We start from the raw sequence: 54,615 nt of genomic DNA on the forward strand, positions 1-54,615 counted from the left end.
CGTACGACGCAGGGAGTTGCCGAGGGTGTAGCCGAAGCCCGGCTCCAGCGGCTCGATCACGAACCGGGAGCGGAACTCGTCGACGACCTCTTCGGTCAACGAGGGACGCTGAGCAATCAGCATGGTGCGATCCTTCAGTCAGGGGCGCCCGCTATTTGACGCCCTGCTCCGGGCGGTAGCCCGATGGTGTTACTTCTGCAAGGGTACGGGCGGCACGCCTCCGAAGAGCCGTACCGCCCGGAACCTCAGGACGACCGAGCCTCAGACGCGGCGGCGCTTGGGCGGACGGCAGCCGTTGTGCGGGGTGGGGGTGACGTCCTGGATGGAGCCGACCTCGAGACCGGTGGCCTGGAGGGAGCGGATCGCGGTCTCGCGACCGGAGCCCGGGCCCTTCACGAAGACGTCGACCTTGCGCATGCCGTGCTCCTGCGCGCGGCGGGCGGCCGACTCGGCGGCCATCTGCGCGGCGAAGGGGGTGGACTTGCGCGAGCCCTTGAAGCCGACGTGGCCGGCGGAGGCCCAGGAGATCACGTTGCCCGAGGGGTCCGTGATCGAGACGATCGTGTTGTTGAACGTGCTCTTGATGTGCGCGTGGCCGTGAGCGACGTTCTTCTTTTCCTTGCGGCGCACCTTCTTGGCAGCGCCCTGACGACCCTTGGGGGGCATCTATAACTCCTACGGGAGGTGGTCGGTCCTACAGCTGAAGACCGCTGATGAGCGTCCGCTGAGGACTACTTCTTGCCCGGCTTCTTCTTACCGGCGATGGCGCGACGCGGGCCCTTGCGGGTGCGGGCGTTCGTGCTGGTGCGCTGACCGCGGACAGGCAGACCGCGACGGTGACGGAGACCCTGGTAGCAACCGATCTCGACCTTGCGGCGGATGTCGGCCTGGATCTCGCGACGGAGGTCACCCTCGGTCTTGATGTTGTTGTCGACGTACTCGCGGATCGCGACCAGCTGCTCCTCGGAGAGGTCGCGAACCCGGGTGTTCGGGTCGATGCCGGTCTCGGCCAGCGTGAGCTGGGAAAGGGTCCGGCCGATGCCGAACACGTAGGTCAGGGCGACCTCCACGCGCTTTTCGCGCGGGATGTCAACACCGGAAACGCGTGCCATTCAATGGCTCCAGTTGATCTTCGGAGGTCTTCCACAGAACCGACCCCCAGCCGCCGGCCTCTTCACGCTGATCCATGGATGCAGCGAAAGACTTGGTACGAACTGGGTCCCCGGCCTCCGAACCGGGGGTGTCAGGCGATCGCTCGCGATGCCTGGGTCCTGCGTATGAACATGTTCAGCTCGCGTCGCGCGAAGTTCTGCAAAAAGCAGAGGGTGGGTCGTGCGTCAGCCCTGGCGCTGCTTGTGGCGCGGGTTCTCGCAGATGACCATGACCCGACCGTGACGGCGGATCACCCTGCACTTGTCGCAGATCTTCTTGACGCTCGGCTTGACCTTCATGGGGTGAGGTTCTCCGGGTCAGTGCCACCACCCCGCCGGAAGCGGGGCAAAGGCAAGATCTACTTGTACCGGTAGACGATCCGGCCACGCGTCAGGTCGTACGGAGACAACTCCACCACGACCCGGTCGTCAGGGAGGATACGGATGTAGTGCATACGCATCTTGCCGCTGATGTGCGCCAGGACCTGGTGGCCGTTCTGGAGCTCGACCTTGAACATGGCGTTCGGAAGAGACTCGACGACAGTGCCCTCGATCTCGATGGCACCTTGCTTCTTGGCCACGCTTCGCCCTTCGAATCGACTACCTTGATCGGCTCCCTTTGCGTCCCTTACGAGCGCATGCGGACATGCGGGTGCACGAGAGCCGACGAGTCAGTCTACGACAGCGCACCCGGAAAGACGAATCGAGAGAGTCTGCCCCGGGCCGGAGATCTCTAAGCACGTCGGCCTGTGACCCGGCCCGGCGCCAGGGGCCCTGAAGAGGCGCGGGACCGGACAATGCGCGGCTCCGCCGGGTGGGGGCGCGACCAGCCACCACGTACCCGCGGCCGCCGTCCGGACAGGACCCGGGAACGCGCTCAGGCAAGCGGATCCGGCGCCGCCGTGATCCCGTGCTCCGCGAGCTTCGCCTTGCCGCCGTCCGGAGCCGTCAGGACCAGCGGGCCCTCCTCCGTCAGCGCGACCGAGTGCTCCCAGTGCGACGACCACGTGCCGTCGGTGGTGATGACCGTCCAGTCGTCCTGGAGGACCTCGGTCCTGGGCGTGCCCAGGGAGACCATCGGCTCGATGGCGAGGCAGAAGCCGGGGACCAGCTTGGGGCCCTTGCCGCGGCGGCGGTCGACATAGTTCAGCAGGTGCGGGTCCATGTGCATCTCGGTGCCGATGCCGTGGCCGCCGTAGTCCTCGATGATGCCGTAACGCCCACCGCCGGCCTTGGGCTGGCGGCGGATGTACGTCTCGATGGCCCGGGACACGTCCACGAGCCGGTTGCCCTGCTTCATGGCCGCGATACCGGCCCACATCGACTCCTCCGTCACCCGGGAGAGCTCGACGAGCTCCGGGGCGTGACCGGAGCCCACGAAGGCCGTGTAGGCCGCGTCGCCGTGCCAGCCGTCGATGATCGCGCCGCAGTCGATGGAGATGATGTCGCCATCCTTGAGGACGACCTCGTCCGACGGGATGCCGTGGACGACGACCTCGTTCACCGAGGTGCAGATGGTCGCGGGGAAACCGCCGTACCCGAGGAAGTTCGGCTTCGCGTCGTGCTCCGCCAGCACCTTGCGCGCGACCTGGTCCAGGTCCTTCGTCGTGGCCCCGGGCACCGCCGCCTCACGCGTCGCCGCGTGGATGGCGGCGACGACCAGCCCCGCCTCACGCATCTTGGCGATCTGCTCGGGGGTCTTGATCTGCACCATGGGGGCGGGGGCCTTTCTGCGACCGGGGGGTGTGACGGGTGTCTCCAACGATACGTGCACCCACGCAGCAGCCGCGGCCCCCGGGAAGGGAACCGCGGCTACGGCACGTACGAACGACTACGCGGCGTCGTCCTCGCGCTTCAGTGCCTCCATGGCCCGGCCAGTGACGTCCTCGACCTTGCCGAGCGCCGAGATCGTGACGACCAGGCCCTGCGCCTTGTAGTAGTCGATGATCGGCTCGGTCTGCGTGTGGTAGACCTCCAGCCGCTTGCGGACCGTCTCCTCGGAGTCGTCGTCCCGCTGGTACAGCTCGCCGCCGCAGACGTCGCAGACGCCTTCCTTGGCCGGCTGCTTGTACGTCACGTGGAAGACGTGCGCCGAGTCGTTACGGCAGATGCGGCGACCCGCGATCCGCTTGACGACCTCGGCCTCGGGGACCTCGAGGTCCAGCACCGCGTCCAGCTTCATGGTCTCGGCCTGCAGCATCTCGTCCAGTGCCTCGGCCTGCGACACGTTCCGCGGGAAGCCGTCCAGAAGGAAGCCGTTCTCGGCGTCCGGCTTCTCCATGCGGTCCTTGGCCATCGCGATGGTGACCTCGTCGGGGACCAGGTTGCCGGCGTCCATGTAGGACTTCGCCAGTTTGCCGAGTTCCGTCTGCTGGCTGATGTTGGCCCGGAACAGGTCGCCCGTGGAGATGTGCGGGATCGACAAGTTCTGGGCGAGGTAGGCGGCCTGCGTGCCCTTTCCCGCACCCGGCGGTCCGACGAGGACGATTCGCATCAGCGGAGGAACCCTTCGTAATTGCGCTGCTGAAGCTGGCTCTCGATCTGCTTCACCGTCTCGAGGCCGACACCCACGATGATCAGGATGCTGGTGCCACCGAAGGGGAAGTTCTGGTTTGCACCGAAACCACTCAGCGCCATTGTCGGGATGAGAGCGATCAGACCCAGATACAGCGATCCCGGCCAGGTGATCCGGTTGAGTACGTAGCTCAGGTACTCAGCGGTCGGTCGGCCAGCCCGGATGCCCGGGATGAAGCCACCATACTTCTTCATGTTGTCGGCGACTTCCTCGGGGTTGAAGGAGATCGCGACGTAGAAGAAGGCGAAGAAGACGATCAGGAGGAAGTAGAGAGTGACGTGCGCCGGAGCAGCCGGATCCGCGAGATTTCGTTCGATCCAGGTCTTCCAACCGGAGTTTCCACCGGAGAACTGCGCGACCAGTGCCGGGATGTAGAGCAGCGACGAGGCAAAGATCACAGGGATGATGCCCGCCTGGTTGACCTTCAGCGGAATGTACGTCGACGTGCCGCCGTAGGAACGGCGGCCGATCATGCGCTTCGCGTACTGGACGGGAATGCGGCGCTGAGCCTGCTCGACGAAGACGACCAGGCCGATCATGACGAGACCGATGGCGACCACGGTGCCGAACTCGATCCAGCCGTCGGCCAGGGAGCCCTCCTGCTTGATGGCCCACAGCGCGGACGGGAAGGTCGCGGCGATCGAGATGAACATCAGAATCGACATGCCGTTGCCGATACCACGGTCGGTGATGAGCTCACCGAGCCACATGACGACGGCCGTGCCGGCGGTCATGGTGATGACCATGGTCATCGTGGAGAAGATCGAGCGGTCCGGCACGATCGAGGTGGCGACCGGGCAACCGCTGAAGAGCGCACCGCTGCGGGCCGTGGCCACCAGGCCGGTGCCCTGCAGGACGGCGAGCGCCACCGTCAGATAACGGGTGTACTGCGTGATCTTCGCCGTACCGGCCTGTCCCTCTTTCTTGAGGGCCTCCAGACGCGGGATCACGACGGTCAACAGCTGCAGGATGATGCTCGCCGTGATGTACGGCATGATGCCGAGCGCAAAAATGGTGATCTGCAGCAGCGCGCCACCACTGAACATGTTGACCAGCCCGAACAGACCCGAGTTGGCGCTGGCCTGGTCGATGCAGGTCTGTACGTTCCTGTAGTCGACACCGGGGATCGGCACATGCGTGCCGACGCGGTAGACCACGATGATGCCGAGCGTGAAGAGCAGCTTCTTGCGCAGGTCGGGCGTCCTGAACGCCCGGGCGAACGCGGTGAGCACGGAGCCTCCTGCGCCCCCCGCACGCAGAGCAGGGAGGCTAGTCGTTGACAAGGCCTTGAAAGCCAGTAGACGGTCGCCCAACAGTGCTGAGGGAGACAGACACCTGTCACCACTAGCTATGGATGGACCACAGGACTCTAACAGTGCCGACCCCCTTGCAAGAAGCGGACGAACCCGATGACGGCCGCCCGGGACCGGCTCCGCGCCACGTCCGCTAATCGCGCCTTCCACACACACCGCCGCATTTCAGATCAATCACCTCTACGAAAGCGGCCGAACTGTGCCGTGACCTGTGGGGTGACATGTGCGGGACTCCCGCGGTGACACGCCTCATAGGAAAAGGGCCCGCCGAAATATCGGCGGGCCCTTTTCAGCCAGGGATACCCACAAAAGAGGTATCCCCGAGCGGGTCGTTCAAGTCAGCGAGACGTCCGAGGAAATCAGACGAGCTCGGTGACGGTACCGCCGGCGGCGGTGATCTTCTCCTTGGCGGAGCCGGAGACGGCGTCGACCGTCACCTGCAGCGCCACGGAGATCTCGCCCTGGCCGAGGACCTTGACGAGGCTGTTCTTGCGAACGGCACCCTTGGCGACGAGCCCCTCGACGGTGACCTCGCCACCCTCCGGGTACAGCGCGCCCAGCTTGTCGAGGTTCACGACCTGGAACTCGGTCTTGAACGGGTTCTTGAAGCCCTTGAGCTTCGGGAGGCGCATGTGGAGGGGCATCTGGCCACCCTCGAAGCGCGCCGGAACCTGGTAGCGGGCCTTCGTGCCCTTGGTACCACGACCAGCCGTCTTACCCTTCGACGCCTCACCACGACCCACACGGGTCTTGGCGGTCTTGGCGCCCGGGGCGGGACGGAGGTTGTGGATCTTGAGCGGGTTGTTCTCCGCCATGATCAGTCGACCTCCTCGACCGTCACGAGGTGGCGGACGGTGTGCACCATGCCGCGGAACTCGGGACGATCCTCCTTGACGACCTGCGTGTTGATGCCCTTGAGACCAAGGGAGCGCAGGGTGTCACGGTGGTTCTGCTTGCTGCCGATGTACGACTTCGTCTGCGTGATCTTGAGCTGAGCCATTACGCAGCACCAGCCCCGGCACGCGCACGCAGCAGAGCCGCGGGAGCGACGTCCTCGAGCGGCAGACCGCGGCGGGCCGCGACCTCCTCGGGACGCTGCAGGCCCTTCAGGGCCGCCACGGTCGCGTGCACGATGTTGATCGCGTTCGACGAGCCGAGCGACTTCGACAGGATGTCGTGGATACCGGCGCACTCGAGCACGGCACGCACCGGACCACCGGCGATAACGCCGGTACCCGGGGACGCCGGCTTGAGCAGCACGACGCCGGCAGCCTTCTCACCCGTGATCGGGTGCGGGATGGTGCCCTGGATACGGGGGACCTTGAAGAAGTGCTTCTTGGCCTCCTCAACACCCTTGGCGATGGCGGCCGGCACCTCCTTGGCCTTGCCGTAACCGACACCCACGGTGCCGTCACCATCGCCCACCACGACCAGCGCGGTGAAGCTGAAGCGACGACCACCCTTCACAACCTTGGCGACACGATTGATCGCGACGACGCGCTCAACGTAAGCGGTCTTCTCGGCGGCAGCTGCGCCGCCGTCACGGCCCTTCCGGTCCCGCCGCTCGCCGCCACCGGCACCGCCACCGCGGCGCTGGGGTCCAGCCATTGGAATTACCTCTCTCTGTTTCCGCTAGCTACGGAACCGGCTCAGAACTTCAGTCCGGCTTCGCGGGCGGCGTCCGCCAGGGCAGCAATCCGCCCGGCGTACTGGTTGCCACCACGGTCGAATACGACAGCCTCGACACCGGCGGCCTTGGCGCGCTCGGCGACCAGGGCGCCGACCTGCTTGGCCTGCGCCGACTTGTCGCCCTCCGCACCGCGGATCGAGGTGTCCAGGGTGGACGCCGACGCAAGGGTGTGCCCCTTGAGGTCGTCGATCACCTGGGCCACGATGTGGCGGTTCGAGCGGGTCACGACCAGACGAGGACGCTCCGCCGTACCGTTGATCGACTTGCGGATCCGGATGTGGCGGCGCTTGATCGCGGCGCGCTTGTAGGCGTCGCCCTTGAGGATCTTCTGTCCGTATGCCATGGCTTACTTACCCGCCTTTCCGACCTTGCGGCGGATGACTTCGCCCTCGTACTTGACACCCTTGGCCTTGTACGGGTCGGGCTTGCGCAGCTTGCGGATGTTGGCCGCAACCTCGCCGACCTTCTGCTTGTCGATGCCCTCGACCTGGAAGCGGGTCGGGTTCTCCACCTTGAAGGTGATTCCCTCGGGCGCCTCGACGGTGATCGGGTGGCTGTAGCCCAGAGCGAACTCGAGGTTCGATCCCTTGGCCTGTACGCGGTAACCGACACCGCTGATCTCGAGCTTCTTCACGTAACCCTGGGTCACGCCGGTGATCATGTTCGCCACCAGCGTGCGGGACAGGCCGTGCAGGGCCTTGTTCTGACGCTCGTCGTTGGGGCGGGTGACGTTGAGTACGCCGTCCTCACCCTTGGCGATGTCGATCGGCGCAGCGACGGTGTGGCTCAAGGAACCCTTGGGGCCCTTGACCGAGACCGTACGGCCGTCGATGGTGACGTCCACGCCGGCGGGAACCGTGATGGGGAGCTTGCCAATACGCGACATAGCTGTTTCCTCCGTTCCCTTCCGTTACCAGACGTAGGCGAGAACTTCTCCGCCTACGCCCTTCTTGCCGGCCTGCTTGTCGGTGAGAAGCCCGTGCGACGTGGAGATGATCGCCACGCCCAGGCCGCCGAGCACCTTCGGCAGGTTGGTGGACTTCGCGTACACCCGGAGACCGGGCTTGGAGATCCGCTTGATGCCCGCGATGGAGCGCTCACGGTTCGGGCCGAACTTCAGCTCGAGAACGAGGTTCTTGCCGACCTCGGCGTCCTCGACCTTCCAGCCCGTGATGAAGCCCTCCTGCTGGAGGATCTCCGCGATGTGCGACTTGATCTTCGATGCCGGCATCGTCACGGAGTCGTGGTATGCCGAGTTCGCGTTCCGCAGACGCGTAAGCATGTCTGCGATCGGATCAGTCATGGTCATGAATTGGCCTTCGGCCTCTCTCGCCGGGGTTTCCTGGTGCGCCATCCCTCTCCCCGATCCGAGACGGGGCGGGTGCGGCGCGGTGGACCTACGGCGTAGTAAGTCGTACGGACGACCATCAGGCGCCCAACCCTCCAAGCCTAAGCCATGAAGGGGTGGGCGCCTGACACGCCCATTGCTTACCGAGAGCTCCGGAAATCCCTGATTAGGGGGATTACCAGGAGCTCTTGGTCACGCCCGGCAGCTCGCCACGGTGAGCCATCTCACGAAGGCAGACGCGGCACAGGCCGAACTTGCGGTACACGGAGTGCGGACGGCCGCAGCGCTGGCAGCGCGTGTAGCCGCGTACTCCGAACTTGGGCTTACGAGCAGCCTTGGCAATCAGAGCCTTCTTCGCCATCTCGCTCACGCCTCCTTGAAGGGGAAGCCGAGGTGACGAAGGAGCGCGCGGCCCTCAGCGTCGTTGGTCGCCGTGGTGACCACGGTGATGTCCATACCCCGGACGCGGTCGATCTTGTCCTGGTCGATCTCGTGGAACATGACCTGCTCGGTGAGACCGAAGGTGTAGTTGCCACGACCGTCGAACTGCTTGGGAGACAGGCCGCGGAAGTCGCGGATGCGCGGCAGCGCGAGCGACAGGGTGCGGTCCAGGAACTCCCACATGCGGTCGCCACGAAGTGTGACGTGGGCCCCGATCGGCTGACCCTCACGCAGCTTGAACTGCGCGATGGACTTGCGGGCCTTGGTGACGGCCGGCTTCTGACCGGTGATCGTGGTGAGGTCGCGGATGGCGCCCTCGATCAGCTTGGAGTCGCGGGCGGCGTCGCCCACACCCATGTTGACCACGATCTTGACGAGACCGGGGATCTGCATGACGTTCTCGTACTTGAACTCGTCACGCAGCTTGCCCGCGATCTCCTCGCGGTACCTCGTCTTCAGACGCGGAGTGGTGGTGGTCGTCATCAGATGTCCTCACCCGTCCGCTTGGCAACGCGGATCTTGTTGCCCTCGTCGTCGAAGCGGTAACCGACACGCGTGACGACCTTGTTGCCGTCCTTCTCCACGACGAGCTGAACGTTGCTCACGTGGACAGGGGCCTCGGTCGTGACGATGCCACCGGCCTGCGAACCCTTGGCGGTCGGGCCGGCCTTGGTGTGCTTCTTGACCCGGTTGACACCCTCGACCAGGACACGGTCCTCGCGGGGGAAGGCCGCGATGACCTTGCCCTGCTTGCCCTTGTCCTTACCGGTGATGACCTGGACCAGGTCGCCCTTCTTGATCTTCATGCTTACAGCACCTCCGGCGCGAGCGAGATGATCTTCATGAACTTCTTCTCGCGCAGCTCACGACCCACCGGGCCGAAGATACGGGTGCCGCGAGGGTCGCCGTCGTTCTTCAGAATGACAGCGGCGTTCTCGTCGAAGCGGATGTACGAGCCGTCCGGACGGCGGCGCTCCTTGACGGTGCGAACGATGACCGCCTTGACGACGTCACCCTTCTTCACGTTGCCACCGGGGATCGCGTCCTTGACGGTGGCGACGATGACGTCACCGATGCCCGCGTAGCGGCGACCGGAGCCACCGAGCACACGGATGCAAAGGATTTCCTTCGCACCAGTGTTGTCGGCGACACGCAGTCGCGACTCCTGCTGGATCACGTCTATCTCCTGTTTGTCTGCCGGTTCCCGGCGAGCTCCGCAAGTGACTTACGGAGCTCGCCGAGCCTGGCGGAACTGTCCTGCGGGGTTTGCCCCGCAGGAAATTACTTGGCCTTCTCGAGGATCTCGACGACGCGCCAGCGCTTCGTGGCGGACAGCGGACGCGTCTCCATGAGGAGGACACGGTCGCCGACGCCGGCAGCGTTCTGCTCGTCGTGCGCCTTGAGCTTGTTCGTACGGCGGATGACCTTGCCGTACAGCGCGTGCTTGACGCGGTCCTCGACGGCGACGACGACGGTCTTGTCCATCTTGTCGCCGACGACCAGACCCTCACGGGTCTTGCGGAAGCCGCGGGCCTCTGCAGTCTGCTCAGTCACGTTGCTCTCACTCATCAGGCGCTCTCCACCGTCTCGATGCCCAGCTCGCGCTCACGCATCAGGGTGTAGATCCGCGCGATGTCCTTACGGACGGCCTTGAGCCGACCGTGGTTCTCGAGCTGACCGGTCGCCGCCTGGAAGCGGAGGTTGAACAGCTCTTCCTTGGCTTCGCGGAGCTTCGCGAGAAGCTCCTCGTCACCCAGTTCGCGCAGCTCGGACGCCTTGGTACCGGCCGACATCACGCTTCACCTGCCTCGCGCTTGACGATCCGGCACTTCATCGGCAGCTTGTGGGCTGCGCGAGTCAGGGCCTCACGGGCGATCTTCTCGTTGGGGTAGGACAGTTCGAACATGACCCGTCCCGGGTGCACGTTCGCGATCCACCACTCCGGCGAACCCTTACCGGAACCCATGCGGGTCTCGGCAGGCTTCTTCGTGAGCGGGCGGTCCGGGTAGATGTTGATCCAGACCTTGCCGCCACGCTTGATGTGGCGGGTCATCGCGATACGGGCCGCCTCGATCTGGCGGTTGGTCACATACGCCGGCGTGAGGGCCTGAATGCCGTACTCGCCGAACGCGACCGTCGTACCACCCTTGGCCTGACCGCGGCGCTTCGGGTGGTGCTGCTTGCGGTGCTTGACCCGTCGGGGGATCAGCATTTCGGTCAGGCCTCCGTTCCGGTGCTCTCAGCCGGAGCGGCAGCCGGAGCGTCGGCCTTGGGGGCCTCGGCAGCGGGAGCCTGCTGCGGCTTGCGACCGCGACCGCCACGCTCGCCACCACGGCCACCACGGGCCGGGCGGTCGGCGCCGCCGCCACCACGGGCCGGGCGGTTGCCGGCGCGGGCAGCAGCGTTCTCGGCGCGGACCTCGGCGATGTTCTTGACGTCGCCCTTGTAGATCCAGACCTTCACGCCGATGCGGCCGAAGGTCGTCTTGGCCTCGAAGAAGCCGTAGTCCACGTTCGCGCGGAGCGTGTGCAGGGGCACACGGCCCTCGCGGTAGAACTCCGAGCGGGACATCTCGGCGCCACCGAGGCGGCCACCGCACTGGATCTTGATGCCCTTGGCGCCGGCCTTCATCGTGCCCTGCATGCTCTTACGCATGGCGCGACGGAAGGAGACGCGGGAGGAGAGCTGCTCGGCAACGGCCTGGGCAACCAGCTGAGCGTCGGTCTCGGGGCTCTTGACCTCGAGGATGTTCAGCTGGACCTGCTTGCCCGTGAGCTTCTCGAGGTCACCGCGGATGCGGTCGGCCTCGGCGCCACGGCGGCCGATGACGATGCCCGGACGGGCCGTGTGGATGTCCACACGGACGCGGTCACGGGTGCGCTCGATCTCCACCTTCGAGATACCGGCGCGCTCCATGCCGGACGTCATCATCCGACGGATGGCGACGTCTTCCTTGACGTAGTCCTTGTACAGCTTGTCGGCGTACCAACGGGACTTGAAGTCCGTGGTGATGCCGAGCCGGAACCCATGCGGGTTAACCTTCTGGCCCATTACCGGGTTCCTTCCTTGCTGCTGACGACCACGGTGATGTGGCTGGTCCGCTTGCGGATCCGGTAGGCGCGGCCCTGGGCACGCGGACGGAACCGCTTCAGGGTCGGACCCTCGTCGACATACGCCTCGGAGATGACGAGGCTGCCGGCGTCGGTGTGGTCGTAGTTGTGTGCGGCGTTGGCAATGGCGCTGTCAAGCACCTTGCCGACCGGCACGCTCGCGGCCTGCGGGGCGAAACGCAGGACCGCCTGAGCCTCCGTGGCGTCCATGCCACGGATAAGGTCCACCACTCGGCGGGCCTTCATGGGCGTAACGCGGATGTACCGCGCCTGGGCCCTGGCTTCCATGGTTGTCCTTCCAGTGTCTGTCATGGTCATTCCACCCCGCGTTAGCGGCGCTTCGACTTCCGGTCGTCCTTGACGTGACCCCGGAAGGTGCGCGTCGGCGAGAACTCGCCGAGCTTGTGGCCGACCATCGACTCGGTGACAAACACCGGAATGTGGGTCTTGCCGTTGTGCACCGCGATCGTGTGGCCCAGCATGGCCGGGACGATCATCGAGCGACGGGACCAGGTCTTGATGACGTTCTTGGAACCCGCTTCGTTCTGGACGTCCACCTTCTTGATCAGGTGGTCGTCGACGAAGGGCCCCTTCTTGAGACTGCGCGGCATCTAAACCCGCTCCTAGCGCTTCTTGTTCGTCTTGCGGCGGCGGACGATGTACTTGTTCGAAGCCTTCTTCGGCGAACGAGTACGACCCTCCTTCTGACCCCACGGCGAGACCGGGTGGCGACCACCGGAGGTCTTGCCCTCACCACCACCGTGCGGGTGGTCAACCGGGTTCATCGCCACACCGCGAACGGTCGGGCGGACGCCCAGCCAGCGCTTGCGCCCGGCCTTGCCCCAGTTGATGTTGCTCTGCTCGGCGTTGCCGACCTCGCCGACCGTGGCGCGGCAGCGCTGGTCGACCAGACGGATCTCACCGGAGGGCATACGAAGGTGGGCCATCGTGCCCTCCTTCGCCAGCAGCTGCACCGAGGCGCCTGCGGAGCGGGCGAACTTGGCGCCGCCACCGGGACGGATCTCGATCGCGTGGATCGTGGTACCGACCGGGATGTTGCGGAGCGCCAGGTTGTTGCCCGGCTTGATGTCGGCCCCGGGACCGTTCTCGACGCGGTCACCCTGCTGCAGGTTGCGCGGGGCGAGGATGTAGCGCTTCTCGCCGTCCGCGTAGTGCAGCAGCGCGATGCGCGCGGTGCGGTTGGGGTCGTACTCGATGTGCGCGACCTTCGCCGGCACGCCGTCCTTGTCGTGACGACGGAAGTCGATCACTCGGTAGGCGCGCTTGTGTCCGCCACCCTGGTGGCGAACGGTCACACGACCGGCGTTGTTACGGCCGCCCTTGCTGTGCAGCGGGCGGACCAGCGACTTCTCCGGCGTGGACCGCGTGACCTCGACGAAGTCGGCGACGCTCGAGCCACGACGGCCCGGCGTAGTCGGCTTGTACTTGCGGATTCCCATTTCTCAGTCCTCGTCCGATATCGGACGATCCAGACCGCCGTCAGGCGGTCGGACCGCCGAAGATGTCGATACGGTCGCCCTCAGCGAGGGTCACGATCGCGCGCTTGGAGCCGGCGCGCTGACCGAAACCGGTCTTGGTGCGCTTGCGCTTGCCCTGGCGGTTGATCGTGTTGACCCCGGTGACCTTGACCGAGAAGACCGCCTGGACGGCCTGCTTGATCTGGGTCTTGTTGGCGCCCGGGGCGACGATGAAGGTGTACTTGCCCTCGTCGAGAAGCGCGTAGCTCTTCTCGGACACGACCGGCTTGAGCAGGATGTCACGGTGGTCCGTGAACGACTTGCTCACCGGGGTGACGACGGTGTTCTTGCCCTCGGTCTCGTGGCGACGCGCCTTGGCGACGCGCGCGACCTTCTTGGCCTTGGCGGCCTTCGAGGCGATGCTCGGGTGACGCGTAGCCATCAGGCCTCGCTCCCTTCGGTGTCGGTGGCCTGCGGGCCGGACACGAAGGACTCGAAAGCGGCCTGGGTGAAGACCACGTCGTCGGAGACGATCACGTCGTACGTGTTCAGCTGGCCCGGCTCCAGGATGTGGACCTGGGGCAGGTTGCGGGCGGAGAGCCACGCGGCCTCGTCGGCGCGGTCGATGACCAGGAGCAGGTTCTTGCGCTCCGAGATCTTGCCGAACAGCGACCTGGCGGCCTTCGTGGAGGGGTTCTCGCCCTCGATCACGCCGGTGACGACGTGGATGCGGTTGTGGCGGGCCCGGTCGGTGAGGGCGTGACGCAGAGCGGCAGCCTTCATCTTCTTCGGGGTCCGCTGCGAGTAGTCACGCGGCTGCGGGCCGTGGACGACGCCACCGCCTGCGAACTGCGGCGCGCGGGTCGAGCCCTGACGGGCGCGGCCGGTGCCCTTCTGGCGGTACGGCTTCTTGCCGCCACCACGGACTTCACCGCGACGCTTGGTCTTGTGCGTGCCCTGACGGGCAGCGGCGTTCTGCGCGACGACGACCTGGTGGATCAGCGGAATGCTGATCTTCTCCACGCCGAAGATCTCCGCGGGGAGCTCGACGCTTCCGGTCTTCTCGCCTGCAGGCGAAAGGATGTCAACAGTGCTCATCGGTTACCTCAGGCCCCCTTGGCCGCGGTGCGGACCAGGACGAGGCCGCCGTTCGGACCGGGGATGGCTCCCTTGATGAGGAGCAGTCCCTTCTCCGCGTCAACAGCATGGACGGTCAGGTTCTGGGTGGTGACCCGCTCGTTACCCATACGGCCCGCCATACGCATGCCCTTGAAGACACGGCCGGGGGTGGCGCAGCCACCGATGGAGCCGGGAGAGCGGTGCTTGCGCTGGGTGCCGTGTCCGGCGCCGAGACCCTTGAAGTTGTGACGCTTCATGACACCGGCGAAGCCCTTGCCCTTGCTCTTGCCGGTCACGTCGACCTTGATGCCGGCCTCGAACACCTCAGCGGTGATCTCCTGGCCGAGGGTGTACTCGCTGGCGTCAGCGGTACGGATCTCGACGAGGTGGCGGCGGGGAGTGACGTCGGCCTTGGCGAAGTGACCCTTGAGGGGCTTGTTCACCTTGCGAGGGTCGATCTCGCCGAAGGCGATCTGGACCGACTCGTAGCCGTCGGAGTCATTCGTACGGACCTGGGTCACGACGTTGGGGCCGGCCTTGACGACGGTGACGGGAACAACACGGTTGTTCTCGTCCCACACCTGCGTCATGCCGAGCTTCTCGCCCAGGATGCCCTTGATCTGCTTAGCCATTCTCAGATCACCGGCCCCTAGAGCTTGATCTCGATGTCGACACCGGCCGGGAGGTCGAGTCGCATCAGAGAGTCAACGGTCTTGGGCGTCGGGTCGAGGATGTCGATCAGGCGCTTGTGCGTGCGCATCTCGAAGTGCTCGCGCGAGTCCTTGTACTTGTGCGGCGACTTGATGACGCAGTACACGTTCTTCTCAGTGGGCAGCGGCACCGGGCCCGCGACCGACGCACCAGTACGCGTCACCGTCTCGACGATCTTCTTCGCCGAGCTGTCGATGACCTCGTGGTCGTAGGCCTTGAGCCGGATGCGGATCTTCTGTCCCGCCATGGCTACTAGTAGTCCTGTCTCTCGTTTAACGCTCTGGAACCCGATGTTCCGAACACTCACTCTCCGACCCACGCGGTCGGGTGTGTCGCACTCTCACTGACACAGAGGTCCCATCTCTGGAACATCCCGTCTGGGAAAGCACGGCCCTTCCGGAACCGCAAGCCGAGGGCGAAGGCCCACCGGGTGCCTGGCCGGCGCTGCACTGACACTTCCCGAAAGATTCCCGTACGTCCGCCTCAGCGCTGCCACCTGGCAGTTGGGGCGACGAGTACTGTGGGACTTGCTTCCGGTCCTCCCGGCGGGAGGCGCGCAGCATCAACACTCGACCGAGCAACTCCGACAGTTTGCCATATGGGGCAGGGGCCTGGCCAATCGAGCCGGAGACAATACCCCGCGAGTGACGTAGGTCAAACCCTTTGGGGTGGCTACGGGCTTGTGTAAGATCGCCGACCGCCACACTTCACGGGGAGCACGACGGCGATGGCGGGTTCGGACAGCACAGTGGGCCACACCGTGGGCACCACGCCCCACACCTTCCTGGTCGCCGCGAACAACCCCGTCCCGGTGTCCGACGCACAGGCACTCGGGCTGCCGGCCGACGCCGAGATGACGTCGACGATCCGGCTGGCGACCGCCCGCCGCCCCGAGGACACCCCGCTGGCCCGGGTCTTCGCGGCGCGCTCCGCACCACGCCGGAGCCGCAGCACTCCCCCGCCCTTCTGGCTCCACGGCGGGCCGGACGGCAGGCCGTGGTGTTCCGTCCACCCGGCCGCTCCGGACACCCACGACGTCCACACACCCGACGGCGCTCTCCTGGCGCGGATCAGCCGCCGCCCCGGCCGCCTGCTGCCCTGGCCCCGACGCGTCCGCTGGTCCGTGCGGTTCACCGACACCCCACGGCAGGTCACGGGCAAGGAGGGCACCTGGTACTCGTGGCTCGTCCACGTGGTGACCGCGCCCGCCTGGATCCTCTTCACGCTCTTCGCTCTGCTGTACGCCTTCTTCGACGGCACCACGGACGACCACTCGTTCTCACAACCGGCCCGGACCCGCTGGCTCACCCCCGGCGCCGGCACGCTCCTGGACTACCGGGGCGTCCGCGAGGTCTACCGCCTCGCCCCTCGGGGCCTGGACGTCCGGCTCGCCTACGCTCTGGCGGTCCTCCAGACCTGGGAGCGCAAGCGCGGAGCGTGAGGCTCAGGCCGGTCCCCGGGCGTTCCGCATCCGCGCGAACGACGTGTCCAGCCCCCGCTTCAGCACCCCGGCCACCGGCCGCTCCACGAACCGGTGCACCAGCCAGCTCAGCACCAGGAACCCGGCGAGCACCACACACACCAGCACCCGGGCGTCCATCGTGTCCCGCAAACGGTTGATCAGCGTCGTACCGGCCGCGTAGTGCGTCAGGTACAGCGGATACGTCAACGCACCCGCCGTTACCAGCCACTTCCCTCGCACGCGGTCCGTCGCGCCGAGCGCGATGGCGACCATGGCCAGCAGGAACACGGTGAAGATCAGCACGCTCCCCCGCCAGCCGGAGACGTGCTCCACCTCGTCGATCCTCAGGCCCAGCTCCCGCTGTCCCATCAGCCACGCCATCGCGAGGATGCCCCACAACAACAGGTCCTGACCGAAGCGGTGCATCAGGTAGAGGGCGAGGCCGGCGATGAAGTACCAGGCACCGTCGGGGTTGGCCAGCAGTTCCAGCAGGGGCAGCCCGGACACCGGCGCGAGCATCGCGGCGGCACCCCAGACGCAGCAGAAGACGACGACCTTCCGGTACGTCAGCCCGGTGGCGACGACGAGGAGGAAGAGCAGGTAGAACCGCAGCTCCGACCAGAGGGTCCAGTAGACGCCGTCGACGTTCATGACACCCGAACCGGACTGCAGCATCGTGAGGTTGAGGAGTACGTCCCGCGCGCGCAGGCGGTCCCAGACGCCTGGCAGTGCCACCAGTACCGCCGTGGTGAAGGCGACGGCGAACCAGTACGCGGGGTAGAGCCGCATCACCCGCGACACGAAGAACTGCCGCGGGGAGCGCCCCCAGCACGACATGCAGATCACGAAGCCGCTGATCACGAAGAAGATCTCGACGCCGATCCAGCCGTAGGAGGCGAAGCGGAACACCGTCGGCATGATGTCGGACACCGGCCGGTCCCAGATCGCGTTGCCCGGCTGGTCGACGCGGTGGGTGCCGGCGTAGTGGTGGACGGCGACCATGAGGGCGGCCAGCAGCCGGATGCCGTCGATGGCGTACAGCCGGCGGCCCGCCCTCTCGCGCACGACAGCCCGGCGGCCCGCTCCGACGGGCCGCGGCGAGCGCCCCGTGGGCACGGCGAGCGGGGGCAAGGGCTGTTGCAGCGTGCCGCCCAGGCCCGCCGCCCGCGTCGGGATCGTCGTTCTGCCGTCCGCACCACGCATCGGCACCAGTCAGTCCGTCCTCATGGGAAAAGTCGAAGAACTCCGGCCGCCGCTCACGCTACGACCGCCACAACCACCCCACAGAGAACAGACGAGAACATTCCGTGCCACCGGCGCCGCGGAGTTGCCCGAAACCTCGCCGACGCGTCCCACAGCGTTCGGCAACACTTCACTTGCCTGCTCAGCCCTTGACGCCCACGGCACTCGGGACAGCGAAGAGGCCCGTACGACCGAAGTCGTACGGGCCCCTTCAGGTGCTCGCTGCTGGAGCTACCAGGTCAGATCAACGGACTTACTTGTTGATCTTGGTGACCTGGCCGGCGCCCACGGTCCGGCCACCCTCACGGATGGCGAACTTCAGGCCCTCTTCCATGGCGACGGGCTGGATGAGCTCCACCTTCATCTCGGTGTTGTCACCCGGCATGACCATCTCGGTGCCCTCGGGGAGGGTCACGACGCCGGTCACGTCCGTCGTACGGAAGTAGAACTGCGGGCGGTAGTTGTTGAAGAACGGCGTGTGACGGCCGCCCTCGTCCTTGGACAGGATGTACGCCTGCGCCTCGAACTCGGTGTGCGGGGTGACCGAACCCGGCTTGATGATGACCTGGCCGCGCTCGACGTCCTCGCGCTTGATGCCACGAAGCAGCAGACCGACGTTCTCACCGGCCTGGCCCTCGTCGAGCAGCTTGCGGAACATCTCGATGCCGGTGACCGTGGTGGTGGTCTTGTCCTGCTTGATGCCGATGATGTCAACGGTCTCGTTGACCTTCAGGACACCACGCTCGATACGGCCGGTGACGACCGTACCGCGACCGGTGATCGTGAAGACGTCCTCGACGGGCATGAGGAACGGCTTGTCGACGTCACGCTCGGGGGTCGGGATCGCCTCGTCGACGGCGGCCATCAGGTCCAGGACCGACTGGCCCCACTCCTTGTCGCCCTCGAGCGCCTTGAGCGCCGAGACCTTGACGACCGGCAGGTCGTCGCCCGGGAACTCGTACTCGGAGAGGAGCTCACGGACCTCGAGCTCGACGAGCTCCAGGATCTCCTCGTCGTCCACCATGTCAGCCTTGTTCAGGGCGACGACGATGTACGGAACGCCGACCTGGCGGGCCAGGAGCACGTGCTCCTTGGTCTGCGGCATCGGGCCGTCCGTGGCGGCGACAACGAGGATGGCGCCGTCCATCTGCGCCGCACCCGTGATCATGTTCTTGATGTAGTCCGCGTGACCGGGGCAGTCGACGTGGGCGTAGTGACGCGTCTCCGTCTGGTACTCGACGTGCGCGATCGAGATCGTGATACCGCGCTGGCGCTCCTCAGGAGCCTTGTCGATCTGGTCGAAGGCCGAGGCCTCGTTCAGGTCCGGGTACGCGTCGTGCAGCACCTTGGTAATGGCGGCCGTGAGGGTCGTCTTACCGTGGTCGATGTGACCGATGGTGCCGATGTTGACGTGCGGCTTAGTCCGCTCGAACTTCGCCTTCGCCACTGGGGTCCTCCTGGGAGTGGTTCTGGTACGCCTTACTTCATCGGCGCCAGGTGATCTTTGCTGGATGGCCCGGATCCCCGGGGCATTCCCTCCGCCATTTGCGGCGGAATGCCCCGCGAGGCTCCGGAGTCAAGCCTACGGCGTGTGAACGCGGTGCGTTACTCGCCCTTGGCCTTCGCGATGATCTCCTCGGCGACGTTCCGCGGAACCTCGGCGTAGGAGTCGAACTGCATCGAGTAGCTTGCGCGACCCGAGGTCTTGCTGCGGAGGTCTCCGACGTAGCCGAACATCTCCGAGAGGGGCACGAGGCCCTTCACGACGCGGGCACCGGCCCGCTCCTCCATGGCCTGGATCTGACCACGGCGGGAGTTGATGTCGCCGATGACCTCACCCATGTAGTCCTCGGGCGTGGTGACCTCGACGGCCATCATGGGCTCGAGCAGCACGGGGCTGGCCTTGCGGGCGGCCTCCTTGAAGGCCTGCGAACCGGCGATCTTGAACGCGAGTTCGGAGGAGTCGACCTCGTGGTAGCCACCGTCGATCAGCGTGACGCGCACGCCGGTCATCTCGTAGCCGGCCAGGATGCCGAACTGCATGGCCTCCTGCGCACCGGCGTCCACCGACGGGATGTACTCCCGCGGGATACGGCCACCGGTGACCTTGTTCACGAACTCGTACGCCGGGCCGTCGGCCTCGGTGATGGGCTCGATCGCGATCTGCACCTTGGCGAACTGACCGGTACCACCGGTCTGCTTCTTGTGGGTGTAGTCCACGCGCTCGACGGCCTTACGGATCGTCTCACGGTAGGCGACCTGCGGCTTACCGACGTTGGCCTCGACCCTGAACTCGCGCTTCATACGGTCGACCAGCACCTCGAGGTGCAGCTCGCCCATACCGCCGAGGATGGTCTGGCCCGTCTCCTCGTCCGAGTGAACGTGGAAGGAGGGGTCCTCCTCCGCGAGACGCTGGATGGCTACACCCAGCTTCTCCTGGTCACCCTTGGACTTGGGCTCGATGGCGACCTGGATGACCGGCGCCGGGAAGTCCATGGACTCCAGGATCACCGGGTTCTTGTCATCGCAGAGCGTCTCACCGGTCGTGGTCTGCTTCAGCCCCATGACCGCGACGATGTCGCCGGCGCCCACCGCTTCGATCTCCTCACGCTTGTTCGCGTGCATACGGTAGATCTTGCCGATGCGCTCCTTCTTGCCCTTGACGGAGTTCAGCACGGCAGTGCCGGTCTCCAGGCGGCCCGAGTACACCCGGACGAAGGTGAGCTTGCCCAGGTGCGGGTCGCTCATGATCTTGAACGCGAGGGCGGACAGCGGCTCGTCCACGGACGGCTTGCGCTTGACGACCAGCTCGGGGTCCTTCACGTCGTGGCCTTCGATGGCCTCGACGTCGAGCGGGGTCGGCAGGTAGCGCACGACCGCGTCGAGCAGGGGCTGGACGCCCTTGTTCTTGAACGCGGTACCGCAGAACACCGGGGTGACCGTGACGCCGTCGGACTTGCCGGACGCGATGGTGATGCGACGGATCGCGGCGTACAGCTGCTCCTCGGTGGGCTCCTGGCCCTCCAGGAAGAGCTCCATGATCTCGTCGTCGTTCTCCGCGACGGTCTCGACCAGCCGGCCGCGGTACTCCTCGGCAGCCTCGGCGTGCGTGGCGGGGATGTCGACGACGTCGTACATCTCGCCCTTCGCCGCCTCGGCGGACCACACGAGCGCCTTCATGCGGACCAGGTCCACAACGCCCTTGAAGTCCATCTCGGCACCGATGGGCAGCTGCATGATGATCGGAACGGCACCGAGCCGGTCCTTGATCATGTCCACACAACGGTGGAACTCAGCGCCGGTGCGGTCCAGCTTGTTCACGAAGCAGATGCGCGGCACGCCGTAACGGTCGGCCTGACGCCACACCGTCTCGGACTGCGGCTCGACACCGGCGACACCGTCGAACACCGTGACGGCACCGTCGAGGACGCGCAGCGAGCGCTCCACCTCGACCGTGAAGTCGACGTGGCCCGGGGTGTCGATGATGTTGATCGTGTAGTCGTTGTCCTCAAGCGGCCAGTGACAGGTGGTGGCAGCAGAGGTGATCGTGATGCCACGCTCCTGCTCCTGCTCCATCCAGTCCATGGTGGCAGCGCCGTCGTGGACCTCACCGATCTTGTAGCTGACGCCGGTGTAGAAGAGGATCCGCTCGGTGGTGGTCGTCTTGCCCGCGTCGATGTGGGCCATGATCCCGATGTTGCGGACCTTGGCCAGGTCAAGTGAAGTGGTAGCCATAAGGCTTTCGTCTTCTCTCGGTCTCGATGTGGGTAGCGACTACCAGCGGTAGTGCGCGAAGGCCTTGTTGGACTCGGCCATCTTGTGGGTGTCCTCGCGCTTCTTCACAGCGGCACCAAGGCCGTTGGAGGCGTCGAGAAGCTCGTTGAGCAGACGCTCGGTCATGGTCTTCTCGCGACGGGCGCGGGAGTAACCGACCAGCCAGCGCAGCGCGAGCGTGTTGGCGCGACCGGGCTTGACCTCGATCGGAACCTGGTACGTCGCACCGCCGACTCGGCGGGACTTGACCTCGAGGGTCGGCTTGATGTTCTCCAGCGCGCGCTTCAGCGTGATGACCGGGTCATTGCTGGTCTTCTCGCGCAGGCCCTCCATGGCGCCGTACACGATGCGCTCGGCGGTGGAGCGCTTGCCGTTCAGCAGCACCTTGTTGATGAGGGAGGTCACCAGAGGAGAACCGTAGACCGGGTCGATGATGACCGGGCGCTTCGGGGCGGGGCCCTTACGAGGCATTTTCTACTTCTCCTTCTTGGCGCCGTAGCGGCTGCGGGCCTGCTTGCGGTTCTTGACACCCTGGGTGTCGAGCGAACCGCGGATGATCTTGTAGCGAACACCGGGCAGGTCCTTCACACGACCGCCACGCACGAGCACGATGGAGTGCTCCTGCAGGTTGTGTCCCTCACCCGGAATGTAAGCGGTGACCTCGATCCCGCTGGTCAGACGCACACGCGCGACCTTACGCAGGGCCGAGTTCGGCTTCTTCGGGGTGGTCGTGAACACACGCGTGCAGACGCCGCGACGCTGAGGGGAACCCTCGAGTGCGGGCGTCTTGTTCTTCTCGACCTTGTCCTGCCGGCCCTTCCGGACCAGCTGCTGGATCGTAGGCACTACTTCTCCGGTTTCTGTGTGCCGAATGGTGAAGCTAACCTGGAACATCTCCGACCCACGCGGTCGGGTGTGTCGAATACTGCAGACCCCCGCCGCAAGGCAGAAAGAGCGCAGATTACGGTGGCCAGTGACGGCTCCCTATGTGCGGTTGAAGGCACGCACGAGAGCCAGGGCACACCCCAGGCACAAGGTCTGAGCGTACCTAGCTCATTCGCTGCGGTCAAAACAAATGGGGCCCACCCGCATACCCAAGCGGCGCATCTCATACTCACGCACCGTCCGTGATCTTCGAATCGACGATCCGGACCATCCGCGAGGGCCGTTCCCGATCTTCGAACCGCGGCCTCACGGAAGCCGCGCACGCCGCCCCGCGGGCACTCAGCCGGTCGCCAGGGCCACCACGAACAACAGTGCCAGTACGGCGGCCCAGACCGCGGTGGACAGCCAGCCCAGCGCCAGTCCGGTCAGCGCGAGCCCGTCCCCGCCCTCCCCCGTGCGCTGGATCTCCGCACGCGCCGCATGCCCCAGGACCACCGCCGGGATACCGGTGAGCCCGAACGTGGGCAGACAGAGCACACCGCAGAGCGCCGATCCGACCGCCTTCCCGTTCGTCCGCGGCCGCGCCACCGGCACGAACGTCCCCGGCACGGCCGGCACACCCGCCGGCTGCGGTACGGGCCCCTGAGGCAGGTCCGCGACCACCAACGCCAGCTCCCCGACCGTACGAGCCGCGTAGGCCCGCGCCACCCGCCGGTCGAACTCGGACTTCTCCAGCCGGCCCTCGCCATAGCCCGCTCTGAGCACGTCCACGGCACGCTCCCGATCGGCGTGCGAGGCGAGCATGGACGGGGCGCTGTGGCCCTGCCAGGGCTGCGGAAGGCCCTGTCCAGGCTGCCAGGGCTGCCACGACGGATTCGACACCGAGCACCTCCCCGATCCCCGAGGTCCCTCCATGATGCGCCGAACCGCCACGTCCGGCACAGACCACGTCACCGGACACGCCGAGGGGCGGCCACCCCGGAAGGTGACCGCCCCTCGGCTCAACCTGCGCGCCTACTACTGGTTGTACGGACCGTAGTCGTAGTCCTCCAGCGGAACGGCCTGGCCGGAGCCGGTGCCGAACGGCGAGTAGTCGATGTCGTCGTAGCCGACGGCCGAGTACATCGCGGCCTTGGCCTCCTCGGTCGGCTCGACCCGGATGTTGCGGTAGCGGGACAGGCCCGTACCGGCCGGGATGAGCTTACCGATGATGACGTTCTCCTTGAGGCCGATCAGGGAGTCGGACTTGGCGTTGATCGCCGCGTCCGTCAGAACCCTGGTCGTCTCCTGGAAGGACGCCGCCGACAGCCACGACTCGGTCGCCAGCGAGGCCTTGGTGATACCCATCAGCTGCGGACGACCGGAGGCCGGGTGACCGCCCTCCTGGACCACACGACGGTTCTCGGTCTCGAACTTCGAACGCTCGACCAGCTCGCCGGGCAGCAGCTCGGCGTCGCCGGACTCGATGATCGTCACGCGGCGGAGCATCTGCCGGATGATGATCTCGATGTGCTTGTCGTGGATCGACACACCCTGCGAGTTGTAGACCTTCTGGACCTCGCCGACCAGGTGGACCTGGACGGCACGCTGACCCAGGATGCGCAGCACGTCGTGCGGGTTGGTGGCACCCACGGTGAGCTTCTGGCCCACCTCGACGTGCTCGCCCTCGCTGACCAGGAGTCGGGCACGCTTCGAGATCGGGAACGCCGTCTCGTCACTGCCGTCGTCCGGGGTGACGACGATCTTCTTGGTCTTCTCGGTCTCCTCGATCCGCACGCGGCCCTGGGCCTCGGAGATCGGGGCGACACCCTTGGGCGTACGAGCCTCGAAGAGCTCGACGACACGGGGCAGACCCTGGGTGATGTCGTCACCGGCCACACCACCGGTGTGGAAGGTACGCATCGTCAGCTGGGTACCGGGCTCACCGATGGACTGGGCGGCGATGATGCCGACCGCCTCACCGATGTCGACCAGCTTGCCGGTGGCCAGCGAACGGCCGTAGCACATCGCGCAGGTACCGACGTGGGACTCGCAGGTCAGGATCGAACGCGTCTTGACCTCCTCGACCCCGTGGTGCACGAGCTGGTCGATGAGCACGTCGCCCAGGTCCACGTTGGCCGGCGCGATCACCTTGCCGTCGATGACGACGTCCTCGGCGAGCATGCGGGCGTAGACGCTGGTCTCGACGTCTTCCGTCTTGCGCAGCACACCGTCGGCGCCGCGCGTGGCGATCTTCAGCTTCAGACCGCGCTCGGTGCCGCAGTCCTCCTCGCGGATGATGACGTCCTGCGAGACGTCCACCAGACGACGGGTCAGGTAACCCGAGTCGGCGGTACGCAGGGCGGTGTCCGCCAGACCCTTACGGGCACCGTGCGTGGAGATGAAGTACTCCAGCACGGACAGGCCCTCACGGAAGGACGCCTTGATCGGACGCGGGATGGTCTCGTTCTTCGCGTTCGACACCAGACCACGCATACCGGCGATCTGCCGCATCTGCATCATGTTTCCTCGGGCACCCGAGTCAACCATCATGAAGATGGGGTTCGTCTTGGGGAAGTTCTCGTTCATCGCCTCGGCGACCTCGTTGGTCGCCTTGGTCCAGATCGCGATGAGCTCCTGCGTGCGCTCTTCCTTGGTGATCAGACCGCGCTCGTACTGCTTCTGGACCTTCTCGTCCAGCGCCTCGAAGCCCTTGACGATCTCCTTCTTCGCCTCGGGAACGACGATGTCGGAGATGGCCACGGTGACGCCGGAGCGGGTCGCCCAGAAGAAGCCGGCCGCCTTCAGGTTGTCGAGCGTCGCCGCCACGATGACCTTGGGGTAGCGCTCGGCGAGGTCGTTGACGATCTCGGAGAGCTGCTTCTTGCCCACCGAGTAGTCGACGAACGGGTAGTCCTCGGGCAGCAGCTCGTTGAAGAGCGCGCGGCCCAGGGTGGTGCGCAGGCGGAACGTGTCCCCCTGCTGCCACTCGGGCTCGCCCTCCTCGCGCACCGGCGGCATCCAGCCGCGCGGCGGGATGGTGCCCACCGGGAAGCGGATGTCGATCGGCGACTGCAGCGCGAGCTCGCCGGCGTCGAACGCCATGATCGCCTCGGCCGTGGAGCCGAAGGACCGGCCCTCGCCCTTGGTGTCACGCAGTTCGCCGTCGGTGGTGAGGAAGAAGAGACCGAGGACCATGTCCTGGGTCGGCATCGTCACCGGACGGCCGTCGGCGGGCTTGAGGATGTTGTTCGAGGACAGCATCAGGATGCGGGCCTCGGCCTGCGCCTCCGCGGACAGCGGAAGGTGCACGGCCATCTGGTCACCGTCGAAGTCCGCGTTGAACGCGGTGCAGACGAGCGGGTGGATCTGGATGGCCTTGCCCTCGACCAGCTGCGGCTCGAAGGCCTGGATGCCGAGGCGGTGCAGGGTGGGAGCACGGTTCAGCAGAACCGGGTGCTCGGCGATGACCTCTTCGAGGACGTCGTACACGACCGTGCGGCCGCGCTCCACCATGCGCTTGGCGCTCTTGATGTTCTGCGCGTGGTTCAGGTCCACCAGGCGCTTCATCACGAACGGCTTGAAGAGCTCCAGCGCCATCGCCTTCGGCAGACCGCACTGGTGCAGCTTCAGCTGCGGACCGACGACGATCACGGAACGCGCGGAGTAGTCCACACGCTTGCCGAGCAGGTTCTGACGGAAACGACCCTGCTTGCCCTTGAGCATGTCGCTCAGGGACTTCAGCGGGCGGTTACCGGGACCGGTGACCGGGCGACCACGACGACCGTTGTCGAAGAGGGCGTCCACGGCCTCCTGGAGCATGCGCTTCTCGTTGTTCACGATGATCTCGGGCGCACCGAGGTCGAGAAGCCGCTTCAGGCGGTTGTTCCGGTTGATCACACGGCGGTACAGGTCGTTCAGGTCGGAGGTCGCGAAGCGGCCACCGTCCAGCTGCACCATCGGGCGAAGGTCCGGCGGGATGACCGGGACGCAGTCCAGGACCATGCCCTTGGGGCTGTTGGAGGTCTGCAGGAAGGCAGACACGACCTTCAGCCGCTTCAGCGCACGGGTCTTCTTCTGGCCCTTCCCGGTACGGATGATCTCGCGAAGCCGCTCGGCCTCTTCGTCCAGGTCGAAGGACTCCAGGCGCTTCTGCAGCGCCGCGGCACCCATCGAACCGTCGAAGTACGTGCCGAAGCGGTCACGCAGCTCGCGGTAGAGCAGTTCGTCGCCCTCGAGGTCCTGGACCTTGAGGTTCTTGAACCGGGTCCACACCTCGTCGAGACGGTCGATCTCGCGCTGCGAACGGTCGCGCAGCTGCTTCATCTCCCGCTCGGCACCTTCGCGCACCTTGCGGCGCACGTCGGCCTTGGCGCCCTCGGCCTCGAGCTCGGCCAGGTCGGTCTCGAGCTTCTTGGCGCGGGCCTCCAGGTCGGAGTCCCGGCGGTTCTCGACCTGCTGCCGCTCGACGGAGACGTGCGCCTCCAGGGAGGGCAGGTCGCGGGTGCGGCGCTCCTCGTCGACGTACGTGATCATGTACGCCGCGAAGTAGATGACCTTCTCGAGGTCCTTCGGGGCGAGGTCGAGCAGGTAGCCCAGCCGCGACGGAACGCCCTTGAAGTACCAGATGTGCGTGACGGGAGCGGCGAGCTCGATGTGGCCCATCCGCTCACGACGCACCTTGGCGCGCGTGACCTCTACGCCACAGCGCTCACAGATGATGCCCTTGAAGCGGACGCGCTTGTACTTGCCGCAGTAGCACTCCCAGTCCCGGGTCGGACCGAAGATCTTCTCGCAGAAGAGTCCGTCCTTTTCGGGCTTGAGCGTGCGGTAGTTGATCGTCTCGGGCTTCTTGACCTCGCCGTGGCTCCACTGACGGATGTCGTCAGCGGTGGCCAGACCGATCCGGAGCTCGTCGAAGAAGTTGACGTCGAGCACTATGCGTCAATCCCTCTCAGGGTTGTAAGTCATGGGGTCTGATACGGGGGTCCTGGGGCCGGAGGCCTTCATGGCGAAGGCCTCCGAACTCCCGTCAGACCTCTTCGACGCTGCTCGGCTCACGCCGGGACAGGTCGATGCCAAGCTCCTCCGCAGCGCGGAAGACGTCCTCGTCGGTGTCGCGCATCTCGATGGACATGCCGTCCGAGGACAGCACCTCCACGTTGAGGCACAGGGACTGCATCTCCTTGATGAGCACCTTGAAGGACTCGGGGATGCCGGGCTCGGGAATGTTCTCGCCCTTGACGATGGCCTCGTAGACCTTCACGCGGCCGGTGACGTCGTCGGACTTGATGGTCAGCAGCTCCTGGAGTGCGTACGCGGCGCCATAAGCCTCCAGCGCCCACACCTCCATCTCACCGAAGCGCTGGCCACCGAACTGGGCCTTACCACCCAGCGGCTGCTGGGTGATCATCGAGTACGGACCGGTCGACCGGGCGTGCAGCTTGTCGTCGACCAGGTGGTGGAGCTTGAGGATGTACATGTAACCGACCGAGATCGGCTCCGGGAACGGCTCGCCGGAGCGGCCGTCGAACATCCTCGCCTTACCGGTCGGCTGCACCATGCGCTCGCCGTCGCGGTTCGGGATGGTGTGCTGCAGCAGACCCGCGAGCTCGTCCTCACGCGCACCGTCGAAGACGGGGGTGGCGACGTTCGTGCCCGGGTCGACCTGGTCGGCGCCGATGACCTGCAGGCGCTTCGCCCAGTCCTCACCGAGGCCGGAGACGTCCCAGCCGCGGCTGGCGAGCCATCCGAGGTGGATCTCCAGCACCTGTCCCGGGTTCATTCGGGACGGCACACCCAGCGGGTTCAGGATGATGTCGACCGGGGTCCCGTCCTCGAGGAACGGCATGTCCTCGATGGGCAGGATCTTGGAGATGACGCCCTTGTTGCCGTGACGGCCGGCGAGCTTGTCACCGTCCGTGATCTTGCGCTTCTGCGCCACGTAGACACGAACCAGCTGGTTCACGCCCGGCGGCAGCTCGTCGCCTTCCTCACGGTCGAAGACGCGGACGCCGATGACCTTGCCGATCTCGCCGTGCGGCACCTTCAGCGAGGTGTCGCGCACCTCGCGCGCCTTCTCACCGAAGATCGCACGGAGCAGGCGCTCCTCCGGGGTCAGCTCGGTCTCGCCCTTGGGCGTGACCTTGCCGACCAGGATGTCGCCGGCGACGACCTCGGCACCGATACGGATGATGCCGCGCTCGTCGAGGTCGGCGAGGACCTCCTCGGAGACGTTCGGGATGTCCCGGGTGATCTCCTCCGGGCCGAGCTTGGTGTCACGGGCGTCGACCTCGTGCTCCTCGATGTGGATCGAGGAGAGGACGTCGTCCTGCACGAGGCGCTGCGACAGGATGATCGCGTCCTCGTAGTTGTGACCCTCCCACGGCATGAACGCCACGAGCAGGTTCTTGCCCAGCGCCATCTCGCCGTTCTCGGTGGCCGGACCGTCGGCCAGGACCTGGCCGTCGATGATCCGGTCGCCCTCGTTGACGATGACCTTCTGGTTGACCGAGGTGCCCTGGTTGGAACGGGCGAACTTGGCCAGGCGGTACGTGATGTACGTGCCGTCGTCGTTGGCGGTGGTGATGTAGTCCGCGGAGACCTCCTGGACCACACCCGCCTTCTCGGCCTTGACCACGTCGCCGGCGTCGACCGCGGAGCGGTACTCCATGCCGGTGCCGACGAGCGGGGACTCGGACTTGATGAGCGGCACGGCCTGACGCATCATGTTCGCGCCCATGAGGGCACGGTTGGCGTCGTCGTGCTCGAGGAACGGGATCATGGCGGTCGCGACCGACACCATCTGGCGCGGCGAGACGTCCATGTAGTCCACGTCGTCACCGGGGACGTAGTCGACCTCGCCGCCACGACGGCGGACCAGGACGCGGTTCTCGGTGAAACGCATGTCGTCATTGAGCGTGGCGTTGGCCTGCGCGATGACGAATCGGTCCTCTTCGTCGGCCGTCAGGTAGTCGACCTCGTCGGTGACGACACCGTCGGTGACCCGGCGGTACGGCGTCTCCACGAAACCGAACGCGTTGACGCGGCCGTAGGAGGCGAGCGAGCCGATCAGACCGATGTTCGGGCCTTCAGGCGTCTCGATCGGGCACATGCGGCCGTAGTGGGACGGGTGCACGTCACGGACCTCGAAGCCGGCCCGCTCACGGGAGAGACCACCCGGGCCGAGCGCCGACAGACGGCGCTTGTGGGTGAGACCCGACAGCGGGTTGTTCTGGTCCATGAACTGCGACAGCTGGCTGGTGCCGAAGAACTCCTTGATGGAGGCGACGACCGGCCGGATGTTGATCAGGGTCTGCGGCGTGATCGCCTCGACGTCCTGGGTCGTCATGCGCTCGCGGACGACTCGCTCCATACGCGCCAGACCCGTACGGACCTGGTTCTGGATGAGCTCGCCGACGCTGCGCAGACGACGGTTGCCGAAGTGGTCGATGTCGTCGGTCTCGACGACGATCGTCGTGCCGTTGTCAGTGGCCGTCTCGGTCTCGCCGGCGTGCAGCTTCACCAGGTACTTGATCGTCGAGATGACGTCCTCGACGGTCAGGACACCCGCGTTCAGCGGAGCGTCCCCACCCAGCTTCTTGTTGACCTTGTAGCGGCCGACCTTGGCCAGGTCGTAGCGCTTGGGGTTGAAGTAGAGGTTCTCGAGCAGGGTCTGCGCGGCCTCACGCGTCGGGGGCTCGCCCGGACGCAGCTTGCGGTAGATGTCGAGCAGCGCGTCGTCCTGGCCCTGGGTGTGGTCCTTCTCCAGGGTGGCGCGCATGGACTCGTACTCGCCGAACTCCTCGAGGATCTGCTCGGTGGTCCAGCCGAGAGCCTTGAGCAGGACGGTGACGGACTGCTTGCGCTTGCGGTCGATGCGCACACCGACCATGTCGCGCTTGTCGATCTCCATCTCCAGCCAGGCACCCCGGGACGGGATGATCTTGGCGGAGAAGATGTCCTTGTCGGACGTCTTGTCGATGGAGGAGTCGAAGTAGACGCCGGGCGAGCGGACCAGCTGCGACACCACGACACGCTCGGTGCCGTTGATGACGAAGGTGCCCTTGCCGGTCATGAGCGGGAAGTCGCCCATGAAGACCGTCTGGGACTTGATCTCGCCGGTCTCGTTGTTGGTGAACTCGGCGGTGACGAAGAGCGGGGCCGCGTACGTGAAGTCGCGGTCCTTGCACTCGTCGATGCTGTTCTTGGGAGGCTCGAAACGGTGGTCGCGGAACGTCAGCGACATCGACCCGGAGAAATCCTCGATCGGAGAGATCTCCTCGAAGATCTCCTCCAGACCGGACTTGGTGGGGACGTCCTGACCGGACTCCAGAGCCGCCTCGACACGAGCCTTCCACGCGTCGTTGCCGAGCAGCCAGTCGAAGCTCTCGGTTTGCAGCGCAAGAAGGTTCGGAACCTCGAGGGGCTCCTTGATCTTTGCAAAGGAGATGCGCAGCGGGGCGGTGCTGGCGCCGTTGTTCGTATTCGCGGTCGAGGCAGTGCGCGAGGCGGCCAAGAGGGGGTCCTTCCGAGGGCTCGGACTCACTACGCGCGTACCGGTCCCTCTCCCGGACACAGAGACAGACATTTCCTTCACCGGCTCAGAGAGCCAGGTCGGATTCTGTCTGTTGGTCGGTGCTCAAGTGAGGGTATGCCCCTGGTGACGGGCAGGAGGCAGCTAACAGGCAGCGCAAAGGGTCAGTGTAGCCACTTGGCACACTGATGTCCAGCTCGGGTTTTTGAGACCCTCGTTGTTCTCAACACCTTCGGCAAGCCCACGTCCTCAACGCACGTTGATACTGCCCTCTTCGTCGCCGATCCATGCCTCGGATTCGGATCCTTGTGACGACGCGTCCTGAGAATTGCGCGCTGCGTGCGGTTCGTCAAGGCCCTCCTTGCCCGAACCGGATGCTGCGCTCGTCACGTGCAGCCTGCACCGGGGGCGCCCGGAGACACGACGAAGATCACCATACTCCGCACGAACGTCGGTGCAAGGCAGTCGCGCCCGGCTCCCCGGAACGCCGAAGAGCGACCACCCGGATGGATGATCGCTCTTCGGTGCGTCAGCGTTACAGCCCTCCCAGAGGGACCGTGTCAGCTAGCAGGAGAGTCCCGTGGACTCTCTGGGGTCACTTGACCTCGACGGAGGCGCCGGCGGCCTTGAGGGACTCGGCAGCCTTCTCGGCGGCCTCCTTGGCGACCTTCTCGAGGACGGGCTTCGGGGCGCCGTCCACGAGGTCCTTGGCCTCCTTGAGGCCCAGGGAGGTCAGCTCACGCACGACCTTGATGACCTGGATCTTCTTCTCGCCGGCGCCGGTGAGGACGACGTCGAACTCGTCCTGCTCCTCGGCAGCCTCGGCCGGGGCGGCCGGGCCGGCCGGGCCGGCAACGGCGACCGCGGCGGCGGCGGTGACGTCGAACTTCTCCTCGAACGCCTTCACGAACTCGGAGAGCTCGATGAGGGTCATCTCTTCGAACTGCGCGAGCAGGTCTTCCTGGCTGAGCTTCGCCATGAGGGGCGATCCTTCCACTTTTTCGGCTGGTGCCGGGATGTACATGTATGGCGGGCGTACGTTCGGCCCGCTACGACCGCTGCTTCAGGCGGGCTGCCTCAGGCGGCGGTCATTTCGCGAGCCGAATTACTCGGCACCGCCCTGCTCGTCCTGCTTGGCACGAAGAGCGTCCACGGTGCGGACGAGCTTCGACGGGAGCGCCTGGAAGACCTGAGCAGCCTGAGTCTGCTTGCCCTTGAAGGCACCCGCCAGCTTGGAGAGCAGAACCTCGCGGGACTCGAGGTCCGCAAGCTTCTTGATCTCGTCGGCGGACAGCACCTTGCCGTCAAGGACACCGCCCTTGATGACGAGGTTCGGGTTGTCCTTGGCGAAGTCACGAAGACCCTTCGCCGACTCCACCGGGTCACCGGTGACGAAGGCGACCGCCGTCGGACCGTTGAACAGGTCGTCGAGCGTCGAGATGCCGGCCTCGTTGGCCGCAATCTTGGTCAGCGTGTTCTTCACCACGGCGTACTGGGCGTTCTCACCGAGCGAACGACGCAGCGTCTTGAGCTGCGCCACGGTGAGACCCCGGTACTCGGTCAGCACGGCAGCATTCGAGCTGCGGAACTGCTCCGCGAGCTCGGCCACCGCGGCAGCCTTGTCGGGCCTTGCCATAGAGCGTCGGCCTCCTTCCGGGTGATGAGGACCGCTCAGAAGGGGCTGGGACAAACGAAACGCCCCGGCGCAGGCGCACGGGGCGTAGCTCCACCGGACTTTCGCAGCGTGAGCAGCGAGCTCCGGGAGTACATCCACATTCACCTGCGCGGGTCGTCCGCAGTTCAGCGGATCCTTCGGTCACCGCACCCTCTTACGAGCACACGGCAACGACCAGCGGTCTTTGGCTTCTCCAGGAGAGTACGCGACCGGATCGCCGTCGAGCAAATCCGCTCGTACGGGGCTCGGCTCTCGACGCGGTCAAGGCTCAATGGCCGGGCTCAAGGGGCCGGGCTGTCGCCGCCCTGCTCCCCCAGCAGCTCCTTGAAGTCCTTGGTGTCGGCGGCCGGAGGCTTGCGTACGGAGACCCGCGTGCCGTAGTCGCTGTAGTAGGCGGTCTGGGTCAGCTCGCCGGTGGCCATCCGGGCCTTCTCGACCTTCTTGACCAGCAGGTCGTGGTCGCCGACCCAGATGTCGACGGTCTGCGTGGTAACGCCGGCCTGTTCGAGCTGCTTTCTCAGCTCCGCGTCGGCGACGTCACTCACCCGGACCGTGCCGGAGTAGTGCGTGGCGGCCTGTCCGCTCACCGTCTCCACGCCGACCCTGCGCACGTCCGCGGAGTCCAGGAGCAGCTTCACCGACTGGTTCGGCGTGGTGTTGCGTATCTGGTCCGCGAAGTTCGCGCCCCCGCCGCCGAGAGTCTCGAGGTCCTCGTACACGTACTTGAGCCAGTGCTTGCCGCCGGCCTTCGCGGCGAACGCGTCGCCCATCCGCGCGTAGTAGGCGTCGGACAGATAGCGGGCCTCCATCGACGTGATGCCGAGCCCGCGCATCGTCTCGGCCGTCGTGCCGCCGGTGTACGTGATGGTCAGGGTGCCGGTGAGCGCGCTGCCCCAGTCGAGGGCACCGTCGGACTCGATGGACAGCTGGCTGCCCATGACCGTCGTGGAGCGCACCCTGGCCGACTCGGCCCGGTCGGTGGACCGCTCGGCGGCCCGCAGGGCCGGGAGGAACTCGGAGGTCGCCCGACGGTCCTTCCCGGGCTGCTCGGAGGGCTCGGAGGACGTACACGCGGTCAGCACGGTCGCCGACGCGACCGCGAGGGCGACGCGGCGCCCCTTCGTGCACTTCATACGTCCCCCTGTGCCATTGCCGTGTCCGCACGCTAACCCAGGACACGACCCCCGGACACAGGAAAGGGCCCCGCACCGTGCAGGTGCGGGGCCCTTCGCCGACAGGGCGAGTCGTCAGACTCAGACCGACGCCGGGTCCTCCTCGACGAGGAGGTTGCGGGTGCGGTTCGGGTCGAGCGGAATGCCGGGGCCGATCGTGGTGCTCAGCGCGGCCTTCTTGATGTAGCGGCCCTTGGCGGCGGACGGCTTCAGACGAAGGATCTCGTCCAGGGCCGCGCCGTAGTTCTCCACCAGCTTGGTGTCGTCGAACGACACCTTGCCGATGATGAAGTGCAGGTTCGAGTGCTTGTCGACGCGGAACTCGATCTTGCCGCCCTTGATCTCGGTGACGGCCTTGACCACGTCCGGCGTGACGGTGCCGGTCTTGGGGTTCGGCATGAGACCACGGGGACCGAGCACGCGGCCCAGGCGGCCGACCTTGCCCATGAGGTCAGGGGTGGCGACGACGGCGTCGAAGTCCAGACGGCCCTTCGACACCTCGTCGATGAGCTCGTCGGCGCCGACGATGTCGGCGCCCGCGGCACGAGCGGCCTCGGCACGGTCACCGGTCGCGAAGACCAGGACCCGGGCGGTCTTACCGGTGCCGTGCGGGAGGTTCACGGTGCCACGGACCATCTGGTCGGCCTTGCGCGGGTCGACACCCAGGCGGAAGGCGACCTCGACGGTGCCGTCGAACTTGCTGGTGGAGGTCTCCTTGGCGAGACGGACGGCCTCGAGCGGGGCGTAGAACTTGTCCCGGTCGATCTTGGCGTCCGCAGCGCGGAGAGACTTGCTGCGCTTGCTCACTACTGCTCCTGAGGGTTCTTGAGGAGTCGTGGTGCGGGCCGAGCAGGCCCTGCCACTACTGCTGGGAGGTTGGGGCTCAGCCCTCGACCGTGACGCCCATGGAACGCGCGGTACCGGCGATGATCTTCGCGGCGGCGTCCAGGTCGTTGGCGTTGAGGTCGGGGAGCTTGGTCGTGGCGATCTCGCGGACCTGCGCCTGGGTGATCTTGGCGACCTTGGTCTTGTGCGGCTCGCCGGAGCCCTTCTCGATGCCCGCGGCCTTGAGAATCATCTTGGCGGCCGGCGGCGTCTTGGTGATGAAGGTGAAGGAACGGTCCTCGTAGACCGTGATCTCCACCGGGATCACCCAGCCACGCTGCGACTCGGTCGCGGCGTTGTACGCCTTGCAGAACTCCATGATGTTGACGCCGTGCTGACCCAGCGCGGGGCCGACCGGCGGAGCCGGGTTGGCGGCACCGGCCTGGATCTGGAGCTTGATGAGCCCCGTGACCTTCTTCTTCTTGGGAGGCATTGCTCTCCGGGTCCTTTCGATTCGGGTCTACCCCCACCCGGGTCGCGTCCCAGATGAAGGCATACCGCACAACGATAACGGGTATAGATGTGCGGCCAAAAACCGAGCAGGTCAGACGGGCTTTTGACAGCCCTTCTGACCTGCTCGGACGCGGTGGGTCCAGAACGGAACCAGTGGAGAACTAGTTCTTCTGGATCTGGTCGAACGACAGCTCGACCGGCGTCTCGCGGCCGAAGATCTCGACGAGACCCTTGACCTTCTTCGAGTCGGGGTTGATCTCGTTGATGGTCGCCTGCAGCGTGGCGAACGGGCCGTCGGTGACGGTGACCGAGTCGCCGACCTCGAAGTCCAGCACCTGGACCTCGACCTTGCGCTGCGGAGCGGGCTTGCCCTCGGCCTCGGCGGCCTCGCGGGCGGCCTTCTCCTCGGCCTCCGGGGCGAGCATCTTGACGATCTCGTCCAGGGTCAGCGGGTACGGGTCGTAGGCGTTGCCCACGAAGCCGGTGACGCCGGGGGTGTTGCGGACGACACCCCAGGACTCGTTCGTCAGGTCCATGCGCACCAGGACGTAGCCGGGGAGCTTGTTCTGACGGACGGTCTTGCGCTCGCCGTTCTTGATCTGCGCGACTTCTTCCTGGGGCACCTCGGCCTGGAAGATGAAGTCCTCGACGTTCAGCGAGACGGCACGCTGCTCGAGGTTGGTCTTCACGCGGTTCTCGTAACCGGCGTACGTGTGGATGACGTACCACTCGCCGGGGAGGGTGCGCAGTTCCTCGCGCAGGGCGGCGACGGGGTCGACCGGCTCGGCCGGCTCCTCCTCGACGTCCTCTTCCTCTTCCGCGACGGCCTCGTCCTCGGCGTCCTCGGCGGACTCGTCCTCGACTGACTCGGCAGCCTCGGCGGTCTCGTCCTCAGCGGAATCGTCCTCGACGTTTACGGCGGCTTCCTCGGCGGGCTCACCCAGTTCGGCTTCCGCAGCCTCGAGCTCGTCTGCCTCGTCCGCGCCCTCGACGATGTCGAGTTCGTCATCCACGGACTGGTCCGGCTCGACGGCCTCGTTCAGGTTCGGGTCAGACACGGTGGCTGCTTCTTCCTGGATACATGGGGGTGGAACACGCGAAAGGGGCGCCGGTGACGGCGCCCTTCGCTCTTGGCTCAGCCAAAGACGTACTTGGCGGCGTTGTCGAGTCCATAGTCGATCAGGGTGACCAAGCCGATCATAATAACGACGAAGACGATCACAACGGTCGTGTACGTCGTCAGCTGGTTGCGCGTAGGCCATACGACCTTGCGAAGCTCAGCGACAATCTGGCGGTAGAAGAGAGCGAGACGCTTCAGCGGGCCCTTCTTGGCACGCTTTCCGCCCTTACGAGTCTTCTTCTGGGACTCCGGCGCCTCGTCCTGGGCATCAGGCATGTCGATGGAGCCCACGGCGTCCGTCACTCGTCCTCACCTGATTCCGGGTCGTGGCCGTGCCGCGCCCGGTCTGAGCCGCACGGCGGTGCATTGCTGTACGTACATGCGCACACATCCTGGCGAAGGAGTGTGTAGCAGGGCCGGAGGGACTTGAACCCCCAACCGCTGGTTTTGGAGACCAGTGCTCTACCAATTGAGCTACGACCCTTTGCGTGTTCCCCAACAACGTACCGCATCCGACCGAGTGCTCGGTGTGCACCGGTTGAGCGCAGGCTGCTGAGGGCCAACGAGGTGAGAGTGTACGTGTTCTGTGCGTCCTCGTCGAACAGAAAGCGCCCGTAAGAGCCCTGCCGCGGGAAGAACGGCGGAAGATCGACTGAAGATCGCCCTGGCCGTGGCGGGGATCAGGATGGGTGTCCAGGGGTTTGCCCGCACATGTTCAGTCTGTGAAACCCGCGTGCCGGGGTCGTTTCCGGTCTGAAACGATGGGCCCCATGAGCCCTGCAACCCCTCCCACCGAGCGCCGGGTCTCCGCCCGAGTCGGCGCGATCTCCGAGTCCGCCACTCTCGCCGTGGACGCCAAGGCCAAGGCCCTGAAGGCGGCCGGTCGGCCGGTGATCGGCTTCGGCGCCGGTGAGCCCGACTTCCCGACCCCGGACTACATCGTCGAGGCGGCCGTCGAGGCCTGCAAGAACCCCAAGTACCACCGCTACACGCCGGCCGGTGGTCTTCCCGAGCTGAAGGCCGCGATCGCCGCGAAGACGCTGCGCGACTCGAACTACGAGGTCGACCCGGCGCAGATCCTCGTCACCAACGGCGGAAAGCAGGCCATCTACGAAGCCTTCGCCGCGATCCTCGACCCGGGCGACGAGGTCATCGTCCCGGCGCCGTACTGGACGACGTACCCGGAGTCGATCCGGTTGGCCGGCGGTGTCCCCGTCGACGTCGTCGCGGACGAGACGACCGGCTACCGCGTCAGCGTGGAGCAGCTGGAGGCCGCCCGCACGGACAGGACGAAGGTCGTCCTCTTCGTGTCCCCCTCCAACCCGACCGGCGCGGTCTACAGCGCCGAGGACGCCGAGGCGATCGGCCGCTGGGCCGTCGAGCACGGCCTGTGGGTGATGACGGACGAGATCTACGAGCACCTGGTCTACGGCGACGCGAAGTTCACGTCGCTGCCCGCGATCCTGCCGGAGCTGCGGGACAAGTGCATCGTCGTCAACGGCGTCGCCAAGACCTACGCCATGACGGGCTGGCGGGTCGGCTGGATCATCGGCCCGAAGGACGTCGTGAAGGCTGCGACGAACCTCCAGTCGCATGCCACGTCCAACGTGTCGAACGTGGCTCAGGTGGCGGCGCTGGCTGCCGTGTCCGGCAACTTGGACGCCGTCGCGACGATGCGGGAGGCCTTCGACCGCCGTCGCAAGACCATCGTGCGGATGCTCAACGAGATCGACGGCGTCGTCTGCCCCGAGCCCGAGGGCGCCTTCTACGCGTACCCGTCGGTGAAGGGTCTGCTCGGCAAGGAGATCCGCGGCAAGCGCCCGCAGGACACGGTCGCGCTGGCCGCGCTGATCCTGGAGGAGGCCGAGGTCGCGGTCGTTCCGGGCGAGGCCTTCGGCACGCCGGGCTATCTGCGGCTGTCGTACGCCCTGGGGGACGAGGACCTCGTCGAGGGTGTCTCGCGGATCCAGAAGCTCCTGGCCGAGGCCCGGGACTGAGTTCCGTCACAGGGCGGTCACCTACGGATCTCCGTGGGTGACCGCCCTGTGTTTGTTTGTGCGAGCAAGACCACTAAAGGGGAAAGCGCTACCGGGACGGCAGGGACGTACGGCAGGATCCTGGAATGGAGCGTGTACGTGATGTCTCTGAGCTGCCCAAAGCCCATCTGCACCTGCACTTCACCGGTTCTATGCGGCCCGGCACCGTGCTGGAACTGGCCGACAAGTACGGCGTGCGCCTGCCCGAGGTGCTCAGCGAAGCCCTGACCAGCGGGGAACCGCCGCAGCTGCGGGCGACGGACGAACGGGGCTGGTTCCGCTTCCAGCGCCTGTACGACGCGGCGCGCTCGTGCCTCAGAGAGCCCGAGGACATCCGGCGCCTGGTGCGGGAGGCCGCGGAGGAGGATCTGAAGGACGGCTCCGGCTGGCTGGAGATCCAGGTCGACCCGACGTCGTACGCCCCGCGCCTGGGCGGTCTGATCCCGGCGCTGGAAGTCATCCTGGACGCGGTGGAGACGACATCGCGCGAGACGGGCCTCGGCATGCGGGTCCTGGTCGCCGCGAACCGTATGAAGCACCCGCTGGACGCGCGCACGCTGGCCCGCCTGGCTGTGCGGTACGCGGACCGGGGCGTCGTCGGCTTCGGACTGTCGAACGACGAGCGCCGGGGGCTGGCCAGGGACTTCGACCGCGCCTTCGCCATCGCGCGGGGGGGCGGCCTGCTGTCGGCGCCGCACGGCGGCGAGCTGACGGGGCCGTACTCGGTACGGGACTGCCTCGACGACCTGCACGCGAACCGGCTCGGACACGGGGTCCGGGCGGCGGAGGATCCGCGCCTGCTGAAGCGGCTCGCGGAGCGCGGCGTGACGTGTGAGGTCTGTCCGGCGTCGAATGTGGCGCTGGGTGTGTACGAGAAGCCCGAGGACGTGCCGCTGCGGACCTTGTTCGAGGCGGGTGTGCCGATGGCGCTGGGTGCCGACGATCCGCTTCTCTTCGGCTCCCGTCTGGCCGCCCAGTACGAGATCGCCCGCCGGCACCATGCCTTCACGGACCTGGAGCTGGCGGAGCTGGCCCGACAGTCGATCCGTGGCTCGGCCGCCCCCGAGGACACGAAGGCGAAGCTGCTGGCGGGGGTGGACGACTGGCTGGCGGCTTGAGGACCGCCTGGGTCGGGGCCGGGGCCGGGGTCGGCTTTACAGGCTGACGCCGACTGTCACAGGCTCGTTGACCAGCGTCACCCCGAAGGCGTCACGGACGCCGGTGACCACCTCGCGGGCGAGCGCGAGGAGGTCCTCGGTGGTCGCCGCGCCGCGGTTGGTGAGGGCGAGGGTGTGCTTGGTGGAGATGCGGGCGGGTCCGGTGCCGTAGCCCTTGGTGAAGCCCGCCTTGTCGATCAGCCAGGCCGCGGAGGTCTTGGTACGGCCCTCACCCGCCGGGTACGAGGGCGGCGCCACGCCCTCGCCCAGCCGCTCACGCACGCGCGCGTGGAAGGCCGCGAACTCCTCCTCGGTGAGGATCGGGTTGGTGAAGAAGGAGCCGGCCGACCAGGTGTCGTGATCCTCCGGGTCCAGGACCATGCCCTTGCCGGAGCGCAGCTTCAGCACCGTCTCGCGGGCGTCGGCGAGCGGCACACGGTCGCCGGGTTCCACGCCGAGGGCGCGGGCGGTCTCGGCGTACTTGAGAGGAGCGGACAGTCCGTCCGCGTCCTCCAGCTCGAAACGGACGCGCAGGACGACGTAGCGCTCCGGGGTGGCCTTGAAGCGGCTGTGGCGGTACGAGAAGGCGCAGTCGGCGTTCGGGATCACGACCGTCTCGCGGGCGATCCGGTCGTAGGCGGTCACCTCGGTGATCGTCGAGGAGACCTCCTGGCCGTACGCCCCCACGTTCTGGATGGGGGTCGCGCCCGCCGAGCCGGGGATGCCGGCCAGGCACTCGATGCCGGCGAGTCCGGCGTCCACGGTGCGGGCGACGGCGTCGGTCCACACCTCGCCGGCGGCCAGCTCCAGGCCGGTGCCGTCGAGGGCGAAGCCCTTGGTGGCGATGACGAGCGCGGTGCCCGCGAAGCCGTTGTCTCCGATGACCAGGTTCGATCCGCCGCCGATGAGCAGCAGGGGCGTGCCGCTGTCGTCGGCCTCGCGGACGGCCGCGATCACCTCGGCGTCGGTCGTCGCGGTGACCAGGCGGGTCGCGGGGCCGCCGAGCCGGAAGGTGGTCAGCGGGGCGAGGGGGGCGTCGTGGAGTTCCTGCACGCGCCCCAGACTACGAGACGGGGCTGACCGCTTCGGGCGCGGTGCGGATGCCTGCTGGGGGGTCGGGGCCGTGTCGGGGGTATCCGTCCTCGGAACGGCGCGGAATCGGTTACCTACCGAGGTGCCGGTGTTGACGCGCCAACCGCTGCGGGCGGACGCCCCCCCGACACGTCCCCTTGCCGCCGTACGCGACTGCGGGAGCGCCCACCTAGTGGCGCCGGTGGCGGCCGGGCGAGGTCCGCCTCTCGGCCGACCGAGACGGGCGGTGGGTGGGCACAGGACTGGGGGTCGGGGGCGGAGCCCCCAGGGACGTCCGCCTCTCGACCCACCGAGACGGGCGGTGGGTGGGCACAGGACCGGGGGTTTGGGGGCGGAGCCCCCCAGCAGACGCCCGCATCGGCGCCGGGTGCCTGGGGAACGGAGAGTGCCCCGTTGGCCCGCACCCGGCGCCGCCATCCGGTCAGGAACCGGTGGTCTCAAGGACCTGCGCCGGCTCGGCCGGAGCCGGCTTCGCTGTCCGAACCGCCCCCCGCCGTGCCGGGATGAGCAGCGCCGCGAGCCCGGCGACAGCCACGACCGCCGCCCCCGTCACCAGCGCCGGCCGCAGCCCGTCCACGAAGGCCTGCCCGCTCTCGTAGCCACCCTGCGCCGCGAAGATCGACGCCATGACCGCGATGCCGAGCGCGCCCCCGACCTCGCGCAGGGCGTTGTTGGCGCCGGAGGCTATGCCCTGTTCGTGGGCGCTGACGCTGGACATCACCAGGTTGGCGGCGGGGGCGAAGTACAGCGCCATGCCGATGCCGCTGATGATCAGGCCGGGCAACTGGATCGTGTAGGAGGCGTCCGCGGTGACCACGGTGGCCATCCAGGCGAGACCGGCGGCCTGGAGGAAGAGGCCGGCGGCGACGACAGGGCGGCCGCCGATGCGGTCGGAGAGGATCCCGGCGATCGGGGCGACGAGCATCGGCATACCGGTCCAGGGCAGCATGCGCAGGCCGGCCTCGGTGGGCGAGTAGCCGAGCACGCCCTGCATGTACTGACTGAGCAGGAAGATCGAGCCGAACATCCCGAGGAACATCAGCAGGCTCGCGGCGTTGATGCCGGTGAAGGCGCGGTTCCGGAACAGCCGCATGGGCAGCATGGGGTTCTTGTTGTGGATGCCGTGGTGCACGAAGCCGGCGAGCATCGCGGTACCCGCGAACAGGCCGATCAGAACGAGAGGGCTGGTCCATCCGTCGACCGGGCTGCGGACGAGGCCGTAGACGATCCCGAAGAGGCCGCCGCTGGCGAGCAGGGTGCCGACGATGTCGAGCCGGGCGCCGGTGCCGAAGGACTCGGCGAGGCGGAGGCGGGCGAGCGGAAGGAGGGCTATGCCCAGCGGCACGTTCAGCCAGAAGATCCACTGCCAGGAGATGTGTTCGGTGAGGCTGCCGCCGATGAGCGGGCCGGAGGCCACGGCGAGGCCGTTGACGGCGCCCCAGATGCCGTACGCCATTCCGCGCTTGGCGGCGGGCACGGCTGCCGTGAGGAGGGTGAGCGTCAGCGGCATCATGATCGCCGCGCCTACGCCCTGGACCGCGCGGGCCGCGATGAGGGAGTCGATGCCGGGCGCCATGGCCGCGGCGGCGGACGCCGCGGTGAAGACTGCGGTGCCGATGATGAAGAGCCGGCGACGGCCGAAGCGGTCGCCGAGCGCCGCGCCGAACATCAGAAAGACGGCGAAGGTGAGCGTGTAGGCGCTCACGGTCCATTCGAGGTCGTCCAGCGCTCCCCCGAGATCCTCCCGGATGGAGGGCAGGGCGGTGGTGACGACGAGGTTGTCGAGAGCCGCCATGAACCCGGCGACGCTGGTGATGACCAGGGCCCAGACGGCCCCTCCGCGACGTGCTGTCTGCCGTGACATCGCTCCCCCAGAGAGTGATCGTCAAGTTCGATTAGTTATTGATTACTAACTTTTGGGCCGCAGGAAAGCACACCTCAAGGCCTTTTCGGCTTTACTTACTGCTGCTCCTGTCGGCCCTCGAGCCGATCCGGCGGACAGAGCCCTTCCCAGACCCGGTGCTCGGGCGGGAAGCCCATGGCCACCAGGCAGTTGATGAGCATTCCGTTCGCCAGGAAGGTCGTCGTCTCGTTGACGTCAGCGCCGAGGGGCAGATGGACGGTGTCCCACAGCCGCATCCAGCCGGACCGCACCGCCTCGCCGAACTCGTGCTCACCGGCCTCCTCGGCGGCGGCCACGGCGACGTACATCTGCATCTGCATCATCAGCCGCTCGGGCTGCTCCGCGATGACCTTGGTGTACGCGTTTCCCATGGCTTGCAGGGCCTCTTCGCCCTCGAGCCCCTTGGCGGCCTCTTCGAAGGTGCTGATGGTGTCCTCCACGCACCGCTCGGCCGCCGCGAGGAACATCGCTTTCTTGCCCGGGAAGAGCCGGAAGAGGTACGGCTGCGAGACACCGACCCGCTTGGCGATCGCCTCGGTCGACGTGCCGTGGTACCCGCCACGGGCGAACTCGGCAGTCGCCGCGCGGATGACACTCTCGCGCCTCTCTTCTGCGCTCATCCTGACCATGCGAGAAAGTTAGTACTCAATCACTAACTACGCAAGGGGCGGGCCGACCGGTGCACTCCGGCTGGCCCCCATTGCCCATGAGTAAGGGGCGCCCCGCCATGGGGAACGCCCCTTACCAATCACTCCGGACCAATGGCTCCGGCGTCAGGCCAGTCGTACGACCGCCCGCGACATCCCCAGCACCTTCAGGCCGGCGCTGGTCGCGGTGAGGTCGACGCGGACCGTGTTGTCGTCGAGCTTGGCGGCGACCTTGCCGCTGACCTCGATGGTGGCGCCCTGGTCGTCGTTCGGGACGACGACCGGCTTGGTGAAGCGGACGCCGTACTCGACGACCGAGCCCGGGTCGCCGGTCCAGTCGGTGACCACGCGGATCGCTTCGGCCATGGTGAACATGCCGTGCGCGATGACGTCCGGGAGGCCTACCTCTTTGGCGAACTTCTCGTTCCAGTGGATCGGGTTGAAGTCGCCGGAGGCTCCCGCGTACTGGACGAGGGTGGCGCGGGTCACGGAGAAGGTCTGGGCGGGCAGCTCGGTGCCGACCTCGACGTCGCTGTACGTGATGTTGGCGGTCATCTGCTCACGCCTCCTCGGCCGCACGGGCCACGAGCTTGGTCCAGGCGGTCACGACGTGCTCGCCGGCCTCGTCGTGGACCTCACCGCGGATGTCCAGGATGTCGTTGCCCGCCATGGACTTGATCGCCTCGATGGTCGAGGTGACCGTGAGCCGGTCTCCGGCGCGCACGGGACGCACGTAGACGAACTTCTGGTCGCCATGCACCACCCGGCTGTAGTCGAGGCCGAGCTGCGGGTCCTGGACGACCTGTCCCGCCGCCTTGAAGGTGATCGAGAAGACGAAGGTCGGCGGAGCGATCACATCGGGATGGCCGAGCGCCTTGGCGGCATCCGGGTCCGTGTACGCCGGGTTGGCGTCCCCCACTGCCTCCGCGAACTCACGGATCTTCTCCCGGCCCACTTCATACGGGTCGGTGGGCGGGTAGCTCCGCCCCACGAAGGACTGGTCGAGCGCCATGGCTCGGCACCTCCTGATGTCTGCTGAACGGAAACGACGTGAGGCCGCCCCCAGACTGCGGGGGCGGCCTCACGTACGAGCCTGATTTATCGCGTTTCGCGGTGCGCGGTGTGCGCATTGCAACGCGGGCAGTGCTTCTTCATCTCCAGTCGGTCCGGGTTGTTACGCCGGTTCTTCTTGGTGATGTAGTTCCGCTCCTTGCACTCCACGCAGGCCAGCGTGATCTTCGGGCGGACGTCGGTGGCAGCCACAGGAGTGCTCCTTGACGAACGGATGGGACGATGAACGCATTAACGCATAGAAGAGTAGCCGATCGAAGGACCGACCCCGCAATCGGCTACTGTCAGTAGCGGTGACCGGACTTGAACCGGTGACACAGCGATTATGAGCCGCTTGCTCTACCGACTGAGCTACACCGCTGCGATGCGATTGGCCCCCGCCTTGCGACGGGAACCTCTCACACCAGAGCCCCAATACGGAATCGAACCGTAGACCTTCTCCTTACCATGGAGACGCTCTACCGACTGAGCTATTGGGGCGAGCGATGAAGACATTACACGCTAGGCCGCCGTTCACCCAAATCCGTTTCGTGGCTCCCGTCCAGCCCTGATCCGGGGTTCTCCCACGGGTCCCGGAGGCCTCTCCGGTACGACGGACCACACCGGTACGACTATTGCGCTCCTCCCCGTTGTGAGCAGGTCGTCACCCTAGGCTCGACTCACTCTGCGTGATCTTGCAACCTCACCCGCCCCCGTCCTCCGCAGCCCCCGAGCCCCGCACCCCCGAGCCACTGGAGCGCGATGCCCGACAGCCAGCCGCAGCCGCCCCCTTCGTCGTCCGGTTCGTCGTCCGGGCAGTTCGAGGGGACGTCCCTCCTGTTGTGCGGCGCGCGGCTCACCGACGGCCGGACCGTGGACGTACGGCTGGGCGGTGGGCGCATCGAGGCGGTCGGGACGGTCGGCAGCCTCGCGGCGGGCGGGGCACGCGCGCGTGGCGTGCGCGTGGACCTCGGTGGCTATCTCCTCCTGCCGGCCCCGGCCGAACCGCACGCCCATGGCGACACCGCCCTTTCGGCCGACGGCGAGGGACCGGTCTCGTACGACACCCAGGACGTCCAGCGCCGGGCCACGGAGGCCGCCCTGCTGCAACTCGGGCACGGGGCGACCGCGCTGCGGGCACACGTGCGCGTGGGGGACGTCCAAGGGCTCGGTGCGCTGACCGCCGTACTCCAGGCGCGGCGTGCGCTGCGCGGGCTCGCCGAGCTGACGACCGTGGCGATGCCGAGGGTGCTGACCGGGGTGGCCGGGGCCGACGGACTCGCGATGCTGCGGGACGCGGTGAAGATGGGCGCGTCCGTGGTGGGCGGTTGTCCGGATCTCGACCCTGATCCGACGGGGTATGTGCAGGCGGTCCTGGACGTCGCCTCCGAACACGGCTGCCCCGTCGACCTGCACACCGACGCCACCGACCCGGCCCGCCTGTCCCGGCTCGCGGCCATGGCCGGCGGACTGCGCCCCGGGGTGACCCTCGCGCCGTGCGGCGGCCTGGATCACCTGCCCGCCGAGGTGGCGTCCCGGACCGCCGATCAACTCGCCGCGGCCGGAGTTGCGGTGGTGTGCCTGCCGCAGGGCGGCTGCGGGGGCGTCGAACGGCGGGGCGCGGCGCCGGTACGGCTGCTGCGGGCGGCCGGAGTGCGGGTGGCGGCCGGCAGCGGTGCCATGAGGGACGTCTCGAACCCCGTGGGGCGCGGCGACCCCCTGGAGGCGGCCTACCTGCTGGCCTCGCGCTACGGCCTGCGTCCCGAGGAGGCGTACGACGCGGTGAGCGGGCAGGCCCGGGCGGTCTTGGGACTGCCGGAGGTACGCGTGGAGGCGGGCTTTCCGGCCGAGTTGCTCGCGGTACGCGGTGACCGGCTGGCGGGGGCGCTCTCACTCGCGTACAGCCGGATCGTGGTGCACCGGGGGCGCGTGGTGGCGCGGACCAGCGCGGTGCGGGAGTACTGCAACACGGCAGCTACCGCGGAGTTGGGGCTTCCTCGGCAGGGGCGCGAGGAGTTGTCGTAGGAGCACGGGCGGGGCGGCGTGCGGCCCGTGGGTGTGCGAGTGGGTTCCTGACGTGTGGCCGGAGTCGTTCGGCGGATGCGGCTGTGCGGGCGTACGGTCGGAAGCATGCGCATTGTCATCGCTGGTGGTCATGGTCAGATCGCGCTGCGGCTGGAGCGACTGCTCGCCGCGCGCGGAGACGAGGTCGCGGGGATCATCCGCCGTGCCGAACAGGGCAGCGACCTGCGGGAGGCCGGGGCCGAACCGGTCCTGCTGGACCTGGAGTCGGCCTCGGTCGAGGAGGTCGCGGCGCATCTGCAGGGTGCGGACGCGGCGGTCTTCGCGGCGGGCGCGGGCCCGGGCAGCGGGGTGGCCCGCAAGGACTCGGTGGACAAGGGTGCGGCGGTGTTGTTCGCGGACGCGGCGGTCCGGGCGGGCGTACGGCGTTTCGTGGTCGTGTCGTCGATGGGCGCGGATCCGGCGCACGAGGGCGACGAGGTCTTCGACGTCTATCAACGCGCCAAGGGCGAGGCGGACGCGTACGTGAGTGGCCTGGACGCCCTGGACTGGACGATCCTGCGCCCCGGTTCGCTGACGAACGACGCCGGTACCGGGCTCGTACGGCTGGAGGCGCACACCGGCCGGGGCGCGGTGCCGCGGGACGACGTGGCGGCCGTACTGGCGGAGTTGGTGGACACGCGGGCGACGGCCGGGCTGGTCCTGGAGCTGATCAGTGGGTCCTCGCCGGTGTCGGTGGCGGTGAAGTCGGTGGCCGGAAACTGAGGGTGGCGCCCTCGGGAGTCCGGCGGCGCGGGAGGCGCTGCTGCGGCAGATGTTCGAGGTCGTCTCGACGGACGAGCGTGACGTCTTCCTCGCGCGGTGCGTGGCTCCGGACCTGGACTGGCCGAACATGCCGGACGGGGCCCGCGACCAGTGAGCACGGCAGTTGGCGGCCGGGCACCCCTCGTACGCTGGAAGGCTGCGGCTCGAGGAGGACGGCGAGGCGGTGGCGGCCGCCTCGAGCATCCAGAACGTCTCGAACTTCTAGAACAGGGGCAGCTGCCCGGGGAAGACGGGGACTGCGTACCCGTCCAACGTGGGTTGTGCGGCTCCGAGTTCCGCATGTCGCCGAGATCCCGGGCAGGAGACGAGCTCGCCGCTCTCGCGTGCGCCGGGCGGGTCGTGCCGGGCGAAGCGTCCGGCGACGACTGCGATCTCGCGACGGCATTCGGGGCAGTGCCTGCGGCGGGTGGACATGGGATCAGTGTGCCCCGCCCCGGCTCCTCACCGGCTCTGCCGACCATGGGTCCCGGTCAGCGAACACGCCGTCGGCGCGGAACGCGTCCCCGTCCCCGCAGCCGCGGTGACGCGCCGGTCCCGCACGACCTCCCGCTGAGCGGCAGCGGACATGACCAAGGGCCCGTGACCTGCTGATTCGCAGGTCACGGGCCCTTGCTTCCCATGTGGCGGCGCCAGGGTTCGAACCTGGGTAGGCTGAGCCGGCAGATTTACAGTCTGCTCCCTTTGGCCGCTCGGGCACACCGCCGGGGATTGCTGCCCTTCGATCCGCTTTTCGGCGGTACTCCGTGGCAACGACGTAAACAATACCCGATACCGAGGGGTGCTTCGCCACCCGATTGATCTGCGCTCGGGGGTCGGGGGGTGGCTAGGCTTGTCCGGATGCGGCCCGGGACCACACCGGGCTCGGCGCCCGCCCCCACGTACGCCGATACGCACGTACGCACTCGATACGCACCCTCGATACAAGGAGCCACAGGACATGGCCGACTCCAGTTTCGACATCGTCTCGAAGGTCGAGCGGCAGGAGGTCGACAACGCCCTCAACCAGGCCGCCAAGGAGATCTCGCAGCGCTACGACTTCAAGGGCGTGGGTGCCTCGATCTCGTGGTCCGGTGACAAGATCCTGATGGAGGCGAACTCCGAGGACCGCGTGAAGGCTGTCCTCGACGTCTTCCAGTCCAAGCTGATCAAGCGGGGGATCTCGCTGAAGGCGCTGGACGCGGGCGAGCCCCAGCTCTCCGGCAAGGAGTACAAGATCTTCGCGTCGATCGAGGAGGGCATCTCCCAGGAGAACGCGAAGAAGGTGGCGAAGATCATCCGTGACGAGGGTCCGAAGGGCGCGAAGGCCCAGGTGCAGGGTGACGAACTGCGGGTCAGCTCGAAGAGCCGCGACGACCTGCAGGCCATCATCGCCCTCCTGAAGGGCAAGGACTTCGACTTCGCGTTGCAGTTCGTGAACTACCGGTAGGCGGACGAGCACACTGCTCCGTACGAGGAAGGGTGGGCACCCGGCGGTTTCCCGGCGGGTGCCCACCCTTCTCGCCTGCTGGCTGCGGTCCGGTGGGTTCGTCGCGCTCAGTCGCGCGAGTTGCCGAACAGGAGGCGGTAGCCGACAAGGAGAACGAGCGAGCCGCCGATCGCCGCCGCCCAGGTCGCACCGTCGTAGAAGTCCTTGGCGACCGGGTGGTCGAGCCAGCGGGCCGATATCCAGCCGCCGATGAACGCGCCCGCGATGCCGATGAGGGTCGTGCCGATGAAGCCGCCCGGGTCGCGGCCCGGCAGCAGGAATTTGGCGATGGCTCCGGCCAGGAGACCGAGGATGATCCAGCTGATGATGCCCATGCCGTGAACCTGCCCTTCCGTTCTGTGCCCGCGCTGTCCCCGCGCTGTGACTTCCATCGCGGCAGGCTGTGCTCGCGGACCTGGGCATACCGCTCGCCGCGCGGGTTCATGCCGTGTTGGTGAAGAGGACGTCGCCGCTGTGCCCGGCGGTTGCAGAGATCAGTAGGGTGCGGCACATGACACGTTCCGGAGCCGAGCTACGGCGCACGCTGGGGGTGAAAGACGCGGTGGTCATCGGGCTGGGCTCGATGATCGGCGCCGGCATCTTCGCCGCCCTGGGGCCCGCGGCGCACGCGGCCGGGTCCGGTCTGATGCTCGGGTTGGCGGTCGCCGCCGTGGTCGCCTACTGCAATGCCACCTCCTCGGCTCGCTTGGCGGCCCTGTATCCGGCCTCCGGCGGCACGTACGTGTACGGGCGCGAGCGACTGGGACCGTTCTGGGGATATCTCGCGGGCTGGTCGTTCGTGGTCGGGAAGACGGCTTCCTGTGCGGCGATGGCGCTCACGGTGGGGACGTACGTCTGGCCGGGGCAGGCGCACGCCGTGGCGGTCGCGGCCGTGGTGGCGCTGACCGCGGTGAACTACGGCGGGGTCCAGAAGTCGGCCTGGCTGACGCGGGCGATCGTGGCAGTGGTGCTGGCGGTCCTCGCTTGTGTGGTGGTCGTGTGTCTGGGATCCGGGTCGTCCGATGCCGGGCGGCTGGACGTCGGGGCGTCGGGCGGGGTGGGCGGCGTGCTTCAGGCGGCCGGTCTGCTGTTCTTCGCGTTCGCCGGGTACGCGCGGATCGCGACCCTCGGCGAGGAGGTGCGGGATCCGGCGCGCACGATCCCCCGCGCGATCCCGCTGGCCCTGGGCATCACGCTGGTGGTGTACGCGTGTGTGGCGGTGGCGGTCCTTTCCGTGCTGGGGGCGGACGGTCTCGGGCGCGCGGCCGCGCCACTGGCCGAAGCGGTACGGGAGGCCGGGGTGCCGGGGCTGGTGCCGGTGGTGCGGGCGGGCGCCGCCGTGGCCGCGCTGGGTTCGCTGCTCGCTCTGATCCTGGGTGTCTCACGGACCACGCTGGCCATGGCACGGGACCGGCATCTGCCCGGCGCGCTGGCCGCCGTGCATCCGCGCTTCCAGGTGCCGCACCGGGCCGAACTGGCCGTGGGCGCGGTGGTCGCCGTCCTGGCCGCCACGGTGGACGTGCGGGGCGCGATCGGGTTCTCCTCCTTCGGTGTGCTGGCGTACTACGCGGTGGCCAACGCGTCGGCTTGGACCCTGGGTTCGGCTCCGATGGCGCGAGTGGTGCCGTCGGTGGGGTTGCTCGGGTGCGTGGTGCTGGCGTTCGCGCTGCCGGGGATGTCGGTAGTGGTGGGGGCGGGTGTGCTGGCGGTGGGGGCGGTCGCGTACGGCGTACGGCGGCTGGTGGCTGGTCGCGGGCAGTAGCGGCCGAAGGGGGAGTGTGTGACGGCACTCGCGGTCGCCCACCCGTGTCGGCAACCGGGCGCTCTCGGCCATGGGTTCATCATGCGATGCCGCCCTGACAATCGGGCGGGGCTGTGGACAACCGTCGGCCTGTGGAAAACCCACCCCCGCCGCGGAGACCGCGTGGAAGCCCGGCCGCGGAAGCCGGCCGTGGAGCACCAGCGGTCAGGTGGGCGTCGTGATGTGGCGGCCGGCGAAGTGAGGGACCCCCGGTCCCGCCCGTCAGCGGGTCGCGAACGGCTGGTCGGTCGGCACGATTTCGCGGCCCAGCGGGAACAGCGAGACCGGGATCAGCTTGAAGTTGGCGATGCCGAACGGAATACCGATGATCGTGACGCACAGAGCTATGCCGGTGACGATGTGGCCGATGGCCAGCCACCAGCCGGCGAGGATCAGCCAGAGCACGTTGACGAGGAAGGAGGGGGCACCCGCGTCGCGGCGCTCGACCGTGGTGTAGCCGAAGGGCCAGAGGGCGTAGACGCCGATGCGGAAGGCCGCTAGGCCGAACGGGATGCCGATGATGGTGATGCACAGGAGCAGGCCCGCTGCCACGTAGGCGAGGAACAGCCAGAAGCCGCTCAGGACGAGCCATATGACGTTCAGGATGGTTTTCACTGGGGGCGACCTGCCATCTTCTCGAGCCGGGCGATGCGTTCTGCCATCGGCGGGTGTGTCGAGAACATCTTGGAGAGTCCCTGGCCCGGGCGGAAGGGATTCGCGATCATCATGTGGCTCGCGGTCTCGATGCGGGGCTCAGGGGGCAAGGGGAGCTGTTTGGTGCCCAGTTCGAGCTTGCGCAGGGCACTGGCGAGGGCGAGGGGATCACCGGTGAGCTGGGCGCCGGACGCGTCGGCCTCGTACTCCCGGGAACGGCTGATGGCCAGTTGGATGAGACTGGCCGCGAGCGGGCCCAGGATCATGATCAGCAGCATGCCGAGGAGGCCGGGGCCGTCGTCGTCGTTGGAGCGGCCGATCGGGATCAGCCAGGCGAAGTTGACCAGGAACATGATCACGGAGGCGAGGGCGCCGGCGACCGAGGAGATCAGGATGTCGCGGTTGTAGACATGGCTGAGTTCGTGGCCGATGACGCCACGCAGCTCGCGCTCGTCCAGGATGCTCAGGATGCCCTCCGTGCAGCACACGGCGGCGTTGCGCGGGTTGCGGCCTGTCGCGAAGGCGTTGGGCGCCTCCGTCGGGGAGATGTACAGGCGGGGCATGGGCTGGCGGGCCTGGGTGGAGAGGTCGCGGACCATGCGGTAGAGGCCGGGGGCCTCGAACTCGCTGACCGGGCGGGCGCGCATCGCGCGTAGAGCCAGCTTGTCGCTGTTCCAGTACGCGTAAGCGTTGGTCCCCAGGGCGATCACGACCGCTACGACGAGCCCCATTCGGCCGAAGAAGCTGCCGATGACGATGATGAGTGCGGACAGCCCCCCGAGGAGTACTGCGGTCCTGAGCCCGTTGTGCCGGCGGTGCACGGTACGCCCTCCAAGTCGTGCAGCAGGGGAACCCTTTGCTTGCTGATCTCAGTCACTGAGCTTTGCTCAATGCCTCCGAAGCCACTGGTGCCGTGGTGTCACGTCCAGTGGACCCTCCCGTTCTGGTCAACGCCAGGCGGGGGTCTCTAGTTCCCTTGTGCGTACAGGGGCATGCGTGGGCCGTCCGGGTGAGGGCAGCGGTACGCGCTCAGAAGAGGCCGGTGTCGGTGAAGCGCAGGACCAGCTGGGGTGCTCCGGAGAGGACGATGCCGAGGACGCCGGTGAGGGCGATCGCGGCGGTGAGGGGGGCCGGGACGCGGTGCTCGGCGACTTCGCCCTCGGGGGCGCGGAACAGGAGGGCCGTCCACTGGAGGTAGTAGAACAGCGCGATCACGACGTTGACGGCCATCACCACGGCGAGCCAGCCGAGGCCCGCGTCGACGGCCGCGGAGAACACGGTGACCTTCGCGAAGAGGCCGATGATGCCCGGCGGCAGTCCGGCGAGGCAGAGCAGGAAGAAGGCCAGGAGGAGGGCGGCGAGGGGGTTCGACGCGTACAGGCCCCGGTAGTCGGAGACCCGGTTGAGCACCTTCGTACGGCCGACCAGTGCGGCCACCGCGAAGGCACCCAGGTTCACGGCGGCGTACATGAGGGCGTACGCGACCGTGGAGCCGATGGACCGCTCGGCGTCGTCGGAGTACGCGGCGGCGGCGATCGGGACGAGGAGGTAGCCGGCCTGGCCGACGGACGACCAGGCGAGCAGTCGTACGGCGCTGTACGCGCGCGTGGCCTGCTGGCGCAGGGCGCCGACGTTGCCGACGGTCATGGTGAGGGCGGCCAGGGCGGCGAGTGCCGGGCCCCAGACGTCGGCGTACGACGGGAGGGCCACGACGGTGATGAGGATGAGGCCGGAGAAGCCGACCGCCTTGCCGACGACCGACAGGTAGGCGGCGATCGGGAGGGGTGCGCCCACGTAGGTGTCCGGCACCCAGAAGTGGAAGGGGACGGCGGCCGTCTTGAAGGCGAAGCCGATGAGGGTGAGGACGACGCCGGTCTGGGTGAGGGTGTGGAGCTGTCCGTCGACGTGCTGGATGCGGTCGGCGATCTGGGTGAGGTAGAGGGTGCCGGTGGACGCGTACACGAAGCTGATGCCCATGAGGCTGACCGCGGTCGCGGTGACCGAGGACAGGAAGAACTTCAGGGCGGCTTCGGAGGACTTCCTGTCACCCTGCCTGAGGCCTACGAGGGCGAAGGCGGGCAGGGAGGCGACCTCCAGGGCGACGATCAGGGTCGCGAAGTCGCGGGAGGCGGGCAGGAGGGCGGCGCCGGCCGCGGAGGACAGCAGGAGGAACCAGTACTCCCCTTCGGGGAGTCCCTTGTCGGCGTCCTTGAGGGCGGTGACCGACAGGAGGGCCGCGAGGAGGGCGCCGCCGAGGACCAGGAGCTGGAGGACGAGGGTGAAGCGGTCGGCTGTGTAGCTGCACACGTCGGGGGCGCCGGTCAGGCAGAAGGTGCTGCGGTCGCCGTCGAGGAGGGGCAGCAGCATGAGCGTCGAGACGGCGAGGCCCGCGACCGATCCCCAGCCGAGCAGCGCCTTCTTCTTTTCGCCGACGAACAGGTCGGCGACGAGGACGACGAGTCCGACGACCGCCGTGATGGTGGGCGGCGCGATGGCGAGCCAGTCGACGGACTGAACGAGGTTCGCGGCCAGCGGCTGGGCCAGGGAGCTCATCGGGTGCCTCCTGCGAGGAGCTGCTGCACGGCCGGGTCGGTCAGGCCGAGGAGGGCCTTCGGCCAGAGTCCGGCGACGACGGTGAGGACGACGAGCGGGGTCCAGGCCGCGAGTTCGTAGGCGCTGACGTCGGCGAGCTTCGGGGCTTCCTGCCGTACCGCGCCCATGCAGACGCGGCGGACCACGATCAGCATGTACGCGGCCGTCAGCAGCGTGCCGAACGCGGCGATCGCCATGAAGGTGAGGAAGGCGGGGCGGCTGAGGCCCTCGGCGGGGTCGAACGCGCCGAACAGCGCCAGCATCTCGCCCCAGAATCCGGCGAGGCCTGGCAGGCCCAGCGAGGCGACGGCGGCGAAGGCGAGCAGGCCGCCGAGGCGGGGAGCCTTGCCGTAGAGCGCGGCGCCGGTCTCCTCTGCGAGGGTGTCGAGGTCGGAGGTACCGGTGCGGTCCTTCAGCGCGCCGACCAGGAAGAAGAGGAGGCCGGTGATGAGGCCGTGGGCGATGTTGGCGAACAGGGCGCCGTTCACGCCGGTCGGGGTCATGGTGGAGATGCCGAGCAGGACGAAGCCCATGTGGCCGACGGACGAGTAGGCGATGAGCCGCTTGAGGTCGCCCTTCGCGCCCTGTCTGGCCAGGGCCAGACAGGCCAGGGATCCGTAGATGATGCCGACGACGGCGAAGGCGGCGAGGTAGGGCGCGAAGGTGCGGAAGCCGTCCGGCGTGATCGGCAGCAGGATACGGACGAATCCGTACGTACCCATCTTCAGCAGCACGCCGGCCAGCAGGACCGAGCCGACGGTCGGGGCGGACGTGTGGGCGTCGGGCAGCCAGCTGTGCAGCGGCCACATCGGCGTCTTGACCGCGAGCCCGATCCCGATCGCCAGAACCGTGATGACCTGCACGGATGTGGTCAGCGACCGGCCGTTGTCAGTGGCGAGTGCCACCATGTCGAATGTGCCCGCCTTGATTCCGATCAGGAGCAGGCCGAGCAGCATGACCACGGAACCGAGCAGCGTGAAGAGGATGAACTTCCAGGCCGCTTGGGTCCGTTGCTCACCGCCCCAGCGGGCGATGAGGAAGTACATCGGGATGAGGACCATCTCGAAGGCGAGGAAGAAGAGGAGCAGGTCGAGGACGGCGAAGGTCGCGAGGGTGCCGGACTCCAGGACGAGCAGGAGTGCGACGAAGGCCTTCGGGGTCGGGCCCGCGGGCATCTTGAAGTAGGAGTAGAGCGCGCAGAGGAAGGTCAGCAGCGCGGTCAGGACCAGAAGGGGGAGGGAAATGCCGTCCG

At 67.3% G+C, this 54,615-nt stretch carries 62 protein-coding genes, 4 tRNA genes and 1 pseudogene (1 of these 67 only partly in view); 7 read left to right on the forward strand and 60 right to left on the reverse strand.

Going from position 1 to position 54,615, the window contains the following annotated elements; translation table 11 throughout:
* The 29 genes and pseudogenes from KUM49_RS16900 to rpsJ form a co-directional block, all read right to left on the reverse strand.
* Positions 1-123 (reverse strand): annotated as a pseudogene (locus KUM49_RS16900) (DNA-directed RNA polymerase subunit alpha); the annotation flags it as partial.
* Between the two features lie 138 nt (positions 124-261).
* Entirely contained in the window at positions 262-666 is a 405-nt protein-coding gene (rpsK, locus tag KUM49_RS16905) for a 30S ribosomal protein S11 (RefSeq protein ID WP_003956432.1), read from the reverse strand.
* A 65-nt stretch (positions 667-731) separates the two neighbouring features.
* Positions 732-1,112, reverse strand: a complete 381-nt coding sequence (gene rpsM, locus KUM49_RS16910; RefSeq protein ID WP_037680379.1) for a 30S ribosomal protein S13 — start codon at positions 1,110-1,112, stop codon at positions 732-734.
* Positions 1,113-1,337: 225 nt separating this feature from the next.
* On the reverse strand, positions 1,338-1,451 hold the full coding sequence (gene rpmJ, locus KUM49_RS16915; RefSeq protein WP_003998809.1) for a 50S ribosomal protein L36: 114 nt from the start codon (positions 1,449-1,451) through the stop codon (positions 1,338-1,340).
* 59 nt (positions 1,452-1,510) lie between these two features.
* Positions 1,511-1,732, reverse strand: a complete 222-nt coding sequence (infA, locus tag KUM49_RS16920; protein WP_003948620.1) for a translation initiation factor IF-1 — start codon at positions 1,730-1,732, stop codon at positions 1,511-1,513.
* 296 nt (positions 1,733-2,028) lie between these two features.
* The gene (gene map / locus KUM49_RS16925; protein ID WP_217237689.1) at positions 2,029-2,865 is read right to left on the reverse strand and encodes a type I methionyl aminopeptidase; all 837 of its coding nucleotides are present in this window, start codon (positions 2,863-2,865) and stop codon (positions 2,029-2,031) included.
* A gap of 117 nt (positions 2,866-2,982) precedes the next feature.
* A complete protein-coding gene (locus KUM49_RS16930; RefSeq protein WP_217237690.1) occupies positions 2,983-3,645 on the reverse strand; it encodes an adenylate kinase in 663 nt (220 codons plus the stop codon).
* Positions 3,645-4,958: a preprotein translocase subunit SecY gene (secY, locus tag KUM49_RS16935; RefSeq protein WP_217237691.1), complete on the reverse strand. Its 1,314-nt coding sequence runs from the start codon at positions 4,956-4,958 to the stop codon at positions 3,645-3,647. Before secY ends, KUM49_RS16930 begins: the two co-directional genes overlap by 1 nt.
* A gap of 440 nt (positions 4,959-5,398) precedes the next feature.
* Entirely contained in the window at positions 5,399-5,854 is a 456-nt protein-coding gene (rplO, locus tag KUM49_RS16940; protein WP_217237692.1) for a 50S ribosomal protein L15, read from the reverse strand.
* A 2-nt stretch (positions 5,855-5,856) separates the two neighbouring features.
* Positions 5,857-6,039, reverse strand: a complete 183-nt coding sequence (rpmD, locus tag KUM49_RS16945) for a 50S ribosomal protein L30 (RefSeq protein WP_005481207.1) — start codon at positions 6,037-6,039, stop codon at positions 5,857-5,859.
* Complete coding sequence (rpsE, locus tag KUM49_RS16950; RefSeq protein ID WP_217237693.1) at positions 6,039-6,647, reverse strand: 30S ribosomal protein S5; 609 nt, start codon at positions 6,645-6,647, stop codon at positions 6,039-6,041. The genes rpmD and rpsE overlap by 1 nt, the downstream gene beginning before the upstream one ends.
* A gap of 41 nt (positions 6,648-6,688) precedes the next feature.
* Complete coding sequence (gene rplR / locus KUM49_RS16955; RefSeq protein WP_053753923.1) at positions 6,689-7,072, reverse strand: 50S ribosomal protein L18; 384 nt, start codon at positions 7,070-7,072, stop codon at positions 6,689-6,691.
* 3 nt (positions 7,073-7,075) lie between these two features.
* On the reverse strand, positions 7,076-7,615 hold the full coding sequence (gene rplF, locus KUM49_RS16960; RefSeq protein WP_217237694.1) for a 50S ribosomal protein L6: 540 nt from the start codon (positions 7,613-7,615) through the stop codon (positions 7,076-7,078).
* 24 nt (positions 7,616-7,639) lie between these two features.
* Positions 7,640-8,038 (reverse strand): 30S ribosomal protein S8, encoded by a 399-nt coding sequence (gene rpsH / locus KUM49_RS16965; protein WP_007384075.1) that lies wholly within the window; start codon positions 8,036-8,038, stop codon positions 7,640-7,642.
* A gap of 214 nt (positions 8,039-8,252) precedes the next feature.
* The gene (locus KUM49_RS16970) at positions 8,253-8,438 is read right to left on the reverse strand and encodes a type Z 30S ribosomal protein S14 (RefSeq protein ID WP_003948630.1); all 186 of its coding nucleotides are present in this window, start codon (positions 8,436-8,438) and stop codon (positions 8,253-8,255) included.
* 5 nt (positions 8,439-8,443) lie between these two features.
* Positions 8,444-9,001, reverse strand: a complete 558-nt coding sequence (gene rplE / locus KUM49_RS16975; protein ID WP_217237695.1) for a 50S ribosomal protein L5 — start codon at positions 8,999-9,001, stop codon at positions 8,444-8,446.
* Positions 9,001-9,324, reverse strand: coding sequence for a 50S ribosomal protein L24 (gene rplX, locus KUM49_RS16980; protein WP_006376030.1), 324 nt, complete (start codon positions 9,322-9,324; stop codon positions 9,001-9,003). The genes rplE and rplX overlap by 1 nt, the downstream gene beginning before the upstream one ends.
* A gap of 2 nt (positions 9,325-9,326) precedes the next feature.
* The gene (gene rplN, locus KUM49_RS16985; RefSeq protein ID WP_003998823.1) at positions 9,327-9,695 is read right to left on the reverse strand and encodes a 50S ribosomal protein L14; all 369 of its coding nucleotides are present in this window, start codon (positions 9,693-9,695) and stop codon (positions 9,327-9,329) included.
* Positions 9,696-9,799: 104 nt separating this feature from the next.
* Positions 9,800-10,087 (reverse strand): 30S ribosomal protein S17, encoded by a 288-nt coding sequence (rpsQ, locus tag KUM49_RS16990; RefSeq protein ID WP_217237696.1) that lies wholly within the window; start codon positions 10,085-10,087, stop codon positions 9,800-9,802.
* The gene (gene rpmC, locus KUM49_RS16995; RefSeq protein WP_003998824.1) at positions 10,087-10,311 is read right to left on the reverse strand and encodes a 50S ribosomal protein L29; all 225 of its coding nucleotides are present in this window, start codon (positions 10,309-10,311) and stop codon (positions 10,087-10,089) included. Before rpmC ends, rpsQ begins: the two co-directional genes overlap by 1 nt.
* Entirely contained in the window at positions 10,311-10,730 is a 420-nt protein-coding gene (gene rplP / locus KUM49_RS17000) for a 50S ribosomal protein L16 (protein WP_004927269.1), read from the reverse strand. The genes rpmC and rplP overlap by 1 nt, the downstream gene beginning before the upstream one ends.
* 5 nt (positions 10,731-10,735) lie before the next feature.
* The gene (gene rpsC / locus KUM49_RS17005) at positions 10,736-11,569 is read right to left on the reverse strand and encodes a 30S ribosomal protein S3 (RefSeq protein ID WP_217237697.1); all 834 of its coding nucleotides are present in this window, start codon (positions 11,567-11,569) and stop codon (positions 10,736-10,738) included.
* On the reverse strand, positions 11,569-11,916 hold the full coding sequence (gene rplV, locus KUM49_RS17010) for a 50S ribosomal protein L22 (RefSeq protein WP_006604878.1): 348 nt from the start codon (positions 11,914-11,916) through the stop codon (positions 11,569-11,571). The genes rpsC and rplV overlap by 1 nt, the downstream gene beginning before the upstream one ends.
* A gap of 41 nt (positions 11,917-11,957) precedes the next feature.
* Positions 11,958-12,239 (reverse strand): 30S ribosomal protein S19, encoded by a 282-nt coding sequence (gene rpsS / locus KUM49_RS17015; RefSeq protein ID WP_030619138.1) that lies wholly within the window; start codon positions 12,237-12,239, stop codon positions 11,958-11,960.
* A gap of 12 nt (positions 12,240-12,251) precedes the next feature.
* Complete coding sequence (rplB, locus tag KUM49_RS17020; RefSeq protein ID WP_030039757.1) at positions 12,252-13,088, reverse strand: 50S ribosomal protein L2; 837 nt, start codon at positions 13,086-13,088, stop codon at positions 12,252-12,254.
* 40 nt (positions 13,089-13,128) lie between these two features.
* A complete protein-coding gene (rplW, locus tag KUM49_RS17025; protein WP_217237698.1) occupies positions 13,129-13,548 on the reverse strand; it encodes a 50S ribosomal protein L23 in 420 nt (139 codons plus the stop codon).
* Complete coding sequence (gene rplD, locus KUM49_RS17030) at positions 13,548-14,204, reverse strand: 50S ribosomal protein L4 (protein ID WP_217237699.1); 657 nt, start codon at positions 14,202-14,204, stop codon at positions 13,548-13,550. The genes rplW and rplD overlap by 1 nt, the downstream gene beginning before the upstream one ends.
* Before the next feature lie 8 nt (positions 14,205-14,212).
* On the reverse strand, positions 14,213-14,857 hold the full coding sequence (rplC, locus tag KUM49_RS17035) for a 50S ribosomal protein L3 (protein WP_217237700.1): 645 nt from the start codon (positions 14,855-14,857) through the stop codon (positions 14,213-14,215).
* Positions 14,858-14,874: 17 nt separating this feature from the next.
* On the reverse strand, positions 14,875-15,183 hold the full coding sequence (gene rpsJ / locus KUM49_RS17040) for a 30S ribosomal protein S10 (protein WP_003948644.1): 309 nt from the start codon (positions 15,181-15,183) through the stop codon (positions 14,875-14,877).
* Between the two features lie 513 nt (positions 15,184-15,696).
* Here rpsJ and KUM49_RS17045 point away from each other — a divergent pair.
* Positions 15,697-16,377 (forward strand): hypothetical protein, encoded by a 681-nt coding sequence (locus KUM49_RS17045; RefSeq protein WP_308406646.1) that lies wholly within the window; start codon positions 15,697-15,699, stop codon positions 16,375-16,377.
* 3 nt (positions 16,378-16,380) lie between these two features.
* Here the strand turns inward: KUM49_RS17045 and KUM49_RS17050 are convergent, their stop codons facing one another.
* From KUM49_RS17050 to KUM49_RS17125, 16 genes are all read right to left on the reverse strand, one after another.
* Positions 16,381-17,601 (reverse strand): acyltransferase, encoded by a 1,221-nt coding sequence (locus KUM49_RS17050; protein ID WP_217237747.1) that lies wholly within the window; start codon positions 17,599-17,601, stop codon positions 16,381-16,383.
* A 292-nt stretch (positions 17,602-17,893) separates the two neighbouring features.
* A complete protein-coding gene (gene tuf / locus KUM49_RS17055; protein WP_217237702.1) occupies positions 17,894-19,087 on the reverse strand; it encodes an elongation factor Tu in 1,194 nt (397 codons plus the stop codon).
* A gap of 158 nt (positions 19,088-19,245) precedes the next feature.
* Positions 19,246-21,375 (reverse strand): elongation factor G, encoded by a 2,130-nt coding sequence (gene fusA, locus KUM49_RS17060; RefSeq protein ID WP_217237703.1) that lies wholly within the window; start codon positions 21,373-21,375, stop codon positions 19,246-19,248.
* A 39-nt stretch (positions 21,376-21,414) separates the two neighbouring features.
* Positions 21,415-21,885, reverse strand: coding sequence for a 30S ribosomal protein S7 (rpsG, locus tag KUM49_RS17065; protein WP_005481264.1), 471 nt, complete (start codon positions 21,883-21,885; stop codon positions 21,415-21,417).
* A 3-nt stretch (positions 21,886-21,888) separates the two neighbouring features.
* A complete protein-coding gene (rpsL, locus tag KUM49_RS17070) occupies positions 21,889-22,260 on the reverse strand; it encodes a 30S ribosomal protein S12 (protein ID WP_003948652.1) in 372 nt (123 codons plus the stop codon).
* Between the two features lie 378 nt (positions 22,261-22,638).
* Positions 22,639-23,181, reverse strand: coding sequence for a DUF1707 and DUF4190 domain-containing protein (locus tag KUM49_RS17075; protein ID WP_308406648.1), 543 nt, complete (start codon positions 23,179-23,181; stop codon positions 22,639-22,641).
* Between the two features lie 135 nt (positions 23,182-23,316).
* Positions 23,317-27,216: a DNA-directed RNA polymerase subunit beta' gene (locus tag KUM49_RS17080; RefSeq protein WP_217237704.1), complete on the reverse strand. Its 3,900-nt coding sequence runs from the start codon at positions 27,214-27,216 to the stop codon at positions 23,317-23,319.
* 94 nt (positions 27,217-27,310) lie between these two features.
* A complete protein-coding gene (gene rpoB, locus KUM49_RS17085; RefSeq protein WP_217237705.1) occupies positions 27,311-30,796 on the reverse strand; it encodes a DNA-directed RNA polymerase subunit beta in 3,486 nt (1,161 codons plus the stop codon).
* A 613-nt stretch (positions 30,797-31,409) separates the two neighbouring features.
* Entirely contained in the window at positions 31,410-31,793 is a 384-nt protein-coding gene (rplL, locus tag KUM49_RS17090) for a 50S ribosomal protein L7/L12 (RefSeq protein WP_217237706.1), read from the reverse strand.
* A 126-nt stretch (positions 31,794-31,919) separates the two neighbouring features.
* Entirely contained in the window at positions 31,920-32,450 is a 531-nt protein-coding gene (rplJ, locus tag KUM49_RS17095; RefSeq protein ID WP_217237707.1) for a 50S ribosomal protein L10, read from the reverse strand.
* A gap of 320 nt (positions 32,451-32,770) precedes the next feature.
* The gene (locus KUM49_RS17100) at positions 32,771-33,622 is read right to left on the reverse strand and encodes a hypothetical protein (protein WP_217237708.1); all 852 of its coding nucleotides are present in this window, start codon (positions 33,620-33,622) and stop codon (positions 32,771-32,773) included.
* 120 nt (positions 33,623-33,742) lie between these two features.
* Positions 33,743-34,468, reverse strand: coding sequence for a 50S ribosomal protein L1 (rplA, locus tag KUM49_RS17105; RefSeq protein ID WP_217237709.1), 726 nt, complete (start codon positions 34,466-34,468; stop codon positions 33,743-33,745).
* Positions 34,469-34,544: 76 nt separating this feature from the next.
* Entirely contained in the window at positions 34,545-34,979 is a 435-nt protein-coding gene (gene rplK / locus KUM49_RS17110; RefSeq protein ID WP_020135826.1) for a 50S ribosomal protein L11, read from the reverse strand.
* Between the two features lie 181 nt (positions 34,980-35,160).
* Positions 35,161-36,057 carry a transcription termination/antitermination protein NusG gene (gene nusG / locus KUM49_RS17115; RefSeq protein ID WP_217237710.1) on the reverse strand — a complete coding sequence of 299 codons (897 nt, stop codon included), beginning with the start codon at positions 36,055-36,057 and terminating at the stop codon, positions 35,161-35,163.
* Between the two features lie 77 nt (positions 36,058-36,134).
* Positions 36,135-36,422 carry a preprotein translocase subunit SecE gene (gene secE / locus KUM49_RS17120; protein ID WP_217237711.1) on the reverse strand — a complete coding sequence of 96 codons (288 nt, stop codon included), beginning with the start codon at positions 36,420-36,422 and terminating at the stop codon, positions 36,135-36,137.
* Positions 36,423-36,530: 108 nt separating this feature from the next.
* A tRNA-Trp gene (locus KUM49_RS17125) sits at positions 36,531-36,603 on the reverse strand.
* Between the two features lie 286 nt (positions 36,604-36,889).
* Between KUM49_RS17125 and KUM49_RS17130 the strand changes: the two genes are divergently transcribed.
* Positions 36,890-38,116, forward strand: coding sequence for a pyridoxal phosphate-dependent aminotransferase (locus KUM49_RS17130; protein ID WP_217237712.1), 1,227 nt, complete (start codon positions 36,890-36,892; stop codon positions 38,114-38,116).
* A gap of 125 nt (positions 38,117-38,241) precedes the next feature.
* Positions 38,242-39,273 (forward strand): adenosine deaminase, encoded by a 1,032-nt coding sequence (locus tag KUM49_RS17135; protein WP_217237713.1) that lies wholly within the window; start codon positions 38,242-38,244, stop codon positions 39,271-39,273.
* 36 nt (positions 39,274-39,309) lie between these two features.
* Here the strand turns inward: KUM49_RS17135 and KUM49_RS17140 are convergent, their stop codons facing one another.
* The 8 genes from KUM49_RS17140 to KUM49_RS17175 form a co-directional block, all read right to left on the reverse strand.
* Entirely contained in the window at positions 39,310-40,365 is a 1,056-nt protein-coding gene (locus KUM49_RS17140; protein WP_217237714.1) for a UDP-N-acetylmuramate dehydrogenase, read from the reverse strand.
* A 460-nt stretch (positions 40,366-40,825) separates the two neighbouring features.
* Entirely contained in the window at positions 40,826-42,268 is a 1,443-nt protein-coding gene (locus KUM49_RS17145; protein ID WP_217237715.1) for a DHA2 family efflux MFS transporter permease subunit, read from the reverse strand.
* 95 nt (positions 42,269-42,363) lie between these two features.
* A complete protein-coding gene (locus KUM49_RS17150; protein ID WP_217237716.1) occupies positions 42,364-42,936 on the reverse strand; it encodes a TetR/AcrR family transcriptional regulator in 573 nt (190 codons plus the stop codon).
* A 144-nt stretch (positions 42,937-43,080) separates the two neighbouring features.
* Entirely contained in the window at positions 43,081-43,509 is a 429-nt protein-coding gene (locus tag KUM49_RS17155) for a MaoC family dehydratase (protein WP_217237717.1), read from the reverse strand.
* A gap of 4 nt (positions 43,510-43,513) precedes the next feature.
* A complete protein-coding gene (locus tag KUM49_RS17160; RefSeq protein WP_217237718.1) occupies positions 43,514-43,966 on the reverse strand; it encodes a MaoC family dehydratase N-terminal domain-containing protein in 453 nt (150 codons plus the stop codon).
* Between the two features lie 86 nt (positions 43,967-44,052).
* Positions 44,053-44,217 (reverse strand): 50S ribosomal protein L33, encoded by a 165-nt coding sequence (rpmG, locus tag KUM49_RS17165; RefSeq protein ID WP_003948671.1) that lies wholly within the window; start codon positions 44,215-44,217, stop codon positions 44,053-44,055.
* A 96-nt stretch (positions 44,218-44,313) separates the two neighbouring features.
* Positions 44,314-44,386: transfer RNA gene (locus KUM49_RS17170), tRNA-Met, on the reverse strand.
* Between the two features lie 46 nt (positions 44,387-44,432).
* Positions 44,433-44,505, reverse strand: a tRNA-Thr gene (locus KUM49_RS17175).
* Between the two features lie 261 nt (positions 44,506-44,766).
* Here KUM49_RS17175 and KUM49_RS17180 point away from each other — a divergent pair.
* Both KUM49_RS17180 and KUM49_RS17185 read left to right on the forward strand, forming a co-directional pair.
* Entirely contained in the window at positions 44,767-46,029 is a 1,263-nt protein-coding gene (locus KUM49_RS17180) for a hydrolase (protein ID WP_217237719.1), read from the forward strand.
* Positions 46,030-46,134: 105 nt separating this feature from the next.
* Positions 46,135-46,791 (forward strand): NAD(P)H-binding protein, encoded by a 657-nt coding sequence (locus KUM49_RS17185; RefSeq protein WP_217237720.1) that lies wholly within the window; start codon positions 46,135-46,137, stop codon positions 46,789-46,791.
* Between the two features lie 261 nt (positions 46,792-47,052).
* Here KUM49_RS17185 and KUM49_RS48350 read toward each other — a convergent pair whose 3' ends face one another.
* Together KUM49_RS48350 and KUM49_RS17190 are read right to left on the reverse strand one after the other, a co-directional pair.
* On the reverse strand, positions 47,053-47,265 hold the full coding sequence (locus KUM49_RS48350; protein ID WP_254401377.1) for a hypothetical protein: 213 nt from the start codon (positions 47,263-47,265) through the stop codon (positions 47,053-47,055).
* A 207-nt stretch (positions 47,266-47,472) separates the two neighbouring features.
* Positions 47,473-47,554 (reverse strand) — tRNA-Tyr (locus KUM49_RS17190).
* A 234-nt stretch (positions 47,555-47,788) separates the two neighbouring features.
* Here KUM49_RS17190 and KUM49_RS17195 point away from each other — a divergent pair.
* A complete protein-coding gene (locus tag KUM49_RS17195) occupies positions 47,789-48,277 on the forward strand; it encodes a YajQ family cyclic di-GMP-binding protein (RefSeq protein WP_217237721.1) in 489 nt (162 codons plus the stop codon).
* A gap of 107 nt (positions 48,278-48,384) precedes the next feature.
* On the opposite strand, the gene KUM49_RS17200 is transcribed toward KUM49_RS17195, so the two are convergent.
* Positions 48,385-48,651 carry a GlsB/YeaQ/YmgE family stress response membrane protein gene (locus KUM49_RS17200; protein WP_217237722.1) on the reverse strand — a complete coding sequence of 89 codons (267 nt, stop codon included), beginning with the start codon at positions 48,649-48,651 and terminating at the stop codon, positions 48,385-48,387.
* Between the two features lie 176 nt (positions 48,652-48,827).
* Between KUM49_RS17200 and KUM49_RS17205 the strand changes: the two genes are divergently transcribed.
* Positions 48,828-50,078: an APC family permease gene (locus KUM49_RS17205; RefSeq protein ID WP_217237723.1), complete on the forward strand. Its 1,251-nt coding sequence runs from the start codon at positions 48,828-48,830 to the stop codon at positions 50,076-50,078.
* Between the two features lie 261 nt (positions 50,079-50,339).
* On the opposite strand, the gene KUM49_RS17210 is transcribed toward KUM49_RS17205, so the two are convergent.
* The 4 genes from KUM49_RS17210 to KUM49_RS17225 form a co-directional block, all read right to left on the reverse strand.
* Positions 50,340-50,732, reverse strand: coding sequence for a YccF domain-containing protein (locus KUM49_RS17210; RefSeq protein ID WP_217237724.1), 393 nt, complete (start codon positions 50,730-50,732; stop codon positions 50,340-50,342).
* Positions 50,729-51,592 (reverse strand): zinc metalloprotease HtpX, encoded by an 864-nt coding sequence (htpX, locus tag KUM49_RS17215; protein WP_217237725.1) that lies wholly within the window; start codon positions 51,590-51,592, stop codon positions 50,729-50,731. Before htpX ends, KUM49_RS17210 begins: the two co-directional genes overlap by 4 nt.
* 208 nt (positions 51,593-51,800) lie before the next feature.
* Positions 51,801-53,324 carry an NADH-quinone oxidoreductase subunit N gene (locus KUM49_RS17220; RefSeq protein ID WP_217237726.1) on the reverse strand — a complete coding sequence of 508 codons (1,524 nt, stop codon included), beginning with the start codon at positions 53,322-53,324 and terminating at the stop codon, positions 51,801-51,803.
* Positions 53,321-54,615, reverse strand: the 3' portion of a protein-coding gene (locus tag KUM49_RS17225) for a NuoM family protein (RefSeq protein ID WP_217237727.1). The gene runs 280 nt beyond the window's last position; the window shows 1,295 of its 1,575 coding nt (coding positions 281-1,575); the start codon falls outside the window, past its right edge; it ends in the stop codon at positions 53,321-53,323. Before KUM49_RS17225 ends, KUM49_RS17220 begins: the two co-directional genes overlap by 4 nt.

This window comes from Streptomyces sp. AC555_RSS877 (assembly GCF_019049245.1).
Taxonomy (GTDB): Bacteria; Actinomycetota; Actinomycetes; order Streptomycetales; family Streptomycetaceae; genus Streptomyces.

What these genes read in the sequence shown, in the direction of transcription:
- rplO (WP_217237692.1), bottom strand. Translation starts at nt 5,854, where the DNA reads ATGGCGGAGAACAACCCGCTCAAGATCCACAACCTCCGTCCCGCCCCG.
- rpsH (WP_007384075.1), bottom strand. Translation starts at nt 8,038, where the DNA reads ATGACCATGACTGATCCGATCGCAGACATGCTTACGCGTCTGCGGAAC.
- rplP (WP_004927269.1), bottom strand. Translation starts at nt 10,730, where the DNA reads ATGCTGATCCCCCGACGGGTCAAGCACCGCAAGCAGCACCACCCGAAG.
- KUM49_RS17145 (WP_217237715.1), bottom strand. Translation starts at nt 42,268, where the DNA reads ATGTCACGGCAGACAGCACGTCGCGGAGGGGCCGTCTGGGCCCTGGTC.
- KUM49_RS17160 (WP_217237718.1), bottom strand. Translation starts at nt 43,966, where the DNA reads ATGGCGCTCGACCAGTCCTTCGTGGGGCGGAGCTACCCGCCCACCGAC.
- KUM49_RS17155 (WP_217237717.1), bottom strand. Translation starts at nt 43,509, where the DNA reads ATGACCGCCAACATCACGTACAGCGACGTCGAGGTCGGCACCGAGCTG.
- rplJ (WP_217237707.1), bottom strand. Translation starts at nt 32,450, where the DNA reads ATGGCAAGGCCCGACAAGGCTGCCGCGGTGGCCGAGCTCGCGGAGCAG.
- KUM49_RS16970 (WP_003948630.1), bottom strand. Translation starts at nt 8,438, where the DNA reads ATGGCGAAGAAGGCTCTGATTGCCAAGGCTGCTCGTAAGCCCAAGTTC.
- map (WP_217237689.1), bottom strand. Translation starts at nt 2,865, where the DNA reads ATGGTGCAGATCAAGACCCCCGAGCAGATCGCCAAGATGCGTGAGGCG.
- KUM49_RS17100 (WP_217237708.1), bottom strand. Translation starts at nt 33,622, where the DNA reads ATGAAGTGCACGAAGGGGCGCCGCGTCGCCCTCGCGGTCGCGTCGGCG.
- KUM49_RS17185 (WP_217237720.1), top strand. Translation starts at nt 46,135, where the DNA reads ATGCGCATTGTCATCGCTGGTGGTCATGGTCAGATCGCGCTGCGGCTG.
- KUM49_RS17180 (WP_217237719.1), top strand. Translation starts at nt 44,767, where the DNA reads ATGCCCGACAGCCAGCCGCAGCCGCCCCCTTCGTCGTCCGGTTCGTCG.
- rplB (WP_030039757.1), bottom strand. Translation starts at nt 13,088, where the DNA reads ATGGGAATCCGCAAGTACAAGCCGACTACGCCGGGCCGTCGTGGCTCG.
- rpsG (WP_005481264.1), bottom strand. Translation starts at nt 21,885, where the DNA reads ATGCCTCGTAAGGGCCCCGCCCCGAAGCGCCCGGTCATCATCGACCCG.
- rpsE (WP_217237693.1), bottom strand. Translation starts at nt 6,647, where the DNA reads ATGGCTGGACCCCAGCGCCGCGGTGGCGGTGCCGGTGGCGGCGAGCGG.
- rpsM (WP_037680379.1), bottom strand. Translation starts at nt 1,112, where the DNA reads ATGGCACGCGTTTCCGGTGTTGACATCCCGCGCGAAAAGCGCGTGGAG.
- rplK (WP_020135826.1), bottom strand. Translation starts at nt 34,979, where the DNA reads ATGCCTCCCAAGAAGAAGAAGGTCACGGGGCTCATCAAGCTCCAGATC.
- KUM49_RS16930 (WP_217237690.1), bottom strand. Translation starts at nt 3,645, where the DNA reads ATGCGAATCGTCCTCGTCGGACCGCCGGGTGCGGGAAAGGGCACGCAG.
- KUM49_RS17195 (WP_217237721.1), top strand. Translation starts at nt 47,789, where the DNA reads ATGGCCGACTCCAGTTTCGACATCGTCTCGAAGGTCGAGCGGCAGGAG.
- rplE (WP_217237695.1), bottom strand. Translation starts at nt 9,001, where the DNA reads ATGACGACCACCACCACTCCGCGTCTGAAGACGAGGTACCGCGAGGAG.
- KUM49_RS17220 (WP_217237726.1), bottom strand. Translation starts at nt 53,324, where the DNA reads ATGAGCTCCCTGGCCCAGCCGCTGGCCGCGAACCTCGTTCAGTCCGTC.
- KUM49_RS17200 (WP_217237722.1), bottom strand. Translation starts at nt 48,651, where the DNA reads ATGGGCATCATCAGCTGGATCATCCTCGGTCTCCTGGCCGGAGCCATC.
- KUM49_RS48350 (WP_254401377.1), bottom strand. Translation starts at nt 47,265, where the DNA reads ATGTCCACCCGCCGCAGGCACTGCCCCGAATGCCGTCGCGAGATCGCA.
- rplR (WP_053753923.1), bottom strand. Translation starts at nt 7,072, where the DNA reads ATGGCATACGGACAGAAGATCCTCAAGGGCGACGCCTACAAGCGCGCC.
- rpsC (WP_217237697.1), bottom strand. Translation starts at nt 11,569, where the DNA reads ATGGGCCAGAAGGTTAACCCGCATGGGTTCCGGCTCGGCATCACCACG.
- KUM49_RS17150 (WP_217237716.1), bottom strand. Translation starts at nt 42,936, where the DNA reads ATGGTCAGGATGAGCGCAGAAGAGAGGCGCGAGAGTGTCATCCGCGCG.
- rpmJ (WP_003998809.1), bottom strand. Translation starts at nt 1,451, where the DNA reads ATGAAGGTCAAGCCGAGCGTCAAGAAGATCTGCGACAAGTGCAGGGTG.
- rplW (WP_217237698.1), bottom strand. Translation starts at nt 13,548, where the DNA reads ATGGCTACGCGTCACCCGAGCATCGCCTCGAAGGCCGCCAAGGCCAAG.
- rplL (WP_217237706.1), bottom strand. Translation starts at nt 31,793, where the DNA reads ATGGCGAAGCTCAGCCAGGAAGACCTGCTCGCGCAGTTCGAAGAGATG.
- rpsQ (WP_217237696.1), bottom strand. Translation starts at nt 10,087, where the DNA reads ATGAGTGAGAGCAACGTGACTGAGCAGACTGCAGAGGCCCGCGGCTTC.
- rpsK (WP_003956432.1), bottom strand. Translation starts at nt 666, where the DNA reads ATGCCCCCCAAGGGTCGTCAGGGCGCTGCCAAGAAGGTGCGCCGCAAG.
- KUM49_RS17135 (WP_217237713.1), top strand. Translation starts at nt 38,242, where the DNA reads ATGGAGCGTGTACGTGATGTCTCTGAGCTGCCCAAAGCCCATCTGCAC.
- rplX (WP_006376030.1), bottom strand. Translation starts at nt 9,324, where the DNA reads ATGAAGATCAAGAAGGGCGACCTGGTCCAGGTCATCACCGGTAAGGAC.
- rpmC (WP_003998824.1), bottom strand. Translation starts at nt 10,311, where the DNA reads ATGTCGGCCGGTACCAAGGCGTCCGAGCTGCGCGAACTGGGTGACGAG.
- rpsS (WP_030619138.1), bottom strand. Translation starts at nt 12,239, where the DNA reads ATGCCGCGCAGTCTCAAGAAGGGGCCCTTCGTCGACGACCACCTGATC.
- KUM49_RS17205 (WP_217237723.1), top strand. Translation starts at nt 48,828, where the DNA reads ATGACACGTTCCGGAGCCGAGCTACGGCGCACGCTGGGGGTGAAAGAC.
- rpmD (WP_005481207.1), bottom strand. Translation starts at nt 6,039, where the DNA reads ATGGCTCAGCTCAAGATCACGCAGACGAAGTCGTACATCGGCAGCAAG.
- KUM49_RS17050 (WP_217237747.1), bottom strand. Translation starts at nt 17,601, where the DNA reads ATGCGTGGTGCGGACGGCAGAACGACGATCCCGACGCGGGCGGCGGGC.
- rpsJ (WP_003948644.1), bottom strand. Translation starts at nt 15,183, where the DNA reads ATGGCGGGACAGAAGATCCGCATCCGGCTCAAGGCCTACGACCACGAG.
- rplD (WP_217237699.1), bottom strand. Translation starts at nt 14,204, where the DNA reads ATGAGCACTGTTGACATCCTTTCGCCTGCAGGCGAGAAGACCGGAAGC.
- rplF (WP_217237694.1), bottom strand. Translation starts at nt 7,615, where the DNA reads ATGTCGCGTATTGGCAAGCTCCCCATCACGGTTCCCGCCGGCGTGGAC.
- fusA (WP_217237703.1), bottom strand. Translation starts at nt 21,375, where the DNA reads ATGGCTACCACTTCACTTGACCTGGCCAAGGTCCGCAACATCGGGATC.
- rplC (WP_217237700.1), bottom strand. Translation starts at nt 14,857, where the DNA reads ATGGCTAAGCAGATCAAGGGCATCCTGGGCGAGAAGCTCGGCATGACG.
- KUM49_RS17130 (WP_217237712.1), top strand. Translation starts at nt 36,890, where the DNA reads ATGAGCCCTGCAACCCCTCCCACCGAGCGCCGGGTCTCCGCCCGAGTC.
- rplV (WP_006604878.1), bottom strand. Translation starts at nt 11,916, where the DNA reads ATGGAAGCCAGGGCCCAGGCGCGGTACATCCGCGTTACGCCCATGAAG.